General features: G+C 33.6%; 59 protein-coding genes and 3 pseudogenes (1 of these 62 cut by a window edge). 42 read left to right on the forward strand and 20 right to left on the reverse strand.

The genetic code is table 11. The annotated features are described in order from the left end of the window. Both ACQKM9_RS08885 and ACQKM9_RS08890 read left to right on the forward strand, forming a co-directional pair. Window positions 1-1,067 carry the 3' portion of a sensor histidine kinase gene (locus ACQKM9_RS08885; protein ID WP_427734027.1) on the forward strand. The gene continues 595 nt to the left of window position 1, outside the view, so the window shows 1,067 of its 1,662 coding nt (coding positions 596-1,662); the start codon falls outside the window, past its left edge; it ends in the stop codon at window positions 1,065-1,067. A 296-nt stretch (window positions 1,068-1,363) separates the two neighbouring features. Next, on the forward strand, window positions 1,364-1,978 hold the full coding sequence (locus tag ACQKM9_RS08890) for a Type 1 glutamine amidotransferase-like domain-containing protein (protein ID WP_427734028.1): 615 nt from the start codon (window positions 1,364-1,366) through the stop codon (window positions 1,976-1,978). Between the two features lie 28 nt (window positions 1,979-2,006). Here ACQKM9_RS08890 and ACQKM9_RS08895 read toward each other — a convergent pair. Next, window positions 2,007-2,777: pseudogene (locus tag ACQKM9_RS08895) on the reverse strand (IS1595 family transposase); the annotation flags it as partial. Window positions 2,778-2,877: 100 nt separating this feature from the next. Further along, window positions 2,878-4,020 (reverse strand): IscS subfamily cysteine desulfurase, encoded by a 1,143-nt coding sequence (locus ACQKM9_RS08900; RefSeq protein WP_427734029.1) that lies wholly within the window; start codon window positions 4,018-4,020, stop codon window positions 2,878-2,880. Window positions 4,021-4,138: 118 nt separating this feature from the next. Here ACQKM9_RS08900 and nadB point away from each other — a divergent pair, with 118 nt between their 5' ends. The 7 genes from nadB (at window position 4,139) to ACQKM9_RS08935 (ending at window position 10,447) form a co-directional block, all read left to right on the forward strand. Further along, window positions 4,139-5,725, forward strand: a complete 1,587-nt coding sequence (nadB, locus tag ACQKM9_RS08905; RefSeq protein ID WP_427734136.1) for an L-aspartate oxidase — start codon at window positions 4,139-4,141, stop codon at window positions 5,723-5,725. Then, window positions 5,694-6,536, forward strand: coding sequence for a carboxylating nicotinate-nucleotide diphosphorylase (gene nadC / locus ACQKM9_RS08910; RefSeq protein WP_427734030.1), 843 nt, complete (start codon window positions 5,694-5,696; stop codon window positions 6,534-6,536). The genes nadB and nadC overlap by 32 nt, the downstream gene beginning before the upstream one ends. Before the next feature lie 13 nt (window positions 6,537-6,549). Then, a complete protein-coding gene (nadA, locus tag ACQKM9_RS08915; protein WP_427734031.1) occupies window positions 6,550-7,659 on the forward strand; it encodes a quinolinate synthase NadA in 1,110 nt (369 codons plus the stop codon). A 165-nt stretch (window positions 7,660-7,824) separates the two neighbouring features. Further along, on the forward strand, window positions 7,825-8,358 hold the full coding sequence (locus ACQKM9_RS08920) for a PadR family transcriptional regulator (RefSeq protein ID WP_427734032.1): 534 nt from the start codon (window positions 7,825-7,827) through the stop codon (window positions 8,356-8,358). A gap of 112 nt (window positions 8,359-8,470) precedes the next feature. Continuing rightward, entirely contained in the window at window positions 8,471-8,653 is a 183-nt protein-coding gene (locus ACQKM9_RS08925) for a hypothetical protein (RefSeq protein WP_427734033.1), read from the forward strand. Between the two features lie 72 nt (window positions 8,654-8,725). After that, window positions 8,726-9,220 (forward strand): hypothetical protein, encoded by a 495-nt coding sequence (locus ACQKM9_RS08930; protein WP_427734035.1) that lies wholly within the window; start codon window positions 8,726-8,728, stop codon window positions 9,218-9,220. Between the two features lie 216 nt (window positions 9,221-9,436). After that, a complete protein-coding gene (locus tag ACQKM9_RS08935; protein ID WP_427734036.1) occupies window positions 9,437-10,447 on the forward strand; it encodes a DUF4030 domain-containing protein in 1,011 nt (336 codons plus the stop codon). A 41-nt stretch (window positions 10,448-10,488) separates the two neighbouring features. Here the strand turns inward: ACQKM9_RS08935 and ACQKM9_RS08940 are convergent, their stop codons facing one another. Next, window positions 10,489-11,880, reverse strand: coding sequence for a hypothetical protein (locus tag ACQKM9_RS08940; RefSeq protein ID WP_427734037.1), 1,392 nt, complete (start codon window positions 11,878-11,880; stop codon window positions 10,489-10,491). Window positions 11,881-12,345: 465 nt separating this feature from the next. Here ACQKM9_RS08940 and ACQKM9_RS08945 point away from each other — a divergent pair, with 465 nt between their 5' ends. Beyond that, window positions 12,346-12,918 carry a lipopolysaccharide core heptose(II) kinase RfaY gene (locus ACQKM9_RS08945; RefSeq protein WP_427734038.1) on the forward strand — a complete coding sequence of 191 codons (573 nt, stop codon included), beginning with the start codon at window positions 12,346-12,348 and terminating at the stop codon, window positions 12,916-12,918. Window positions 12,919-12,970: 52 nt separating this feature from the next. Here the strand turns inward: ACQKM9_RS08945 and ACQKM9_RS08950 are convergent, their stop codons facing one another. The 3 genes from ACQKM9_RS08950 to ACQKM9_RS08960 form a co-directional block, all read right to left on the reverse strand. Continuing rightward, complete coding sequence (locus tag ACQKM9_RS08950) at window positions 12,971-13,444, reverse strand: hypothetical protein (RefSeq protein WP_427734039.1); 474 nt, start codon at window positions 13,442-13,444, stop codon at window positions 12,971-12,973. Between the two features lie 103 nt (window positions 13,445-13,547). Beyond that, entirely contained in the window at window positions 13,548-14,330 is a 783-nt protein-coding gene (locus tag ACQKM9_RS08955; RefSeq protein ID WP_427734040.1) for a class I SAM-dependent methyltransferase, read from the reverse strand. Between the two features lie 316 nt (window positions 14,331-14,646). Next, on the reverse strand, window positions 14,647-15,552 hold the full coding sequence (locus tag ACQKM9_RS08960) for a cation diffusion facilitator family transporter (protein ID WP_427734041.1): 906 nt from the start codon (window positions 15,550-15,552) through the stop codon (window positions 14,647-14,649). A 180-nt stretch (window positions 15,553-15,732) separates the two neighbouring features. On the opposite strand from ACQKM9_RS08960, the gene ACQKM9_RS08965 reads away from it, so the two are divergent. Beyond that, complete coding sequence (locus ACQKM9_RS08965) at window positions 15,733-16,017, forward strand: hypothetical protein (protein WP_427734042.1); 285 nt, start codon at window positions 15,733-15,735, stop codon at window positions 16,015-16,017. Between the two features lie 142 nt (window positions 16,018-16,159). Here the strand turns inward: ACQKM9_RS08965 and ACQKM9_RS08970 are convergent, their stop codons facing one another. After that, window positions 16,160-16,336 carry a hypothetical protein gene (locus tag ACQKM9_RS08970; protein ID WP_427734043.1) on the reverse strand — a complete coding sequence of 59 codons (177 nt, stop codon included), beginning with the start codon at window positions 16,334-16,336 and terminating at the stop codon, window positions 16,160-16,162. 198 nt (window positions 16,337-16,534) lie between these two features. On the opposite strand from ACQKM9_RS08970, the gene ACQKM9_RS08975 reads away from it, so the two are divergent. The 3 genes from ACQKM9_RS08975 to ACQKM9_RS08985 all read left to right on the forward strand — a co-directional run bounded on the left by ACQKM9_RS08975 (window position 16,535) and on the right by ACQKM9_RS08985 (window position 18,938). Further along, complete coding sequence (locus ACQKM9_RS08975; protein ID WP_427734044.1) at window positions 16,535-17,677, forward strand: oxidoreductase family protein; 1,143 nt, start codon at window positions 16,535-16,537, stop codon at window positions 17,675-17,677. Between the two features lie 132 nt (window positions 17,678-17,809). Next, the gene (locus tag ACQKM9_RS08980) at window positions 17,810-18,340 is read left to right on the forward strand and encodes a GrpB family protein (RefSeq protein WP_427734045.1); all 531 of its coding nucleotides are present in this window, start codon (window positions 17,810-17,812) and stop codon (window positions 18,338-18,340) included. Between the two features lie 4 nt (window positions 18,341-18,344). After that, window positions 18,345-18,938 (forward strand): tetratricopeptide repeat protein, encoded by a 594-nt coding sequence (locus ACQKM9_RS08985; protein ID WP_427734046.1) that lies wholly within the window; start codon window positions 18,345-18,347, stop codon window positions 18,936-18,938. Between the two features lie 122 nt (window positions 18,939-19,060). On the opposite strand, the gene ACQKM9_RS08990 is transcribed toward ACQKM9_RS08985, so the two are convergent. From ACQKM9_RS08990 to ACQKM9_RS09000, 3 genes are all read right to left on the reverse strand, one after another. Continuing rightward, complete coding sequence (locus tag ACQKM9_RS08990; protein ID WP_427734047.1) at window positions 19,061-19,219, reverse strand: four-helix bundle copper-binding protein; 159 nt, start codon at window positions 19,217-19,219, stop codon at window positions 19,061-19,063. A 229-nt stretch (window positions 19,220-19,448) separates the two neighbouring features. Continuing rightward, on the reverse strand, window positions 19,449-20,858 hold the full coding sequence (locus ACQKM9_RS08995; RefSeq protein WP_427734048.1) for a serine hydrolase domain-containing protein: 1,410 nt from the start codon (window positions 20,856-20,858) through the stop codon (window positions 19,449-19,451). Between the two features lie 34 nt (window positions 20,859-20,892). After that, on the reverse strand, window positions 20,893-21,462 hold the full coding sequence (locus ACQKM9_RS09000) for a TetR/AcrR family transcriptional regulator (RefSeq protein ID WP_427734049.1): 570 nt from the start codon (window positions 21,460-21,462) through the stop codon (window positions 20,893-20,895). A gap of 622 nt (window positions 21,463-22,084) precedes the next feature. Between ACQKM9_RS09000 and ACQKM9_RS09005 the strand changes: the two genes are divergently transcribed. The 3 genes from ACQKM9_RS09005 (at window position 22,085) to ACQKM9_RS09015 (ending at window position 25,167) form a co-directional block, all read left to right on the forward strand. Further along, the gene (locus tag ACQKM9_RS09005; RefSeq protein ID WP_427734050.1) at window positions 22,085-22,621 is read left to right on the forward strand and encodes a redoxin domain-containing protein; all 537 of its coding nucleotides are present in this window, start codon (window positions 22,085-22,087) and stop codon (window positions 22,619-22,621) included. 88 nt (window positions 22,622-22,709) lie between these two features. After that, window positions 22,710-23,276: a GNAT family N-acetyltransferase gene (locus ACQKM9_RS09010; protein WP_427734051.1), complete on the forward strand. Its 567-nt coding sequence runs from the start codon at window positions 22,710-22,712 to the stop codon at window positions 23,274-23,276. A gap of 613 nt (window positions 23,277-23,889) precedes the next feature. Then, the gene (locus ACQKM9_RS09015; protein WP_427734137.1) at window positions 23,890-25,167 is read left to right on the forward strand and encodes a histidine--tRNA ligase; all 1,278 of its coding nucleotides are present in this window, start codon (window positions 23,890-23,892) and stop codon (window positions 25,165-25,167) included. Between the two features lie 121 nt (window positions 25,168-25,288). Here ACQKM9_RS09015 and ACQKM9_RS09020 read toward each other — a convergent pair. Next, window positions 25,289-25,497 (reverse strand): annotated as a pseudogene (locus ACQKM9_RS09020) (DUF6366 family protein). A 243-nt stretch (window positions 25,498-25,740) separates the two neighbouring features. Between ACQKM9_RS09020 and ACQKM9_RS09025 the strand changes: the two are divergent. The 7 genes from ACQKM9_RS09025 (at window position 25,741) to ACQKM9_RS09055 (ending at window position 31,658) form a co-directional block, all read left to right on the forward strand. Further along, complete coding sequence (locus ACQKM9_RS09025; RefSeq protein WP_427734052.1) at window positions 25,741-26,142, forward strand: Rrf2 family transcriptional regulator; 402 nt, start codon at window positions 25,741-25,743, stop codon at window positions 26,140-26,142. 84 nt (window positions 26,143-26,226) lie between these two features. Continuing rightward, window positions 26,227-27,132 carry an NAD(P)/FAD-dependent oxidoreductase gene (locus tag ACQKM9_RS09030; protein ID WP_427734053.1) on the forward strand — a complete coding sequence of 302 codons (906 nt, stop codon included), beginning with the start codon at window positions 26,227-26,229 and terminating at the stop codon, window positions 27,130-27,132. A 155-nt stretch (window positions 27,133-27,287) separates the two neighbouring features. Then, a complete protein-coding gene (locus ACQKM9_RS09035) occupies window positions 27,288-28,754 on the forward strand; it encodes an amidase family protein (RefSeq protein WP_427734054.1) in 1,467 nt (488 codons plus the stop codon). A gap of 49 nt (window positions 28,755-28,803) precedes the next feature. Next, complete coding sequence (locus tag ACQKM9_RS09040) at window positions 28,804-29,280, forward strand: DinB family protein (protein ID WP_427734055.1); 477 nt, start codon at window positions 28,804-28,806, stop codon at window positions 29,278-29,280. Between the two features lie 230 nt (window positions 29,281-29,510). Continuing rightward, window positions 29,511-29,975, forward strand: a complete 465-nt coding sequence (locus tag ACQKM9_RS09045) for a hypothetical protein (RefSeq protein WP_427734056.1) — start codon at window positions 29,511-29,513, stop codon at window positions 29,973-29,975. Between the two features lie 124 nt (window positions 29,976-30,099). Then, window positions 30,100-30,849 carry a phosphotransferase gene (locus ACQKM9_RS09050; RefSeq protein WP_427734057.1) on the forward strand — a complete coding sequence of 250 codons (750 nt, stop codon included), beginning with the start codon at window positions 30,100-30,102 and terminating at the stop codon, window positions 30,847-30,849. A gap of 188 nt (window positions 30,850-31,037) precedes the next feature. Beyond that, window positions 31,038-31,658, forward strand: coding sequence for a hypothetical protein (locus tag ACQKM9_RS09055; protein ID WP_427734058.1), 621 nt, complete (start codon window positions 31,038-31,040; stop codon window positions 31,656-31,658). A 155-nt stretch (window positions 31,659-31,813) separates the two neighbouring features. Here ACQKM9_RS09055 and ACQKM9_RS09060 read toward each other — a convergent pair. After that, window positions 31,814-32,405: pseudogene (locus ACQKM9_RS09060) on the reverse strand (RraA family protein); the annotation flags it as partial. Between the two features lie 167 nt (window positions 32,406-32,572). On the opposite strand from ACQKM9_RS09060, the gene ACQKM9_RS09065 reads away from it, so the two are divergent. Further along, window positions 32,573-33,226: a hypothetical protein gene (locus ACQKM9_RS09065; RefSeq protein WP_427734059.1), complete on the forward strand. Its 654-nt coding sequence runs from the start codon at window positions 32,573-32,575 to the stop codon at window positions 33,224-33,226. 287 nt (window positions 33,227-33,513) lie between these two features. Further along, window positions 33,514-34,671, forward strand: coding sequence for a WD40 repeat domain-containing protein (locus tag ACQKM9_RS09070; RefSeq protein ID WP_427734060.1), 1,158 nt, complete (start codon window positions 33,514-33,516; stop codon window positions 34,669-34,671). A gap of 413 nt (window positions 34,672-35,084) precedes the next feature. Here the strand turns inward: ACQKM9_RS09070 and ACQKM9_RS09075 are convergent, their stop codons facing one another. Continuing rightward, window positions 35,085-35,441 (reverse strand): hypothetical protein, encoded by a 357-nt coding sequence (locus tag ACQKM9_RS09075; protein ID WP_427734061.1) that lies wholly within the window; start codon window positions 35,439-35,441, stop codon window positions 35,085-35,087. A 298-nt stretch (window positions 35,442-35,739) separates the two neighbouring features. Here ACQKM9_RS09075 and ACQKM9_RS09080 point away from each other — a divergent pair, with 298 nt between their 5' ends. From ACQKM9_RS09080 to ACQKM9_RS09095, 4 genes are all read left to right on the forward strand, one after another. Further along, window positions 35,740-35,964 carry a hypothetical protein gene (locus ACQKM9_RS09080; protein WP_427734062.1) on the forward strand — a complete coding sequence of 75 codons (225 nt, stop codon included), beginning with the start codon at window positions 35,740-35,742 and terminating at the stop codon, window positions 35,962-35,964. Window positions 35,965-36,258: 294 nt separating this feature from the next. Continuing rightward, a complete protein-coding gene (locus ACQKM9_RS09085; RefSeq protein ID WP_427734063.1) occupies window positions 36,259-36,900 on the forward strand; it encodes an HAD hydrolase-like protein in 642 nt (213 codons plus the stop codon). 251 nt (window positions 36,901-37,151) lie between these two features. After that, complete coding sequence (locus ACQKM9_RS09090) at window positions 37,152-37,586, forward strand: hypothetical protein (protein ID WP_427734064.1); 435 nt, start codon at window positions 37,152-37,154, stop codon at window positions 37,584-37,586. A 260-nt stretch (window positions 37,587-37,846) separates the two neighbouring features. Next, window positions 37,847-38,509 (forward strand): diphthine--ammonia ligase, encoded by a 663-nt coding sequence (locus ACQKM9_RS09095; protein ID WP_427734065.1) that lies wholly within the window; start codon window positions 37,847-37,849, stop codon window positions 38,507-38,509. 521 nt (window positions 38,510-39,030) lie between these two features. On the opposite strand, the gene nagE is transcribed toward ACQKM9_RS09095, so the two are convergent. The 3 genes from nagE to ACQKM9_RS09110 all read right to left on the reverse strand — a co-directional run bounded on the left by nagE (window position 39,031) and on the right by ACQKM9_RS09110 (window position 41,893). Next, on the reverse strand, window positions 39,031-40,482 hold the full coding sequence (nagE, locus tag ACQKM9_RS09100) for an N-acetylglucosamine-specific PTS transporter subunit IIBC (protein WP_427734066.1): 1,452 nt from the start codon (window positions 40,480-40,482) through the stop codon (window positions 39,031-39,033). A gap of 67 nt (window positions 40,483-40,549) precedes the next feature. Further along, window positions 40,550-41,368 (reverse strand): PRD domain-containing protein, encoded by an 819-nt coding sequence (locus ACQKM9_RS09105; RefSeq protein WP_427734067.1) that lies wholly within the window; start codon window positions 41,366-41,368, stop codon window positions 40,550-40,552. Window positions 41,369-41,410: 42 nt separating this feature from the next. Continuing rightward, window positions 41,411-41,893 carry a PTS sugar transporter subunit IIA gene (locus ACQKM9_RS09110; protein ID WP_427734068.1) on the reverse strand — a complete coding sequence of 161 codons (483 nt, stop codon included), beginning with the start codon at window positions 41,891-41,893 and terminating at the stop codon, window positions 41,411-41,413. Window positions 41,894-42,351: 458 nt separating this feature from the next. Between ACQKM9_RS09110 and ACQKM9_RS09115 the strand changes: the two genes are divergently transcribed. The 6 genes from ACQKM9_RS09115 to ACQKM9_RS09140 all read left to right on the forward strand — a co-directional run bounded on the left by ACQKM9_RS09115 (window position 42,352) and on the right by ACQKM9_RS09140 (window position 47,289). Next, on the forward strand, window positions 42,352-42,657 hold the full coding sequence (locus tag ACQKM9_RS09115; RefSeq protein WP_427734138.1) for an ArsR/SmtB family transcription factor: 306 nt from the start codon (window positions 42,352-42,354) through the stop codon (window positions 42,655-42,657). Between the two features lie 2 nt (window positions 42,658-42,659). Then, the gene (arsB, locus tag ACQKM9_RS09120; RefSeq protein ID WP_427734069.1) at window positions 42,660-43,712 is read left to right on the forward strand and encodes an ACR3 family arsenite efflux transporter; all 1,053 of its coding nucleotides are present in this window, start codon (window positions 42,660-42,662) and stop codon (window positions 43,710-43,712) included. Between the two features lie 99 nt (window positions 43,713-43,811). Then, a complete protein-coding gene (locus ACQKM9_RS09125; protein ID WP_427734070.1) occupies window positions 43,812-44,615 on the forward strand; it encodes an arsenite methyltransferase in 804 nt (267 codons plus the stop codon). Window positions 44,616-45,510: 895 nt separating this feature from the next. After that, the gene (locus tag ACQKM9_RS09130; RefSeq protein ID WP_427734071.1) at window positions 45,511-46,092 is read left to right on the forward strand and encodes a TIGR00730 family Rossman fold protein; all 582 of its coding nucleotides are present in this window, start codon (window positions 45,511-45,513) and stop codon (window positions 46,090-46,092) included. Between the two features lie 182 nt (window positions 46,093-46,274). Beyond that, a complete protein-coding gene (locus ACQKM9_RS09135; RefSeq protein ID WP_427734072.1) occupies window positions 46,275-46,670 on the forward strand; it encodes a hypothetical protein in 396 nt (131 codons plus the stop codon). A gap of 85 nt (window positions 46,671-46,755) precedes the next feature. Then, window positions 46,756-47,289, forward strand: a complete 534-nt coding sequence (locus ACQKM9_RS09140) for an N-acetyltransferase family protein (RefSeq protein WP_427734073.1) — start codon at window positions 46,756-46,758, stop codon at window positions 47,287-47,289. A gap of 151 nt (window positions 47,290-47,440) precedes the next feature. On the opposite strand, the gene ACQKM9_RS09145 is transcribed toward ACQKM9_RS09140, so the two are convergent. Further along, entirely contained in the window at window positions 47,441-48,091 is a 651-nt protein-coding gene (locus tag ACQKM9_RS09145) for a hypothetical protein (protein WP_427734074.1), read from the reverse strand. 187 nt (window positions 48,092-48,278) lie between these two features. Here ACQKM9_RS09145 and ACQKM9_RS09150 point away from each other — a divergent pair, with 187 nt between their 5' ends. Together ACQKM9_RS09150 and ACQKM9_RS09155 are read left to right on the forward strand one after the other, a co-directional pair. After that, on the forward strand, window positions 48,279-48,986 hold the full coding sequence (locus ACQKM9_RS09150) for a hypothetical protein (RefSeq protein WP_427734075.1): 708 nt from the start codon (window positions 48,279-48,281) through the stop codon (window positions 48,984-48,986). Between the two features lie 146 nt (window positions 48,987-49,132). Continuing rightward, window positions 49,133-49,693 (forward strand): histidine phosphatase family protein, encoded by a 561-nt coding sequence (locus ACQKM9_RS09155; RefSeq protein WP_427734076.1) that lies wholly within the window; start codon window positions 49,133-49,135, stop codon window positions 49,691-49,693. 119 nt (window positions 49,694-49,812) lie between these two features. Here ACQKM9_RS09155 and ACQKM9_RS09160 read toward each other — a convergent pair whose 3' ends face one another. After that, complete coding sequence (locus ACQKM9_RS09160) at window positions 49,813-50,271, reverse strand: hypothetical protein (RefSeq protein WP_427734077.1); 459 nt, start codon at window positions 50,269-50,271, stop codon at window positions 49,813-49,815. A gap of 357 nt (window positions 50,272-50,628) precedes the next feature. On the opposite strand from ACQKM9_RS09160, the gene ACQKM9_RS09165 reads away from it, so the two are divergent. Continuing rightward, on the forward strand, window positions 50,629-51,312 hold the full coding sequence (locus ACQKM9_RS09165) for a response regulator transcription factor (protein ID WP_427734078.1): 684 nt from the start codon (window positions 50,629-50,631) through the stop codon (window positions 51,310-51,312). Between the two features lie 251 nt (window positions 51,313-51,563). Then, window positions 51,564-52,325: an ATP-binding protein gene (locus tag ACQKM9_RS09170; RefSeq protein WP_427734079.1), complete on the forward strand. Its 762-nt coding sequence runs from the start codon at window positions 51,564-51,566 to the stop codon at window positions 52,323-52,325. 450 nt (window positions 52,326-52,775) lie between these two features. Here the strand turns inward: ACQKM9_RS09170 and ACQKM9_RS09175 are convergent, their stop codons facing one another. Both ACQKM9_RS09175 and ACQKM9_RS09180 read right to left on the reverse strand, forming a co-directional pair. Beyond that, complete coding sequence (locus tag ACQKM9_RS09175; protein ID WP_427734080.1) at window positions 52,776-54,707, reverse strand: FtsX-like permease family protein; 1,932 nt, start codon at window positions 54,705-54,707, stop codon at window positions 52,776-52,778. Further along, the gene (locus ACQKM9_RS09180) at window positions 54,694-55,461 is read right to left on the reverse strand and encodes an ABC transporter ATP-binding protein (protein WP_427734081.1); all 768 of its coding nucleotides are present in this window, start codon (window positions 55,459-55,461) and stop codon (window positions 54,694-54,696) included. Before ACQKM9_RS09180 ends, ACQKM9_RS09175 begins: the two co-directional genes overlap by 14 nt. 288 nt (window positions 55,462-55,749) lie before the next feature. Here ACQKM9_RS09180 and ACQKM9_RS09185 point away from each other — a divergent pair, with 288 nt between their 5' ends. Beyond that, complete coding sequence (locus tag ACQKM9_RS09185; RefSeq protein WP_427734082.1) at window positions 55,750-56,196, forward strand: GNAT family N-acetyltransferase; 447 nt, start codon at window positions 55,750-55,752, stop codon at window positions 56,194-56,196. A gap of 62 nt (window positions 56,197-56,258) precedes the next feature. Continuing rightward, window positions 56,259-57,254: a serine hydrolase domain-containing protein gene (locus tag ACQKM9_RS09190; RefSeq protein ID WP_427734083.1), complete on the forward strand. Its 996-nt coding sequence runs from the start codon at window positions 56,259-56,261 to the stop codon at window positions 57,252-57,254. Window positions 57,255-57,671 lie beyond the last annotated feature (417 nt).

Here is a 57,671-nt window from a genome sequence, read left to right on the forward strand (position 1 = left end):
CAGAGACGAAAGAGCTTGTAGCCTCAGAAGTATTAAAGGATGGTTCAATACTTGTCGTCCGTATGAAAAATCCTCATTATAATCCAAGTGAACCTATTTTTATGGATGGTATAAAAAAGGCATTAATAGTGATTGCTGTTTTCCACGTGTATCTGTTAATTCTTATCGTTATTTTTTCAGCTTTTATTGGCAATCGTTTTGGAAGACCTGTTTTACATTTTTTAAAGAGAATTGAAAAATTAGCAGGGCAAAACTTTGGCTTTGTAAACGATCATAAGTTAAGACGAAAACGAAACGGACGCTTAAAGAGAAAATATCGTATTTTTGATGAAGTCGATCAATCACTAACTCAATTGTCTACGAAATTAGCTGATAATGAATGCAAAATACAGCAAAGTGAAAAGTTACGTGAAGAATGGATTACAGGTCTTTCTCATGATTTGAAAACACCACTTAGCTCTATATATGGGTATTCCAAAATGTTGTCTTCTAAGGATTATGAATGGTCACAAGATGATGTACGGCAATTTGCTTTAACGATGCAGGAAAAGGCTGAATATATGGATGCACTAATTGAAGATTTAACATATACCTATCAACTAAAAAACAATGCGATTGTTATTTCTAGGGAAGAAGTATATTTGAATGCATTTATAAATGAGTATGTGAAAAACACTTCTTCAGAAAATGTCAAAGTGGAGCAGACAAATAGTGAAATCCTCATATTAGCTGATTCAATTTTACTAAAGCGCATACTTGATAATATTGTAGGAAATGCGGTAAAACATACGTCCGAAGGAACATCAATTTATTTGAAAATGACTGAGTTAGATAATAAGGTGCAATTTCAAATTCGAGATGAAGGACAAGGCATTCCGAAAGAAGAACTAGATAATCTGTTCAATCGTTATTATCGAGGAACAAATACGACTGCAGAGGCTTCAGGTACAGGACTTGGACTTGCTATAACAAAGCAACTTGTAGAAGCAATGGACGGGGAAATTACCGTACAGTCCAATTCAACTGGTACAGTAGTAATCGTTGTTTTTCCTAAGTTAGTGGAGTAGGGGGAGTATAGTGATTAAGTTAAAATTTCAAGAATCCTTCATACTCTACAAGTTGTTTTGAACAGTCCGTATACTCACAAATAACATTATGAAAAATGAAATCACGAGTAAAAGTAACTTCATACAAATAATAAATGATATAAATATGCTGTCCGGCATAATTTATATCATTTTTTTCTTTTAATAAGGCTGTTTTCTCAAAGATTGTTGTTTTTGAGTCAAAAGTTCTAACCTCTTTAATTTTTTGCTAAAATAAGGATAACAAAAACAAAATAGAGAATAGAAGGAGGCTGATTATGTTGAAATTATTATTAACTTCTAATGGTTTTTATACTGACGCTATTAAAAACCACTTTTTAATACTCATTGATGGTGAAGTTAACGATTTGAAGGTCGCTATTATCACAACTGCTTCACCACACAGGGAGAATAATAGGTATGCACAAAAAGCAAAAGAAGATTTTAGAGAAATGGGGTTCCAAAACATTGATTTCATTGACTTGGAATTTGATAACCCAGAAAGTCTTACACAGAAAGATGTCATATACATTAACGGTGGAAATCCATTTAACTTGCTATTTCATACTAAACAGAGTGGTGCAGATAAAATCCTAAGACAGTTAGTTTCAAAAAATGTAGTTATTGTAGGCGTTAGTGCTGGTGCTATTCTACTTGGTCCCAACATCAAAGTCGTTCATTCCTTTACTCCGCAAATGAATACACTAAATACTAAAGATTTTTCAGCATTAGGATTAATGGACCAACTTGTTTTTCCTCACTACGACAGAGAAGATTTATTCAAGGATAGTACAAGCAAGACAATTGAAGATAGACTCAAAGAATTTGAAACCCTTGAAAATTGCGAAATTACGAGACTAAAAGATGATGAATATATCACAGTAGAAAAGTAATTTATTGACCTCTATTTCGAGGTCTATTTTATGTACTTCGCAACATCTCAACCGTTGTATAGTTCGACTTTTGACACGCTGAAATAAGCATTTGCTCTACTCTTTTATCAAATGATAAATTCTTGCCTAATTCAAGCCACCGGAACCAATAGAGGTAGTTGTCCAAATAATGAGTTCCCACACCTTGGAAACGCTCCAGCCATCCCTTTAAGCGATTGTGGAAGTTATTAATGTGTTGTATGTGGAATATCCCTTTTTTTACTCGTTGATTTTGATTAAGATTAATTGTTTCGTGTTTAAGATCTTTTGCTGCTGCGAATTTTTTATAGTTGGTAGCTGTATCTGTACATAACAAAGAAGAACGGGCTATATAATCCCCGATAACCGCGTCAATTTCATCTGCTTTTACACGACCTCTACCTGCCATCCTCGCAACAATATTGTTATTTCGATCTTGTGCTACAACTACAGCAATTTTTTGATTTGAAATTCCTCGTTTTTCACCCTTTTCTCCTCGTTTTTTTGGTTTACGATGTGTGAATCTACGACCTTTTAAAGATTCGCGAAAGAAAGTCTCATCACTTTCAATAATGCCAGATAATTGATTGAATCCGTGACTTCCTAAAGCATTTAAAATCTTATGTCTCCAATAAAATGCGGTAGATATATGAATTTTCAAAGAGTCTGAAATCTTCGGTAATGTAACACCGTTTATCATCATTTTAATGTATTTAATCCATTTTTCCGGATAACGCGAACCTGAAAAAGGCGTATTTGTCATATCAAATGTTTTTCCACACAACGGTTCGGTGTATGAGCGTAATGTGTCAACAATAAATTGAGGCGTTCCTTGCCGAGCATTTTTTTATTTGCATTCATATTCATTCCTCCTAGTGCAGTTAGTTTACTTTAGTCGGTGTCCGTGTTTTGATTGCAATTTCAATGAGTCGATCAGCTAATTTATTAACACTATCTAAAGTTGTATCTTGTCCAAAAGAGATACGGATGAATTCTCTCGCTTGTTGTGAAGGTACTTGTAGTGCCATCATAGCTTTTGATGTATGATGTTTACCTACTTGGCAGGCGCTACCAGTTGAGATGGCAAAACCGAGTCGATTTAATTCGAGCATGATTAGTTGGCCCTCAACATTTCTTACCCCAAGCCCAATAATGTTTTGAAATTGTAAATCTCTATTACAGGATTGATAGATAGTAAATAGTTCATGATGCTTTTGAATCTTGTTTAGAAATGCATCTCGGAATGATGTACCTTGATGTTCTATTTTAAGTAAATGGTCAGCAGCAGTGGTAAATGCCGCGATGCCAGGGACATTAACGGTACCACCTCTAAATCCTGATTCATGTACGAGTCCAGGGAAAACGGGAACAAGTTGATGACGAGGGTGGATATATGTAGCGCCAACACCTTTAGGGCCATACACTTTATGACTTGAAATTGTTAAGCCGTCTACAATAGACGCAATCGATTTTAAATCTATCTTCCCGAATGACTGAACACAATCACTATGTAGTAGAATGGCGCGTTCTTTTAAAATTTTAGCGATTTTATGTAGTGGCTGTATCGTACCAATCTCCGGATTAACATGTTGGATACTTGCTAAAACTGTTTCGCTTGTTAATGCATTTTCGAACAACTCTAGGTTAACAATACCTTCCTCAGTAAAGGGGATTGTGGTTACGATGAATCCATCTTCTTTTAAATACTCCAAGGCAGAATCGATAGATGGGTGTTCGCCCATAGTTGTAATGATATGATTTCCTTTATGCCGATTCGCTTTCGCAAGTGAAATGATAGAAAGTAAATTACTTTCTGTACCCCCAGCAGTGAAATATACACCTGCAGAATCAACGCCAAGCATCTTTGCAAGTTCCTCACGACATAATGCCAGCATATTCTTTGCTTCAGTTCCCACTTCATGTAAGCTACTCGTATTGCCATAGCATAATTGTGAAAGTTCACCGTATATATGTGCCGCAATCGGATGTAATGGCGTTGTTGCCGCATAATCAAAATAATGCAAAGTTCGTTCCCTCCAGTTACATAATAATTTCATCTTGCCATAGTTCCTCTTTTGTGTAAAGATAGGTGACAAGACACTTATCGGGATACAAAAAGATTTGGAGAGGATACAAGTGAAGATGTACAACTGCATCATTGTCGGTAGCGGAATTGCTGCCATGCAACTAGCCAATCATCTAAGCGATCAATTTCGTATACTCGTTATAACAAAATCCACAAAACGAGCCAATAATTCTTATCGAGCACAAGGTGGTATCGCATCAGCTATAGGAGATGGGGATAAACCAGCATTTCACTTTCAAGATACGATTAAAGCAGGTTGCGACTTTCAAAATGAAAAGGAAGTACTTGATCTCGTTGAAAACGGTCCTAAACTTATAAAACAGTTGAAAAAAAGTGGACTTAATTTTGATACAGATGACAAAGGTCAATTAGCTTTAGGAATGGAAGGCGCTCATGGGCAGAAAAGGATTGTCCACTGTGGCGGTGATGCAACTGGGAAATACATAATGGAACATCTTAATTCAACACTAAGGACCGATATTGATATCGTAGAAAATCGGTTTGTTTATGAACTGATTATTCATCCTACTACGAAAAAGTGTATCGGTATTAAAGCGAAGGACGAAAATGGGCATAATGAATCTTATTTTGGTCATCAAGTGATTTTAGCTATGGGGGGCATTGGTGGGTTGTTTTCTATTACATCAAACGATCCTTCATTAGCTGGTGACGGAATTGCTTTAGCTTATCGAGCAGGTGCAGATATTGTAGATATGGAATTCATTCAATTTCATCCAACCCTTCTCTATTTAAAAGGGAAAACAGCGGGTTTGATTTCTGAAGCGGTAAGGGGAGAGGGTGCTCGTCTAATTGATGAATCAGGGCAGTCAATAATGGCCGGTAAGCATCCTATGGAAGACTTAGCTCCTAGACATATTGTCGCCAAAGAACTATTTCAAGAGCGATTGGCTAAAAAAGAAGTTTATTTGGATATATCGATGATCGAGCGATTCGAAGAGCAATTCCCAACAATTACAGCTATGTGTCAGGCTAATGGCGTGTCATTAAAAGAAAAGAGAATTCCGGTTGCACCGGGGTGCCATTTTTTGATGGGAGGAATTGTTGTTAATTCGGTAGGGCAAACGTCGATTGACGGGTTGTATGCAATTGGTGAAACTGCTTCTACAGGTGTTCATGGCGCCAACCGACTTGCAAGTAATTCCTTGTTGGAGGGATTGCATTATGGTAAAAGGTTAGCTAATCATTTGAATGAACAGTTGATTCAAGAAGAGATGGAAATCCCATTTTATAATCCTTTGAATGGTACCAAGGTTAGTGTACCGCTGATACCTGACAAAGAAGAACTGCGTGCAAAAATGATGGCGTATGCAGGGATTATTCGGACTAGGACAGAACTTAAAATACTTCATGATTGGTTAAGTAAATATGACGAATGGATATTAAATGACATGTCATTGGATGAGTATAGTACTGAAACTTTACAACTATTATTTATGCTGCAAGTTGCGAAATTAATAACAGCTTCTGCACAGCTGAGGAAAGAAAGCAGAGGAGCACACAATCGAGAAGATTATCCTTCTGAGGATGAACGATGGGGACAAATCCATATTGTCCAATCAAAAAAAGGAACCGAAATGAGGGAACGACAAAATGAATACCATCAAGTTGAAATCAATGCTTGAGCAATTTTATATTGAGGATATAGGAGATTGTGATCTTTCAAGTGAGTTTTTATTTCCTGAAACGATGATTGGAGAACTGGATATCGTTGCAAAAACGGACGGTATTTTTTGTGGGGAAAAGGTGATTGAAGAGGGGTTACGTGTTGTAAATCAAAGTTCGACAGTAAATTGTTATGTAAAAGACGGTCATCCAATTGCAAAAGGAACTGTCATTGCCACGGCAAAAGGACCTATACATAGTTTGTTGAAAAGCGAACGTGTCATTTTGAATTTAATTCAGAGAATGAGTGCCATTGCGACTGAAACAAATCGGGTTGTGGAGAAAGTTAGAGGAACAGGAACGAAAATTTGTGATACGAGGAAAACGATGCCGGGATTACGTATGTTGGATAAATACGCTGTTCGTATAGGTGGTGGTTTTAATCATCGTAATGGATTATATGATGCAGTCATGTTAAAAGATAATCACATTGCCTTTGCCGGCTCAATTACGAAAGCAGTTGAAACTGTAAAAGCTTCACTAGGACATACGGTTAAAATTGAAGTCGAAATTGAAACGTTCGAGCAATTACAAGAAGCGATCACCTCGAAAGTAGACATTATCCTGTTTGATAATTGTAAACCTGAAACCATTGCAGAATGGAGACAAATTGTACCTAACACAATCATTACAGAAGCATCTGGAATGATTACAAATGACACAATCCGAGCGTATGCGGAGTCGGGTGTAGATTATATATCATTAGGTTATTTAACACATTCTGTAAAGGCGTTAGATATTAGCGCAAACATTAAGAATAGCACTAAATAATGGGGGAATCGACATGTCCATCATGCACTATTTTGAAGAGAAAAAAAGTGGAACATTACCAGAAACATACCGGAATTTAACGACTGAGCAAATGGAAGCACGTATTATAGCAATTAAACTAAAGCTCGGGGAGAAACTTTTCATACCAGGGCATCATTATCAAAAAGACGAAGTAATACAGTTTGCAAATGTAACGGGAGACTCCCTACAACTTGCACAACTTTGTGCAGCTAATGAACAAGCGGAGCACATTGTTTTTTGTGGTGTGCATTTCATGGCAGAAACGGCTGATATATTAACGAATGACCATCAGAAAGTTTACTTACCGGACATGCGTGCGGGCTGTTCGATGGCCGATATGGCGAACATTTTCCAGACGAATCGTGCATGGGACGCACTTACTGAGATACTTGGTGACACAATCGTACCACTAACGTATGTCAACTCAACTGCAGCTATTAAAGCATTTGTTGGAAAAAATGGTGGTGCAACAGTGACGTCATCAAATGCTCATTCAATGGTGAAATGGGCATTTACACAAAAAGAGCGTATTTTGTTTTTACCAGACCAACATCTGGGTAGAAATACAGCGTACGATATCGGTATTCCAATTGAGCAAATGGCTGTTTGGAACCCGATAAACGATAAGTTAGAGTATGAAGGGGAACTTGAGGACATCAAAGTGATTTTATGGAAAGGGCATTGTTCTGTTCATGAAAAATTCACAGTCCAAAATATCGCCGATCTCAGGGAGAGCGATCCAGAAATACGCATCATCGTTCATCCCGAATGTTCTAGAGAAGTCGTTGAACTTGCGGATTACAACGGCTCTACGAAAAATATTATCGATGCTATCGAGAATGCAGAGCCAGGAAGTAAATGGGCAATCGGAACGGAAATGAACTTAGTTAATCGTTTAATCCAAAATCATCCGAACAAACAAATCGTTTCACTTAATCCAAGCATGTGTCCTTGTTTGACCATGAATCGAATTGATCTACCGCACTTACTTTGGAGCTTGGATAGTATTGTTAATAGTGAAGATATCAACGTTATTCAGGTTGATGAAGAAACGACGAAAGACGCAGTCAAAGCGCTTGAACGTATGTTGGTAAGAGCATAAGAGATTCATAGTCTGAAAAGATAATTACTAAAAAATACGACTGTTCATGGGAAATATAATGAGCAGTCGTATTTTATTGAATGCTTACTTTTTACTTTTATTGACATATGTATGATGTGAATGTAAAATACTCAACGTAGAGTATATATTTTGGAGGTGTCTATTTTGACGCAATTACTTGTTTTAGGCATGTTAGATATCCGACCTATGTCTGGTTATGATATTCAAATGATGCTACAAGAAAATGATGTGGAGCGATGGTCAGGTGTACTCGTTGGATCAATTTATCATGCACTAAAAAAACTTGAAAAAGATAAATATATTGAAATAGAACGAATAGAGCAAACAGGTCATCGACAAAAAGCAATATATAAAATAACTGAAAAAGGTCAATCATATCTTCAAGAGTTGATCATTAAAGCCATTCAAACATCTTCAATACCATACCCAACAGCACTATATTCTGGATTATCATTTATAGATAAATTACCTGATGAGCAATCACGTAAAGCTTTAGAGCAACAACTATATAAATTAACTACAGAGTTAGATTCATTAGAGATTGGTCTAGAAGTTAAGAAAAAATATTTAGATGGTGAACTTCCTTCAAGGATCCAATTGGTTTCTAATAATATGATTAAAATTGTCAAACAACAAATTACATTAATAGAGGATATCTTAAAGCTTTTAGATGAATAAGTGCATCCTCCTTTTGAAGGGAGTTAAAAATCACCATATAGTCAATATTGAGTATTTAATTTTGAGTGTATAATTTTCTGCTTATTAATTTTCTTGAAAAGGAGAAGGTTGGATGAAAATTGATCATTTAGTTTTGAATGTGGATAGCAAGTATCATGTAGAAGGAGAACAAGTTAATGCTATCCGCAGTATAGGTTTACCTTATAAACCAAAGAAAGGGAAGGGGACGAAAGGCTTTAAAGTATCGAATATTTGGATAGGAAAAGAATATTTTGAAATGGTAAACCTATTGTAGGAAGATGGAGGCGGATGGAAGGAAGAGTGGGTCAATTCCTATCACAAAGGTGAGCGAGGACTCATTTGTTTAATGATTGATGTAGCAGATTTAGATTTATTATGTGAAGACATACAGACGAAAGGGATATCTATTACGAATCCAGAAAGTATTAAAGTGAAATTTCTATTCAATCTATTCTCAAAAACGCTACCATGGCAAAATAGTTATTTAAACTTCTTTGAAGGAGTCCCATTGCAAATTGGTTTTCAACAAATGAAAAATCAAAAAACAAGAGAATATATGGGAAAATACATGGTGCCAAATGCGACAGAAAATAATATTGAGGGTATTAATAGAATTAAGATAAGTGGTAACTTTTCCAACAATGATTTTGAATTGCTTAAAAAGGTTTTTGACGTTGTTCTGATAACAGAGAACAGTCTGCACGTAAGGTTACAGCATTCACAAGACATAATTTTTGAAAAAGCCATGGAGTATAATGTATTAGTTAGTCTAAAAAGGAAAGAAAATAAGTTGAAGGAAGAAAACTGTTGGATTGAGAACACTAAGGTATGTTTTGAATAAAGTTAGTCTTTATGAATAGAATAACTATTTAAATAGAACCAGTTAACTAGCTAATAGGCTAGTTTTTTTTATGAAGTAGTTATGTATTGTAATTTACATTATCTATGATAAGGACAGGCACTCATACATAAACTACTGTATATGACAAAAGCTCGTACTCATTTTTGATAGTTACAATAGAGTACGAAATATATAAGCATCTCAATACTTTATTGAATGAGGGAGGTTGTTTTTATCCAAAGTAAAGATGAAAATAAGTTGAAAATTGAATTCACAACTAATGGAAAGAAAAATAGAAAGTCTATGAAATTTTACATAAGCGGAGCAGTTCTAGCCGGTGTATTGCTATTCGGTTCAGCATCTATTTCTCCAACTATAAATAATGCTTTTGCCAAGACACCTTTCTTAAATTTAATATATGAACCAACACTTTTAAATAAAGATATAGTCAAAATAATAACAGAAAGATTAATTTCTAAAAATTATCCGTTTGAAAATGTTTCGATAGTTGCGCCTAAGAAAAACATTGTTATTAATATAGATAAGTCAGAACAAAATCCTTTAAAAGTGGAAAAGGCGATTGAAAAGGAAGTTAATTCACTGTTAAGCTCATTTGATCTTACAGATTATAAATTAGAAATTGTTCAAGATCCTCAAAATGTATCTCTAAATACTATGATTTATCAAGAAACCAATTTGATGGCAAAACAATTACAGAATAACATAAAGAATGACGCAAGGTTACAAGACTATAAGCTAATATCGGTATCTGTAAATAATAATGATGTTCAGAATATGATTATATTGGTTGCATCAGATAAGGAAACTAGAACCGGTGTAATGAAAAAAATAGTTCAAAGCATTGTAAAGGAAAATAATTTTGAGCCATATTTGATTAAAACATATTCAATAGATGCTCAAGAAGAAGAAATAGCTCTGAAATGGCAAGCTATAATAAATAAAATAAACACTGAATTCATTGGAAAAGACGAAATGAAAATAAAAGATATTCGTTATTCTTTATTTGAACCACCATCAACTTTTCTTATAAATACATCTATAAATCCTGCAGATGCGACTGCTATAGAAGAAGCCCAAAAAATTGAGAAGTCTATTAGGATGTTTATTACAACTCATGGAGATGCTAGCTCTATAAATCAAGAACCATACAACATTGTTATTTATGGTAGTGATAATAAGGAATTAAATATGGCCGCTCAAAATTAAAATACCAGCCATCTATAATGACTGGTATCTGTTCAACAGGGTTAAATCAAGAACATAGCAACAATGGTTGTGACGACTAATCCAGTAATAACAGGCACTAAATTTCTACGTGCGAGTTCGAATGGACTGACATTACAAATAGCTGCAGCTGGAATAAGTGCCCAAGGAATTAAAGCTCCACCCCCAACCCAGATTGCTGTAATCTGTCCGAGCGCAGTTAAAGTATCGGTGCCACCTCCGATTGCATTGCCAAACAAGCTTCCGACAGAGCCGGCTAATGAAATACCTGAGAATCCTGAACCATCTAATCCAGTAATTGCACCAACGACTGATAAGGTAACCGCAGCAATTTCCTTCGTTAAAGGAACTACCGAAGCTAATCCAACACCTAGATCATTAACAATACCGTGAGAGGCTTTCGGTAAAAAGTCACCAATGATTTGTGTGAAACCAGAATCCCCCAAATAGAAGAAGGCAGCAATTGGAATAACAGGTCCAAATACTTTGAACCCAAATTGGAAGCCGTGAATTAAATAACTAGTAGTCTTTTCTAGCCCATGTTTTTTATGGGCTACAATGGATAAAATGAGTAAAATAAAGACGGCAGTACCGCCGATTAATGCTGTCGCGTCTCCACCTTGCAACTTTAATATGGACATTGCAACGACATCTGCTAAGAAAGCAATTGGAATGATAATTGCAAAGAACTGCTTTTGTCTAAGCGTAAGCAATTTTTCATCTTTTTCTTGCTCTTCCTGTGAATTGTTTGTTCCAGTTAATTCGATTGTACCTCGTTTCATATCACGTTTTAATAATATAAACGCAGTAATAGTCGTAACAAGACCCATTACAATGACGAGTGGAATACTTGCGGAAATAACATCTCCGACTGGTAACCCGGCTGCATCTGCAGTAAGTTTAGGGGCACCTTGAATGACAAAATCACTTGATAAAGCAATACCATGACCAAATAAGTTCATTGCCATCGCTACACCAAGAGCAGGCAACCCAGCTCGTAATGCGGCTGGAAGTAGTACTGCACCAAGTAATGCAACCGCTGGAGATGGCCAGAAGAACCATGAAATGATCATCATTAAAATACCAATAATCCAGAAGGCAAGAGTCGGGTTTTTGAAGAACTTTGTAAAAGGTGCAATCATGACATCATTAATGCCAGACTTTGATAACACAGAGCTCATAGCGACAATGATAGATATGATTAAAATGGTTGACATTAATTCATTAATTGCATAGATAAAACTATTAAAAACGCCACTTATGGAGGCAGTTAAACTCCCTGTTGCGAATATTGCTAGCATGAAAATGCCAATAATACAAATGAGGGTAGTATCTCGACGCTTCACCATAAACCCAATGATCAAAACAATGAAAATAACATAAATCCAATGGAGAGCTGTAAATTCTATTCCCATACTTTTCCCCCTCTAATAGGTCTGATTATAGAATATGAAGGGTTAAAAATATGTTGCCAACTGCCCAGATCTAAATTTTTTGTATGGGCTAAATGGATGGAATATATACTTTTTTATAAATAAATTTGTTGAGTACCTTTAGCCCACAGTTACAAAAAGTGCAACGATTGACGTTTGGCTAATGAACATCTATAATGAAATAATAAGAAAATTGAATATAATAATCCTCCGTTTAAGGGGAGTAGCTATACAATAAAATCGTCAATACAGGATAAATATCCTCGGTTTTATTGGCAACTTTTGATAGTTGTTTGCGAGACCTTACCGATTTTTTGGTAAGGTCTTTTTTATGTAAAGGCGTTATAACCGACAAATCGGTTATAACGCCTTTTCTTGTTGCTTAAATAATGAATACTACAGAATGGAGTTGCTATTATTCTTATATTCCACGAGCTTGCTGCAAGTGTGAAAATTGGATCTGACAATCAACATACGCTACTGGACTATGATAAATCATTATCATTAATTGGTCAGGGGAGAAGTGCATATGTATTTAGAATTAAACAAACAGGAAAAGCAATGAAAGTATTTTTTCCTGATTATATGTATATTGCTAAGGAAGAAGCAGAAATCTATAAAGTAATTCAAGGAATCACTTATTATCCAACTCTTTATGATGCAGGTACAAATTATTTAGTAATTGATTATATAGAAGGAACTACGCTTTTTAACTGTCTAACAAATGGTATTCCAATCTCTGAAGAGGTCGTCCAAGAAATTGATATCGCTTTACAATTAGCAAAGCAAGAAGGATTAAATCCATCTGATGTACATTTAAGAAACATATTAATTACATCAGATCAGCAAGTAAAGATTATAGACGTGGCTAGATTTAGACAAACGAAAGACTGCAACCAATGGCTCGATTTGAAAAAGGCGTTTTACTGTTATTATGAAAAATGCTATTTTCCAAAGAAGATTCCAGAATTCATGTTAAATGGTATTGCTATACTCTATAAAAAGAATATTATTAAATAATTGAAAACAAAGAATAAAGGGCTATCCAATAACTGATAGCCCTATCACATATCTATTTTACTGACGAAAACCAACTGTTCCACTTTTCCTTTGTGGTTTCGTAAACACCATCTTGTTTTGTTTTAAGATAATAAGTTGTTCCTATTTCAGCATCGGTTAAATCTTTGTAGGCAACTATTTTTTTGTAATCTATTCTCTTCCCAATATAAGCTTGTACTGTTGAAGGCAAGCTAATTGTTTGGGACACTTTGAAAGCTGAACCATATTCATCAACTTTAAACGCAACAAGTTTAGTTGTTGTTTTAACTTTCCCATTTATTGTCGTTTTCACCGTGACGATTTTGTACACTTTGGCTTGACCTTCTGCTGTGTAATAGTCATAAGTCCTAATAGGTGGCTTAGGTGATAGCGGAATGATGGTTGTTTCTGCATGTACTATATCAATTTCGCCATTAGGTGCTGAAACGCCTGTTAGAACAATACCACTTGCTAATAGTCCAGTAACGAGTGTTTTGACAACTTTCATTTCAATACCAACTCCTTGTGAGTATGACTTTTTAAGTGAATACTTTGAATTCAAAAATATTATACCCAAAAAAGTTTTTAATAACCTAAGTGTCTGGCACTTATTAATCTTTTATAGCTATCCAAATAGTCCATCTATCTTTTTCGATAATTATTTTATTATCATTTGGAGCCAACTGTTCTTTAATATACAATACGAGTTCTTCAAGTTGCTTGTCACTTAAGTCATGTAGAATGGATCGTCCTGTTCTATTTAATAAGTCGGTTTCTAAATCAGCTAGCATTTTATACGTCTTTCTTGTTTCCCAAAACGAAAACTCTTGCATATCTTTAAATCCTTCTGCTAGTAATGTTTGAATGACGGATTCGCTTGAATGTCTTCTTTCAGTTTCTTTACTCACTAAGTAAGGATATTTAGAGAAAAAATAACCCCTAATATGGGTAGAGCTTCCTTCAAGGATGCAATCTTCAGGTGTTCTATCTTGAATGATGAAAATACCACCTGGTTTTAACAATTGAAAAGCTTCTTTAAAACAACTGTCCAAATCATTAATATGATGGATGACTGCTCTTTCTAAAATAATGTCATATTGTTCTTTTTTTAGTTGAGTATTTAAGGCATTAGATAAATGGAAATTGACGTTTGCATAACTTTTACAGTTCTCTTTGGCAGAAGACAATATTTGCTCAGAAAAATCTAATCCCGTAACAAAAGAGGCGCCCATTTCTGCAAATGCTTTTGTGTAAATACCTCCACCACATCCAATATCTAAAACGTTTTTACCTTCAATCACACAAATTGACTGGATCATATTCACCCAAGAGTCATCTGCTTGTCGTTTGGCATAAGTAGAACGGTTATCCTGACTATGAAAATCAATCGTCATAAAATGACCTCCAATTCTTAATAACGTTAAGGTAATTGTGAATCTAAATTAGTAATAAGTAAATGTTATTTATATTATAATAATCGATCAATATTTCTTATATGTAAGTTTCACGCATTTATTAATAAACCTCATAAAAAAACGCCCACTCTAAATGAGTGAGCGAAACTAAAAATAAGGGCTATAAAAGGAAGATTTCTCCTTAACTATATACTCAATTAACAGAAAAGTCTATCATTTAACATCGCTTTTTAAAAAATATTTCGTAGGGCAAAATAAATGTGAATTGAACATTCAAATAAGAAAGTAGAAGTCTTTAAACTTTGTCAATTTTGTACCAAGGATTTAGGTGAATCAGAACTTCGTCGACATCAGGTTGATTTTCCATTATAGTTTTCTTGATTTTGCGAATAATATCATGACCTTCTTGAATTGTTAATTCACCAGGCACACCCACTCGAAGGTCTATTAATACATAATGACCGTGTTCTCTTGCGCGTAGTCGATCAATGCGTTTTACTTCTGGAATAGATAGTATTAAAGTTGTAAAGTTATCCAATCTTTCTTTGCTAACACTTTTTTCCATAAGTGTGTCTATTGCTTCTATTATCATTCCATATGCAAGTTTGAAAACTAGGATGGTTACAATGATACCTGCAATTGGATCTCCGTAGGTAAGTAGTTGAATATGATAAATCTCTCCAACAAGTGCAAAGCCAATTCCCATTACCGCTGCTAATGAAGCATACACATCTGCCAGATGATCATAGGCAGTTGCAATTAACCCTTTACTATTCGTTCTTTTTCCAATTCTAATCGTATAGACGTATAAAACTTGCTTCCATACGAGTGAAATAATTGCAGTAATAAAAGCTATTAAACTTGCTTTTTCAGGTTCATGAAAGAATGCTGAAAAAGATTCAAAAGCAATATAAATTGCTGCTAGTAATAAAATGATACCGACAATGGCAGAGCTGATCACTTCAGCTTTACCATGGCCATAAGGATGGTCTTCATCTGCAGGACGTTTTGAAATACGCATTGAAGTTAAAGCAACGCCACTTGCAATAACATCACCGGCGTTATGATAACCATCTGCAAGAAGAACCGGGCTATTGAAGAGAGTACCTACAACAATTTTAAGAATTGTTAATATGATGTTACTTATTAAACTAATCCACCCAGCAAGTAGTGAACCATTTGAATTTGTGCCTTGATTCATAAGTTTGCACCTCCAATAAAATTCTTTCCCAAGAGCAACAAAAACCCCCGACTGGTTCTTAGTCGAGGGTTTTTGTTTTTGAAATATATAGTTTTTGTGAATTTGTAGTTTGTATCATAATTATCACTCACTATTTTTAGACATCTTATAATTTTACCATGAAGTTTTTGTTGGAGCAATATGAATTATTTTTTATTTCTTATTCTGATCAAGCATATTGTTAGCACAGCAATTTCAGAAATTATAGCAAAGCAACATACGGATTATAATTTAAACGTGGAGGATGAAGAGGGTGAGGATCTAATAACAGAAGGTGTTTATCCTAAAGGAATCGGAAAAAATAAATATAAACTATATTTCAGACAGCTGATTAAGGGAAAGAATGTTATTTTGAAAACGATTGTATTACCACCTATGAAATTGAATCAAGAATGTCAGATTACAATAACTGTTCCTCAAAAATAAAAAATGAAAATATATAAGGGCTACAGCAATCAATTTGTGGGTAACGTACTAATAATCTTAATAAATTTTGAACTGAAACCCGAGTAGTAGACACTAAAAAAAGTGCTCCTATTCGGAGTTCAGTTCAATCATTCATGTTGAACTATTTTTTACTTTTATTTGATTTTTTACTTTTATTATTTGATTTAGCATTAAATTCAGCTGCAAATTCTTCGTTGTTGTTGGGGTCGTTGTTGTTACTGTTGTAGCTACTATTACTGTTGTCGATATTCTTGTTATGATTTCTTTCGTTTTTTGTTTTGTTATTGTTCTTAGACATAGATCTTCACCTCCTAAAGTGTAAGGTGCACAGTAATAGAATGTTTTATTCTTAATGAAAATTTCTTCATTTAGAACACAAGATGAAAATTACATATTAATCTTAATTTTCTAATTAATGTAACCTTTATTAGGGGGAAATGTTAATATCACTAGTATGAGCATAATTAAAATTCCTTCAACTAACGAGGTGACTAATATGAACCAATTATCATTAAGTAAACGAGTAGACATGGAAATATTACATCAATGTGTTTCGAAGATCTTAAACGTACGTGTTGATTGTGTGAAATGCTGGAAATTTGATCCGATCGTTTGTAAATCTCTTAATTTTACGACAGAAGGAGTTTACCGTATTCACGGGATTGCAGATATCTTGGGAAAAGAAATACCTTGGGCTCTTGTTGTAAAGATAATTAAGCCAGGGCAAGTAGAAATGAATGATCCATGGTATCACAACTATTGGAAACGTGAAGCATTGGTCAACCAGTCAGATATTTTGGCTAATCTTCCTAATGTGATTAATACCTCAAAATGCTATAACGTTGAGGAAAAGACAGATGGTTCAGTTTGGATATGGATGGAAGAAATAATTGGAGATAGTATTGAGATTTGGTCTGAAAATGATTATGCCTTTGTGGCTCGTCAATTGGGGAATTTCAATGGAGCTTATGTAACAAGTCATACACTTCCAGAACACACGTGGATTTGTCGTAATTGGCTTGAGTCGTGGATTAGTGGATGTAAAAGATATGCTAGTGACCCAAACATTTATTATCCTCAAATACAGTTTGGGCTTAATCTCGAAAATATTTGGGATTCTTATACCTGTATAAATAATAATATTAATAATCATCTTCAAGCCTTAAGTAAATTACCGCGTGTTCTTGCTCATCAAGATTTAAGCCGGCAAAACATGTTCTTAAATACATATCAAGGTGCATTGAAAGTGTGGACATTAATTGATTGGCAGTTTTTAAGTATCTCGGGGTTAGGAGAAGATTTAGGTAAATTATTTGGTGTTGCGATGAGTCAAGGAAATATTGAAAGTGATCAAGGTGACTACTATCAAAAATTATTATTTAAAAACTATTTTGAAGGACTTAAAGATGCTGGATGGAATGGGGATATAACATTACCAAGATACGGATTTTGCGCTTCTGTCGCTTTAAGAAGTGCTTGGGAAGTACCCAAGTTAATCAAGTTAGCGGCAAGTTCACAAATCGATTTGAATGAAATCGAAAATCTCACTCGAATTGTAAGTATCCAAATGGAGTTAGGTATAGAAGCAGATAGCTTAATGAGGGATATATATAATAATTCACTAGATATAGACGATTAATCCGGTTTGAAATTCAAATCAATTTTTCTATGCTTATTTGTTACATCTATTATAGTAATGGATTACATATAATTCCAGTCTGTTTTAGGCAAGTAATATACGTTAGCATTAAAGAACAAGGGAGGAATGGAAATGGCTGGATTACAAAAAGGTGAAGTATATTTAGTGGAACCTGATGGTAAGTGGGGACAGTCCTTCAAAAATGAGAAAGTCATTTTGCAAAGAGTTTTAGGGGATTTAATAATAGATATTGAGCATATTGGTAGCACAGCTATTCCAGGAATTAAAGCTAAGCCACTGATAGATATTCTTATTGGTTTGAGAAGTATAGAACATTTTAAAACGTTTGATTTTCAAAAGCTTAAAAAGAACGGATATTATCATTTAGCGAAAGTTAATATTGAAGGTAAGGAAGTTATTGCAAAGTTTGAGAGTTTGGAACCACTAATTAAAACACACGTTGTCCATATTGTTGAGTATGAAGGGGAATGGTGGCAAAAGCATATACTATTCCGTGATCGCTTAACAGCACAACCTGAATTGGCAAAGGAATATGAACAGTTAAAAATAAAGCTGTCTAAAGAACATCCAAACAATGAAAATGCTTATGCAAATGCTAAGTTGGAGTTTGTGGATAGAGTCATTACGATGAATGTAGATTAGCTTTGTGGAGGTGTACATTACGGATATTTCCTTTCTAAAATCAAGTTTAGTAATGCTTAATGATTTCATATACTTTGATGAAAACCAATACTTACGTGAAAAATGCAACAATTATGTAGCAATAAATGAACTGACTTCTCAATTTGAAGAGGCTATCAAATCTATAGAGCAATATCCTGAAATTGAGCAGATATTTCTATTTGGAAATCTTGGTAATCTATATCGTATTGCAGGATATAGTAAGCAAGCCATAAATATATTAGAAAAAAGTTTTAGGCTTGCTGAAGAAAGGGATCTAAAAAATTTTAAGATTGCTAATTTGATTCGTTTAGGCGAAGCATATAAATATACAGGACAATATGAAGATGCATTAAGGTTGTTTGACTTAGCTATTCAAGCATTAACACCTACAGATGATTGTGATTTATTGGATTTTGCGCTACAGCATAAAGGAAAGTGTCTAATGGAATTGGATGAATGGGAATTAGCACTATCTCATTTTAACGAAGCATTATCTATTCGAAAAAGAAAAAAAGAGCAATCTTTAATCCATTCAACAGAATTGGCAATACAATTTGTAAAAGAAAATAGAAACTAATAAAATCTCTTTAGCATGTGATGAATCATTCGGAGACAATCATTCAATCATTTCGCTTGCTAAAACAAACTAATGCTACTCCAAAACTCATTTTGAAGTAGCCTTTTCTAGATTTATTATTATTAAGCACTCATGTTACGGCAAGTATCTGCACACTGTTGGCAATGTTCATGCTCATGTTTCTCGCATTCTTCAGCACAGCGTTCGCAAATGTCAGCGCAAAGATTACAAATCTCTTCAGTAAATGGAGAGTTTGAAGCCATTGCTTGAATCGCAAACATACAAGCATCTGTAGCCTTGGAATATAGTTTGATTAACTGAATAAACCTTGATATAAGAACAAATAGAAAAGCATGTTTTGAGAAAAAGATTGATCAAAACAAACTTTTTCTATTTGCAATTGAATCATCCTTTTATCAAAAAGTTTGATAGTTTTGGTGATCCTTGCTCAATTAAAGCGCCCTATAATTGAATATTTTTTTATTTGTAGTATTTTGACCAAGGATATGCTTAGTAGGTAATTTTCTTTTTGAAAATAGTTATAATTAAAGTCATAATTCCATTAAGAGCAAATATTACTACCAAACAATAGATTAATAATGCTATGTCCGGTGCGAAGAAACTAATACTTTTCCAAGGGGTACCTATAACATAAACAAATAGTGGGATTAATCCAACAGCTAGGAGGAGTGAGAAGATTCCAACAGTGAACTGTATTTTTTTGTTTAGAACCTTCTTTCTTTTAAGACTGAAGAAATGGATTATCGTTAAAATAGCTAAGAGTAATGTAACCACCAGTATACTCCATTGGATACTATAGCTTTGTACAGGCAATTCATCTGGTTCTTTTCCGTTCAGAATAGATCGAATTCCATTCATTATATGAGATACTTGAGCATCTTCTATAAAATTATATTTATTAGTTAAAAGCACTGCTGCAATATTTTCTTCTGGTATAAAAAACATTTGCGCTCTAAAATCAGATGTTGCCCCACCGTGAAAAGGGAAATGTTCTGTTTTAGAAAAGTGCCAACCGAAACCGTACGTTTTACCTTCTTCTGGAGGAGTTTTTAATAACTCAAGGTTTTGTTCTGATAATAAGTCTCCGCCCTCTAACATAAATGTTAAAAATTTCGCTAAATCATTTGAACTTGAAGCGATATAGCCGTAAGGTGCTCCCGCATGATCATAAAATCCATCACTTACAACTGGCTTGCCAAACCATGACTCAAAACCAGACACGTATCCTTTTTCTACCGCACTTTCATAATCAGCAGCTGAATTTTCCATACCAAGCGGGGTGAAAATATTCGTATTCAAAAAATCTGAAAAGGTTTGATTCGAAATATTTTCAACAATTGCCCCTAAGAGTAAATAGTTAGCAGAGTTATATTCATAAACCTCGCCAGGCTCGTGAGATAACGCTACACCACTTAGTTCTTTTATAGCTTGATTGATTGCCCCTTCTTTTGACCTATCCTTGTCCGTCACTTTAAGACCTTCAAGCTCACTAATACCACTTGTTTGTTCTAATAAATGCAAAACTGTAATTTGTTTTGAACTGTCTGTTTGATAGGTAAACGATGGAATATAGGACTGTATCGGTTCGTCCAGCTTTATTTTGCCATCTTCCACTAACATCATAATAGCCAGGGATGTAATTGGCTTGCTTAAAGAACCGATAAGAAATGGTGTATCTGCTGTTACATTTGACCCTTCACTTAAAGTACCCCATTGATTGAGATAAATCGTTTCCCCGTTTTCTAATATAGCCAATGATGAGCCGGGAATATTATACATCTCTAAGGACTCTTCCATAAAATTTGTTATTTTTTGTTTAGTATCTTCCGTTTTAGCAGAAGCAGAAAAAGGGGTAAGTAGGAGTAGTAAACTCCCTAAAAAAATGATTGCTTTTTTCATTATTTTTCTCCTTATATGAACAATCAACGTTTTATTAAACTCTAATTGCTTCTTTTTTCAAATAGATCTCTAATAAGTCAATTAACAATTTATACGATTGATCAAGGTCAAATTCGTCATCGAACATTTTTTGTAGGGCTAGTCCATCGAAGCAAGCCAATAAAATACTGGCAAGGGCATCAGTTTCTTTGGCTCCAACGTTTAGGTTCTTCAAGGGATTAGAGAGACTTTCTCTCCCGTTTTGTAAAATATTTTCTACTTCTTTTTTATATGGATCATTTTTTAATCCTAAAGAATAAAGCTCATATCTCCAACGATACCAATCAGGATCTTTTTCTACTCTTGATTTAATTTCAAACAAAACTTCAAATGGATTCATTTCCGACTCTTTTTTGCCATCATATTGAATATGGTATCGTTTTTGAATTTCACTCTGCACGGTGAATAACAACTCTTCCTTATTCTTGAAATAATAATGAACAAGTCCAGGAGTAATGCCAGCTTCGTGAGCAATGTCCTTTATAGAGGCATTATTGAAGCCCTTCCGACTAAATACTTTATATGCCGCATCAATTAATCTTTGACGTTTATCCTTAGCACTCATTTTATCCCTCCATATTGTTTGGTTGACCAACCAAATTATATTTCGTATCGTAGCAAAAAGTCAATTGAATATTCAAAAAAATTTCGCTTTCATTAATATAAAGTAGCATTATTTCAAAAAAATGTAGCTGTTAAAAGAAGATTATCAAAGGCTCAATTGTTGAACAAAGAAATACTCTACAAAATAAATCTATTATCAAACTTTTTTACAAATAATCAATCTTTTCTACAAATCTACAGTATCAGCACAAGCACAATCATATCGAATACATTCGGTCATCATTTTGACATCAACTTCTTTTAAACATGAATCAAAGCATGTGTTACACGCCTCCAAACATTCCATATAAATTTTAATACATTCTTCATACTGTCTATTCATGTAAACACTTCTATAAAATAACATTCATCTTTTATGTACCCTCGTGGATAGAAAATAAACAAATAGAGCAAGTCTTTTACTGTTTTTTTAAGTTTTCACAAGTTTTTGTTTTACATAACAATGGTATTAATCAAAATATAAATGGAAAATAAAATAATTTAATGTAAAATAAGTAAAGTGCTGGTTTTGGCATTTCTTATTAGAAACTGGTTTGAGAAATGATGTTTTGGAGGAGAAATTAATGAACTTTAGAGCTTTGGTAAAGATTATTTCAGTTTGTATAGTTATCTTTATGATTATATTAATGATAAAAACAAATTTTGTAGATAAAGATGAATCTGCTGAATCAGGACTTGAAATAAACGATGTTGCACCTGATTTTCAATTGAAAAATTTAGCCGGTGAACAAGTAAAATTATCAGATTATAGAGGACAAAAAGTACTACTCAATTTTTGGGCTTCATGGTGTCCACCTTGTAAAGAAGAAATTCCGCATATGCAAAAGTACTATGAAGAGTATGGAGAAAAATCTGATATGGTCATTCTTGCAGTCAATATGACTAGAGTAGAAAAAGGCGGTAAAGAAAAAATAGCGGAATTTGTTGAGAAATATGAAATGACATTTCCAGTTTTAGTAGATGATAATGATGGTAAAGTTATGAAATTATATGATGTTCGATCATTTCCCACAACATATATAATAAACAGTGAGGGGGTAATTACTCAAAAAGTTAGAATGTCTTTAGACGATAAGAAAATCGAAGAAATTATTAATTAGAGTAATTAAATCTGTTGAAATCAACAGATTTTCAATAGATGTTCTTAATAATCGATATTAGATTGTATTTGAATTGGAGGTATTTATTATGCAAATAGAAAACAGTACTTTTCCAATACTAGAAACTGATAGATTAATATTAAGAAAAGTTACAGAAGTTGATGCAAGTAGTGTTTTAAAATATATGTCTGATAATGAAGTAGTAAAGCACATTGGATTAGAACCTTTTAACACAGTTGTGGATGCAATGGATGAGATCACTTGGTATCAAACAATATTTGAACAGGGAACAGGAATTAGATGGGGAATTACTTTGAAAGAAAATAATGAAGTAATTGGTAGCTGTGGTTTTCTTAACAGGGTCCCTAAGCATTTTCGTACAGAAATCGGTACTGAATTAAGCAAAGAATACTGGGGACAAGGTATTGCTAGCGAGGCTTTTGAAGCTGTAATTAGATATGGGTTTGAAAACTTTAAACTTCAAAGGATTGAAGCGTTAATCGAACCTGAAAACATTGCATCTCAAAAATTAGCCGAAAAGCAAGGATTTATTAAAGAAGGATTACTAAGAAATTATGAGTTTACATGTGGTAAATTTGATGACTTATATATGTATTCACTGCTAAAGCAAGATTTTGATTTAAATGAATCATAAAGAATATAATAAAAATCAAACAAGGGTCATGAGTAACCAAAAAAATCATGAATATTGAAATTGTTTTATTCTATTCATCAAAATGTTTATGAATAAAAAAGTTGTTTGATAATTAGGATCAAAGTTTAATTCAGAGATTTTTTCATTTACTTTTTAATTGCTACGCTCTTTATGCTAAGTATTGAACTTTATGCTTACATGAAAAATATTCGAATTAAAAAATAATTATGTTATATATGTTTCCTTTTCAAATGAGTACAGCATACTAGAGGTACGGGTTTCACCGCCTCTCTTTTTGTTAAATACTTCCGATCACACAACTTTATTATCTCTGCACACAAAAGTCTTAATTCAGTTTGCATAACAAAATAATTGAAATATTCTTACTGTTGTGTTAAGTTAATTATCAAATATGAGGTGAATTATATGTTACGAACAAAAATTTTAAGTAACACTTCACAATTCCATCATCACATGTAGTCTTGCTATCCGATTTTATAAAATCGCGCATAGGAAGACTATTTATATTGAACTGCATCGATAAAGGAAATCACTTTTATCAGGTGCAGTTTTTTTATTTTCACAAAATTAGGAGGAATATCAAATGAGAAAAATGGATTATCAAAATGTGAAAGGTACTCAAGATTATTTACCTGAAGCTGAAGTGATTAGACGGAAAATTAGAAGAACGCTTGAAGACACATTTATACAATACGGCTGTAAACCACTTGAAACACCAATATTGAATTATACGGAGCTGATGGCTTCAAAGTACGGTGGTGGTGCAGAAATATTAGAAGAAATGTACACATTAACTGATCGGGGAGAGAGAGATTTAGCACTTCGCTATGATTTAACGATTCCTTTCGCAAAAGTTGTCGCGATGAATCCTGCGATTAGAATGCCTTTTAAGCGATATGAAATTGGTAAAGTTTTTAGAGATGGGCCAATAAAGACAGGACGATTCCGTGAATTTACACAATGTGATGTAGATATCGTAGGAGTAGAATCTCAAATTGCTGAAGCAGAGCTGATGGAAATGGCCCTTTCAGCCTTTACCAAGTTAGATTTGAAAATCGCCATACAATATAACAACCGAAAGTTATTATCCGGAATGTTAGAAATGTTTGAAGTTCCTACTGACCAAATGAGTGCAGTGATATTAGTATTGGATAAATTAGAGAAAGTGGGGGTTTCAGCGGTAAAGAAGGAACTAAGTGAATTAGGTTTAACTTTAACAGTAATAGATTCCATCGAGCGTTTTTTAACTGACGAGAAGAATATGATGATTAATTATTTTGAGCCATTTATTAAAGTGAATAACAATATTGAGCAAGGCGTAAATGAATTAAAAGCATTAGAATCAATCTTAAAGTATTTAAAGATTTCGGAGCAATGTATGTTCAACCCATTTTTAGCAAGAGGTTTGGAAATATATACAGGTACGATTTATGAACTATTTTTAGTCGACAAGACAATTAAATCAAGCATTGGTAGTGGTGGGAGATATGACAATGCGATTGCAGGCTTACTAGGTACGAATCAGTCATTTTCAACTGTCGGCATATCTTTTGGATTAGATGTCATTTATACGGCTATTTCATTGAAAGATTCAGCTATATCAGAGGCTTCATTACTCGATTATTACATCATACCAATGAACACATTAACGGAATCCTTATTAGTTGCAACACGATTGAGACAGAAGGGATACAATGTAGAACTAGATATGAGTAATAAGAAAATTGGTAAAGCGTTAGACCGTGCGAATAGTGAAGGCATTCGAAATGTAATTATAGTAGGAGAGAATGAAGTAGAGCTTAATCAAATAACGGTGAAAAATATGGAGACAGGTGAAACGAGCGTAGAACCATTTCAATTTTCTAGCTAGAAGACTTTCTACAAAAGGCTTTATTTTACTAGATTGTTGTATTTCTTCAGATTAATAAGCATATTCAATTTTAAGTCGAATATGCTTATTAATTCGTAAGGCGAACAATCTAATTTTGTACTTAGAATATAAGGTTGTATAGAATGTAACCGAAAAATAATACTAAAATAAAATGCCTGTACCTTTCCAACCCATACCGCCTGTTAAATCAGTTAAATTTCCACTACTTCCTCTGTTTAATGCATCGTGTATAGAACCAGTAGGATTATTTTTCAATTCACTTTGTCTTAAATGTTCTCTTTTTTCTTCTGGTGTTTCTTTTAGACTCATAGGCCCCTCACATTTCTGCTCAGTTCTTAACTAAGACAATTTTTTTCAAATGAATTATAGATTAATATTCTACAAATATTCCGATAAGCCTTGTTATGCAATCATTTTTTTTATGGTAATGGAAGTGTTTTTTCTAAGGCGGCAGGAGAATAGCAAGTAGTTAAAAGACAACTAACTTGACTAAAAAACAGAAAATAGATATGGTAGACAAGTGATATCTATGATTAGGAGTGAATTATAAAGGTGAAATATTCAAAAGCAACGAATTACGCACTACATACCATGTTATATTTAGTCAATGTTACTCCAGAGAAACATGTAGGTGTTCAGCAACTTGCAACACATCAAGATGTTTCAACTACGTACTTATCAAAAATATTGACTAAGCTTGCTAAGGCGGGGATGGTTGAATCAGTTTCTGGTGCCAATGGTGGATATAAATTAAAGCCTAATTGGGAGGACATATCTTTTTTAGATATTATTCAAGCCATCGAAGGTCCTACATCCTTATTTGACTATTGTTTACATCATGATCCAAATTGCTTGATCCAAAAAGTTATTGTTTCAGCAGAAGAAAAGATGTTGGATGAATTAAGAAATCAAAAAATTGTAGACATAGCAAAACAAATGACAGAGGCGCAATAAGCCCTGTTTTTTTACACTGATAATAGCTATTAAAGAGTATTAATATCTTTAATTAAAAAATTTAAAAAGAAAAGGATGAAGAAAATGGCTATTTTTGATTGTATTATTATTGGAGCAGGACCAGCTGGGTTAAGTGCCAGTTTAACATTAGGAAGAGCTAGAAGGAACGTCGCAATATTTGATAACGGTACAAATAGAAACAGAGTGACACAGGAGTCACATGGCTTTATCACTCGAGATGGGATCAAGCCACAAGAGTTTAAAGAAATAGGATTAAATGAATTAAAAAATTATCCATCCGTATCTTATTTCAAAAAAACTGTTACTGAAATTATCAAAGATTCTAGTAATGAACAATTTATCACAAAAACAGAAGATGGCCAGGAATTTGTTGCAGACAAAGTGATTTTAGCAGCTGGGATTCAAGAAGTATTTTCCTTCCAGAGTGTACGCGAGTATTATGGGAAAAGCCTCTTTAGTTGTCCATACTGTGATGGATGGGAGCTACGAGATAAGCCATTAGTTGTCATGGCAGATAACGAGGCGCATATAATGCATTTGGCTAAACTAGTCTATAACTGGACGAAGGATTTAGTTGTCTTAACTAATGGAGTAGAACTATCTAAAGATGGGGCTAGTGAATTACAAAAGCGTAATATTAAGGTGAAATCGGAGCGAATAAAAAAATTAATAGGCGATGATGGTATTCTTCAAGAAATTGAATTTGTATCAGGAAAAACGATATTAAGAGCAGGCGGGTTTGTTGTACCTTCTTTTTATCGACCCAATCAATTTGTTGAGCAATTAGGATGTAAAGTACAAGATAATGGAGTAGTAGAGACAGATGGTTCAGGTCGCACATCTCAAAAAAATGTGTATATTGCTGGTGAAACCGAAAAATCAGGACCCTCTTCTTTAATGTTCGCTGCTGCAGATGGTAGTAAAGCTGCATTTTCTGTAAATATTGATCTTACTACGGAACATTTTTAATTAAATTTACAGTAAAAATAATAAACCTCAATCTTTCAAAGAAAGAATAAGTTAATCTTATTTTCTTCTTTTAAGATTGGGGTTTTATTATTAGGTCTTCATTAACAAGTATAGTAAAATTAATTTAAGTTTGGAAAAAATAGGGGGAATTATAGATGAGTATTAGGTTCAAAGATTTCTACCGAGAAGAATTAACAATAGACGATATACAAGATGCAATGGCAAATGGGGAAGTAACTTCTAAAGAGTTAACGATGTACTATCTTGATCGATTAGCAAAATATGATCAAGGTGGACCCAAGATTAATTCGATGCTAGAAATAAATCCTGATGCGATTTTTATAGCAGAAGCATTAGATCATGAAAGAGCGATTAATGGGGCGAGAGGACCTTTACACGGAATTCCCGTTGTCTTAAAAGACAATATTGAAACGAATGATTATATGCATACGAGTGCAGGAACACTAGCGCTTGAAAATTACTGTAGTTCAACAGATGCTTTTTTAGTAGAAAAATTGCGAAAAGCTGGAGCTGTTATTTTAGGCAAGGCGAATATGACGGAACTAGCAAATGCAATGTCGACTACAATGTGGGCTGGCTATAGTGCTAGAGGAGGGCAAGTGCTGAATCCTTACGGTGACCCCAACCTATTTGTAGGTGGTTCAAGCTCAGGATCGGCAGTAGCTGTAGCAGCAAACTTTTCGGTTTTAGCAGTAGGAACTGAAACAGATGCATCTATTCTTAGTCCAGCTACCCTGAATTCAGTCGTAGGTATTAAACCAACTGTTGGACTAATCAGTCGAAAAGGAATTATTCCATTTACCTATTCACAGGACACAGCAGGCCCCTTTGCAAGAACTGTAAGAGATGCAGCGATTTTGCTTGGAGCAATGGTAGGTGTTGACGAGCAAGATCCAGCTACACATAAATTGAAAGAAAGAGAAATAGAGGATTATACGACCTATTTACATATTGATGGTCTAAAAGGAGCTAGGATTGGAGTCTTTACACATGGTTCTGAGGGATTTTATAACTCAGATGAATATGATGGAGAGTTATTTGAAAATGCAGTTCAAACATTCCATGATCATGGTGCAACAGTAGTGAAAGATATTGAAATTCCAGCGTTTCATAGAGAACGTAATGGTGCTGTTCTATTATATGAACTGAAGCACAGCCTCGGCAACTATTTATCGAAACTTCCATCACAACAACCTGTACATTCTTTTAGTGAACTAATTCAGTTCAATAAAGAACACGCAGATCGAGCATTAAAGAATGGCCAAGACAGATTAGAACAGCGTGAACATCTACCAAATACATTATGTCATCCAGAATATTTAACTGCGCGCTTAGAGGATATCTATTTTTCTGAACAACAAGGAATTGGCTTTGCATTAAAAAAATACAATTTAGATACCGTTCTATTTCCATCATATTTAGGCTCTACTGTTTCAGCAAAAGCAGGTTATCCAACGATCGCAGTACCAGCGGGTTATATGAAATCAGGAAGACCATTCGGCATCACACTCGCAAGCACATCATTTAATGAGGGTACATTGATCAAACTGGCTTATGCCTTTGAACAAGCGACTAAACATCGGAAAGTACCGAATATTTAGTTGGGTATTAACAATAAAATCACTTAGTTTATAGAAGGGAGAGATTTCAATGCAATTATTATTTCATTATAACTGGTTAATAAGAGAAGAATGGTACAGCTGGTGTGAGGACTTAACAGAAGAAGAACTTTTAAAGAATCGAACTGGAGGGGTAGGCAGTATATTACAAACACTCTTTCATATAGTTGATGTGGAGTGGAGCTGGATACGACTAATACAAGGCGAAGAGGATTTTCAAGAGAATTTTGATGATTATAAGAGTATTAGTAAAGTCCGAGAATTAGACGCTAGATTTCATAAGGAAGTAGAAGAGTTTGTCAACAACTGGGATGACAGCATGGAAAGTAATATATTTTACGATCTACAATCAGATGGTAGTCATTCAAAAGACACTTGGGGTGAAGTGATGCGACATATAATTGTTCATGAAATTCATCACATCGGCCAATTGTCCGTTTGGGCTAGGGGAATTGGGAAGAAGCCCATATCAGCAAACTTTATCGGTAGAGGGCTCGGCACTCATTAAAATCATTACTCCGATATTTATTATGAAAATAAAGGAGTCTTATATCTTATGACGCCAACAATAATAGATGCAGAAACAGACATTCCTATTAGAGGCGTTTTTATGAGTGAGCGCTTATTAGTACAAGATGAAGTGTTGAATAAACAGAGCCATAGTGATTAATAATTGTTACATGAACCTATTGCATAAAATGTATCTTAATCCTCTAAAAAGAAAGAAGGAGATACAAAATGGAAGGCAATAGATGTTTAATGTTCACTATCCTCTTATTCTTTGTCCTACTCAGTTCTTCAACTGTTCATGCACAAATCTTGACTTACCCATTTGTCGTTTGGGATGGAAAAGTATATGAAGTGTCCGAAGTAGTTTTGCTAGATGAAAATATAGGTAATGTCATAGGAGAAGTAAATACAAAACCAAATGACTCATCAGGAGACTATTATGGTAATGCATCAAATACGTTTGAAGTTGGCACAAAATATTATGAAATAAGCGGAGTTTCAATGGCAGATGCTATTGCAGTAGAAAATGAAAAAGGGCAATTCATACAAGCTGATTATGTACAAAAAGCAACAGAGCAACCAATGAGTATGTTGCAAAAAGGTATAGTAAATGCATCAATCATCGCTATACTTATTATAATCCTTGGTGTTAGATATGGGCTGAAAAGAACTAAAACAAGGGAAATAAATTAGCCTATAAAAAATTCATTTCAGTTTAGATATGAAAAATATAGGATATAGTGGGGTTTTTCGGTTTTATCATATGCTGCATCTTTTACTTACGCTTTTTTGAGAAAATATTTAAGGAGTGAAAAAAATGAATTTAGGACATCCGATAGCATCAGGAAACACAGCAAAAATATATCTTTACGAAAACAAGATCGTTAAAATATTTAATGACTATTTGCCTGATACGGAATCATCATATGAAGCAAATAAGCAAAAGTATGCCTATTCGCGTGGGCTTTCTGTTCCTAAAGTGTTGGATGTCACAAAAATAGATGGTAAACAAGCAATAATAATGGAGTATATTAAGGGAAGGACATTAGGAGAGCTTTTATCTGAAAATATGGATCAAGCAGAATATTACATAAATATTTCCATTGATATACAACAAAAAATTCATACGATTGCTACGAAATCAATTGAACCAATGTCTGAGAAACTACGGCGCCAAATTGAAGAAACCCACAATTTGGATAAAAGACAAAAGACTGATTTAATACGAAAATTGGATTCGATGACTTTTGAGAATAGGCTATGTCATGGAGATTATCATCTATATAACTTAATCATGTCAGATAATAAAGTTACAATTATAGATTGGGTTGATGCCAGTTCAGGTGATATACGTGCCGACATATATCGGACTTTTCTTATGTATTCACAATTTTCAGCGGAATTAGCTGATATGTATTTGCGACTTTATTGTGAGAAAAGTGGACTATCAAAAGAAAGTATTTTTCAATGGGCTCCAATCATTGCAGGGGCAAGGTTATCTGAAAATGTATCATCGGAAAAAACTGAACTTCTTTTGGAGATAATAAATCATTACTGTCCTAGATAGCTATAATTTGAGTAGGGAATTGTGTAAACGAAAGTGATATGTTAGAAAATCAAAAGCAAGCAATTCCGATATGCAAACAGCTACTTTACATAGAATAATGCCAATAAATTCAAAACTAATAATGGACAAAAGAAACTGAACCCTTTCGAAATCTATAAATGGGTAAATGTCTCATCATTAAACACGAAATGGAAAGAGATGAAGTATTTTTGAGTACAGTAGAGTTATCAAAAGTTGAGCGAGTATTGATAGAAAAATTCGGAAGATTAGACATTGAAAATGTAGAAAAAGCCTATAAAATATTTAGTACAGGACATCTTGATCAATTTGATCGAGCGTTAACTGTAGAAGAATTTGATTATTTGATGGTACAGTTTAGTTTGACAAATGATAGTGAAACGCAGGCGTTTTATTTTCAACAAGAAGAAAAGTATCTGGAATTTTTTAGGTATTTATTTAAGAAAAATGGGCATGTACCTATTTATGCATATTGTCCAGAATTAGCAAGTAAACGGAAGGCGATATTTAGATTTCTTAAGCCGAGGTTAAACAAGCAGGAATGGTCACTTTTTAAAAAAGTAAAAAATAACCTTGTCCCTCATAATGGTTTATTTGAAATAAAGTCTCTGGAGCACTTGGAAATCTTCGCAAAATTATCGTTAAGAGAACTTCACTTTTCTAATTTCTTTTTTGAAGAATCAGTATTAATCGGAAACTACGAATTAAGTCTCCCGTTATACTGTTTTGAAGAATCATATATAAAAGAATGTCAGAGTAAAGCCAATGAGGTTGACCTATTTATTAGATAGAAAAAAGAAGGCAGAATAGGCAATTTAGTTTATTTGATTTGGAGTTTTTTTTGTTCGAATAAATAAGATTCTTGAAAAATAATAGGGTGACAAAAGAATAAAAGATTGTTAGTAAAGAAAGAGATGCTCATACTTAGTTCGAATCCCTCTACAAAGTATGCAACTATATCTTCTTTACCACCTATAATGGATAAAGCTCGGACTTCATTTTTTTCTAATTTCTTTTGTGCTTTTTGAGCAACTTTTTTTCTTGGCTATATGGAATGACGACAACACCGTCAGCATCTCCAATAATGAAATCACCCGGTTGTACACTAAAACCACCTATTGCGATAGGAAATTGAATGACACCGTCTCCAAATTTATTGCCTGCAGCAACGGTTGCTCCTAGACTAAAAATAGGGAAATCCAAGTCGCGTATTGCTTGAATATCTCGAATTACGCCATCGACTACTAGACCCTGAATCCCGATCCCTTTCATCATAGATACGGTGAAATCTCCAGCAACAGCACCATTTGTACCCCTTTAGCATCAACCACCAAAATATCTATTGGCTGTGCAATACGAATAGCTTCTAGTTAAGCACCATTTTCACCAATCGGTAACCTCACTGTAACTGCAAGTCCAGCTATATGATACGGATCTTTTAAAGGTTTAATCGCCGCATTTAAATTCGTTGTTCCTGCAAGTCCATCAGAAACCGCTGTTGTTGGTAGAGTGTGTAATAATGTTTCAGTATCAATAATGATAAAGCCCTCCTTGTATTAGAATATTGTTATTCATATTATAGGTGAGTTATTTGAACAAGTTAAAATAGCTTCAGAATAAGCAGTTAATTCTAGGCTTTTAAAAAGGAATTTTGTTTAGCATATTGAAATAAAGTATATACATAGCTTTAAGAGGGAGGGATATTGTGAAAGCAAATAATATACGAAATGAGAAAGCTATCACCATAACATTATTGAGTCTATTAACTAGTACCATATTAATCGGATGCGAAAATAATGATGATTTACAACAAACTAAAAATACGAACAAAGAAGTTGAAATTGATTCAAACTATGAGCAGCATAATATTTCAGAATACACAAGCGAATTAGAGTCGCTACAAATGCAAACAGAATATATGAATGTGCAAAATCAATATTTAGTGAGTGTTATTAAACAAATGATGAAGAATTTTTCTAATGAAGAAATGTTAGAATTTTCTAAGGAGCAGTTTGTATATGAGCTACAAGTTAATGGAGAATCTATTCCAAAAAACGGACAATTAGCAATCCCACAAGGGGATGTGGAAATTTTATTATTGGAAAAAGGTATGGGGTACGACTTTTTACCACCCAAATGGTTAAAGAAAGGGAAATTGAGTGGGGACTATATTGATCATCTATTAAATTTTGATACTACAAATTGGACACCAGTGGGAACTGATGGCACTGTTGCTACAGCACAAGGTTATAAAACTACAAATATGAAAGCAGGAGAACGTGTATCCTTAAGTATTACTGATGATTTGAAAGAACGATTAAACCTTGCAACAAATAAAATACAGATTGATGTAAACTAAGTTTCAATTAATTAAGCGAAGATGAAAGTCGTTTTCCAGAAAAATAACTAATAATGGTTATGAGAGAAAGGATATAAAGAAGCAGGAGAAATCAATTCTGAATTAGTTTCTTAGAAAAAAGTAATGGAACATTCCATTACTTTTTTTATGGTAAGAACAGTGCAGTAAAAGTAAATAATCTGGGTATTATCTATATAGAAGTCTAAAGTTTCTGATTATTAAAGCCCTAATTATGTTATAATTATCAACGAAAATTTTCACACTAAAAAAATAAAGGAGAGGTGTAAATGAAAAAAATTATCCGTTACTTGGTTTTGGTTGTATTGTTATTTTCTTTAGTAACTCCAGTTGCTGATGCAGCAAGTAAGGTTACGGTTTCTGCAAAGCTTAGTAAAAGTACGCTTATGTACAACGGTTCTGCAAAAGTTAACTATAGTGTTAAGAAAAATGGGAAGATCGTAAAGAAACCAAAAGTGTCTTTTAGTTCTTCAAATAAGAAAATTGTGACTGTTTCTAGTAAAGGTGTAGTGAAATCTAAAAATGTCGGTAAAGCATATGTCTATGTAAAAGCATATGGTAAAAAAGTTAAATTGCCTGCCACTGTTTCTAGGAAAGTATGGAGCGTTGAGGGGAAATATAAAGGAATAAAAGTAGATACATCCTTTGACAATAAATACGTTTCAGCTGGCTCATCTCTATATGATTTAAAAGACGGGAATCTAGTAAAATCTTTTGCTAAGAATAATAGTAAGAAGAATTCTATTTACTTTTGGAAAGACGGTTTAGTTCATTATGATGGTAGTATTTTTAATTACTTCAATTGCAATTTTACTTCATATAATAAATTCAAATTGTATAACCCTAACAATGATTACTTCTTCGATGTAAAAAATGGGATATCGTATGCTAGTCAGAATAAGAGTAAAGGGAAAGTTGTAAATTCAGATTTAGATGTGGTGGAAATAGATGATGTTGAAACAGGGAGAAATGCAACAGCACTCTCTGAAGATGGTTCAATTTTAGCTACATCCTATGATGACACTCGTGTTGTATTAAATGATACGAAAACAGGAAATGTTATAAAAGAATTTAAAATAGATAATAAAGAAGTAAGAGGTATTACGTTTACGAAAGACAATAATAAATTATTATTACGCGTTACAAACGTTGATGAAGAAGATTTTATGGTTTACGTATATGATACAGATTCAAATGTAGTTCTTAATAAATTCGGAGGACCTTATGGCGTTATTGGGGAAGTTAAAATCAGTCCTGATGGAAAAAGAATTGCTCTTCTGGATATGCGAGGAGTGAAAATGTATGACAGTTCCTATAAATTATTATATGAGATTAAAATGATTGATAAAACTAGTATGAACTTCACTAAAGACAGCAAATATTTAATCGTTGCTGGCGGAGATGTTACAAAGTATTTTGTTAAATAGTGATTACTATTAATCTGATTGCATATGAAAAGTTAGGATGAGAAAAATGAGTCGAACATTAATTGTGAATCTTGTTGGATGGATATATGAACTTTTTCTAACGATAATTCAATTTTCATTTCTAATAACTGGTTTCAGTGGATTCATCTTTTTACTCATAGGTATAGCTTTAGTTTTTATAACCCTAGAGAGAAAAATTAGAATTATGTATTAACTCAAAGACAGTAAAACAGACGTATTTTCTCAACTTAATAGCTGACTCCAGTGTATTACTGGGGTCTTTTTTATTGAACTTCTATTATTAATTGAATTTATATGCCACATAAATCATTTTCTTGTCATTCTAGAGTCTTTTATTAAGTAACCAAAGCCTAATTTCCTGATATAGTAAGCAAGAAATTAGGCTTTTTCTATTATATTTTCAAAGTTTCTTCTTGAGTTTTAATTTCTTTCATGAAATAATCATAAAAAGCATTTTCCATTAGTAGCCCCTTATTATATAGATCTACCATACAGTTCTCCAAATCTCGAGATTCAACATCTCCATTTTGCCAATGTACTGCACTACTAAGTGAACTTGCTAGTCTTTTCGCAGATTCCGCCATTCCAGATTGATCAATCGGTTTAATAGCGTCTTCAGGAATGTCGAAAAGCAACATATCCCCATCTTCGAAAGGCTTAATGGAGTACGTATTCTTTCTAACACTGTAGTCCCAAATAATAGCTTTTTGTCCTTCATGTATTACTCGTTGATTTAACTCAAACTTCATTCTTAAACCACCTCCATACATATATAATAACCTTTTAAACCAATATATTACAAATGTGATGACTGATGATATGTGAGTAGTATCGTAGAGTCTTGGATATAGAGATATTGTCTAGTAAATATAATAATGAATACATTCAAATATTGAAGAAGTTAAATTTATAAATCGTAATACATACTAATGGTATAGTTTTATATGTTCGTTAATTGTATTATTTTTCAAATATTATGATCGGTAAATTCTATATTTAATAAAAATATATTTCTATATACTTCTTCTAGTAGTATGAAAGGAGGGGGTGAAAAATGGAGCAATTAATTGGGCTAGCATTCATATTGTTTTTTTAGTGAATCTAGTAGCAGGAGTTATATTTGTATATAAAGAAAATAAAACAGACAATAAGTCTTTTTTCAAAGCTTTTATTTTTTTTACAATTGACTTTATTATGGACACTTCTGGTTTTTATGTTGCGATAGTACTTGGATCACTTTTATTCGGAATCACTTTAGTGTTTTATTCATAGTTATCTAAAAGAAGCGATTAAATTATGCAAGAATAGAGTGGTTAACTTTCAAGAGTTAAATGTAAAATAATCAAAAGCTTATCGTAATAGCTTTTTGAAAGCGAATGTACTTGATTACGGTATGGTAGTTTTTATGGCTTATTTGGTGAATGCAAAGGTAATGTTCCCAACATTTAAGGTACAAAAGAGAAAGAATGCTACACTATATGTACAACAACGAGATGAACTCCTGTACTATTAGAAGATGATAGTAGAATTGTGAAATTGTAATCAAGAATGATAGGTGGCTTATTAATGAAACAAGCAATTATTTTTGATATGGATGGTACATTGTTTCAAACAAATTTGATCTTAGAACCTGCTTTGGCAGCAACATTTGATATCTTAAGAGCCAATGGATCATGGGATGAGGATACGCCAATCAATACATACCGAGAAATAATGGGAGTGCCTTTACCGGTTGTTTGGGAAACGTTATGCCCACAACATTCCCCAGAGATGCGTGAAAAGAATAATGAGATTTTTCACGAAAAGACGATTAATCTGATAAAAGATAAACAAGGTGACTTATATCCTCACGCTGAACTTGTACTTGAAACGCTTAGCTTAAAATACGATTTATATATAGCGAGTAATGGACAAGCTTCTTATTTACAATCGATTGTTGATACTTACGAGCTACATAGATTTTTCAAAAAAGTATACAGTATTCAGACCATTCCTTCTGGACATAAATCGGATTTGGTAAAGATGATTTTACTAGAAAATAAAATTGAAAATGGGGTAGTTGTCGGGGATCGTTTATCAGACATTCTTGCTGCAAAAGACAATAAGTTACTCTCTATTGGTGTCAATTTCGATTTCGCTCAGACTACAGAACTAGAAAAAGCAGATAAAGTCATTGATGATTTAAAGGAACTAATTACAATATTATAAACTGTACCCCTTATGGTTGAAGATTTACAGTCTACCATAAGGGGTATTTTTTTATTTTTATGGAACCTGAATTAAGAAGTGATAAACACTAGCATTTTTATTAGATTAAGATATAGCCATTATGAAAAAACGATATTAATTTATCTAGCATATTAATAAAAAATACTATAAAATATAAGTGCAATAATACACTATTTATATTAATTTTTCTCTTTTTAGGTAGTGTTTAATAATTTGATTAGGAGAATCTGATGAGATTTAAAAACTTAGTATTACTTAATATAGTACCTGTATTATGCATTCATTCATTAGTGGTGTTGCTCAAACATATAGGGAATGCAAGGGAGTTGTCGACATTACAAGCAGAAATTATTTTATTTACGCCGATAGTTTTATTGGCAATCAACTATAAAATAGAATCTGAAAGTAGAGGGGGATATTTTTTTAATAACTTTCTTTTCATTATTATAAGCTGTGGGATTGGACTTGCTATTTACTTTTTGGACCTTGGATTTACATTTCGAGATTGGGGTCCATACTATCCAAAAGACTTTATGCTAGAGGGGATAGGTGCACTTTTATATATGAGCAGTATAGTTCAGTGTCTAGTTGGTGGTTTAGTATGTTCAACTATATTATTCATTAAAAATATGAGAGCCAAAAGAAATGAGTTATTAAATAGGTAATAAAGAACTTAGATTAGTTGATAATCCTAACTAATCGCACTGGAGATATTATACGAAGGGTCTAATAATACATTTATGCTGTCAATGTAGTAAAATATGGAGATATAAAACTTGTAAATTAGTATAATGGGTACCTTTTAAGATCCTATTTGGGATGTAGCTCTAAGTTTTAAGTTCAATAAAAAGATTAATTATGTACCTGTGTTAGAAACGATTAATAATTGATTCTAACACATGCAATAAAAAGGAGTGATTCTACTATGAAAAACGTACATTTCGTTGCTTCTTGGAGTGGTGGGAAAGATTCGGCGCTGGCATATTATCGAGCACTGCAATTAGGGATGATTCCGAAGAAAATCTTAACGATGTTTGAGGATGATGGTGAGATTTCTAAGTCACATGCAGTTCCTTTAGAAGTTGTACAAGCACAAGTGGATAAATTAGGGGTACCCCTTTTAACTAAACCTGCAAGTTGGACCTCATATGAGGAACAATTTATAGATGCGATGAATGCATGTCGGACTGAAGGGATTACACACGGAGTGTTCGGTGATATTGATCTGGAAGGTCATTTAGAGTGGGTCCAGACAACATGTGAGAAATCGGATATTATTGCAGTTCATCCATTATGGAAAATGTCGAGAAGGTCAGTGGTAGAGGAACTGTTAGAAGCTGGTTTTGAGTCGTGGATTATTGTAGTGAATACAACTATGATGCCTGCTTCTTATGTTGGGAAAAGATTGACAAAAGAATTAGTGGAAGAACTAGAAACAGCAGGAATAGATGCGTGTGGAGAGAACGGGGAATATCACACAATTGTAGTTGATGGACCTATTTTCTCTGAGCGTGTTCCTATCTCCATTTCTGCTCCTGTAGAAAAAGGAAATTATGTTTTCTCTCCAGTTTCGTTAGAAGAAAAATGAAAAAAGGACCGCAGTATTAGTGCGGTCCCTATAACTCTGTTTCTTCAACTAATCGTTTGATCTCTGAAACTTAATAATAAAGTGTGATCAAAATAAATTCTTTCTTTATCATAATTCTATAGTCATTCCCGGCCCGCCTCGTAAAACTTCTGTGCTACCATATCCGGCCTTGTACGCGTATCCGTAAAGTGGTCGCCATCGCCGACGATCAGACGGGACTGGCCGAGCCGTATGGACATATGCGGATGCCAGCCGAAGTCCTCTCCTTGTGGCAATGCGTTGTCTTGGTAGAAATAGAGATAGCTTTTGGGAATAGACAGCGCGCTATCCCATAGGTTTAAGTACATAAATATCCCAAAATGCTCTTAGAAAAACTAAATAGGTGATTTGGTTATAAACTAACAAACTTTATTACAGAGCAACAATCTCTCTTTAATGTTTGATTTGTATGAATGCTGATTTATTTAGAAATTTTTATAAAAAGGACTGAGCATTTAACAACTCAGTCTAGTAAATTATTATTATTTTCGTATCTTTTCAATCTCATCTGCAACAAACTGTACATTTGTTCCTACGATTACTTGAATACTTTGTGGTCCTACTATATTAATACCAGGAACACCAGTAGCCTTAATTTTCTTTTGATCAACAACATCCATATTTTTTACTTCTATACGTAGTCGAGTTGCACAGTGGTCAACGGAAGTTACGTTTTTATCGCCACCTAACGCATCGTAAATTTTAGATGCCATGTCTGAGAATTTATTACCTGATGTAGTGTCTCCAGCTTCATCTATTTCTACATCTTCATCGTCTTCTCTACCAGGTGTTTTCAAGTTGAATTTCACGATTAAGAATCGGAATATGAAATAGTAAATGACTGCAAATACTAAGCCCTGGACGATTAACATTAAAGGTTGGTTAGCAAGTGGTAATCTAGAACTTAAGAAGAAGTCGATGAAACCCGCACTAAATGTAAAACCTGCTGTCCAGTGGAATGTTGCAGCGATAAATAAGGATAAACCTGTTAAAGCAGCATGTACTACATAAAGAGCTGGTGCTAAGAACATAAATGCAAATTCAAGTGGTTCAGTTACCCCTGTAAAGAATGCAGCGAAACCTGCAGCTAACATTAAAGAAGCAGCTTGTTTTTTTCTTTTTGTTTTAGCAGTATGATACATTGCTAAAGCAGCAGCTGGTAATCCAAACATCATGATTGGGAAGAAACCTGCTTGATACATTCCGGTAACACCTTTTGTGCCAGTTCCTTTCCAAAAATTACCTATATCCTCTATGCCAGCAACATCAAACCAAAATACGGAGTTCAATGCATGGTGTAATCCTGTTGGGATCAATAGGCGGTTAAAGAATCCGTATAACCCTGCACCAGTAGCACCTAATCCACTAATACCTTCACCAAAACTAACTAATGCAGAATATACAACTGGCCAGATAAAGAACAATGCCGCAGAAACGACTAGCATAGAAGCAGCTGTCATTATGGGAACTAATCGTTTACCACTAAAGAATGCTAAGAAATCAGGTAATTGAGTACGACTAAAGCGATTGTACATAATTGACGCGGTAATTCCAGATAAAATACCTATAAATTGATTTGCGATTTTTCCGAAAGCAGGGTTTACATCTGCTACATCAATGCCTAGTAGCATTGCTACCGAATCTGTAGAAAGCAATGTTGTCACAACTAAGAAGGCAACTAATCCACTTAAAGCAGCAGAACCATCTTTATTTTTTGACATACCTAAAGCTACCCCTACGGCAAACAGTATAGACATATTTGGACTATCAAGAATTGCATTTCCAGCTTTAATTAAGAAAGCTGCTAATACATTTCCAGAACCCCAGCCATCAGGGTCAATCCAATAGCCGATACCCATCAAAATTGCCGCTGCTGGCAAAACAGCTACTGGTAACATTAATGAACGGCCAAGCTTTTGTAGATATTTCATCATACATAATTCACTCCAATACAGAATATTTAGAAAACTGCGTTTAAAAAAATAAAATAATATCGAGTTTTTATTGCTTTTGTAACCTTTCTATATGAACCGCAATGTAACCTAACTCATGATCTGGTAAGTCAATACCATGCAACTTCTTTAACTCTTTGGTCACTTCGACGGCGCAATTGTACGAATAAGGAAATTTCTTTTTAATCATGACAAGCATTTCTTCATCCATTGTATGAAGCTCATAATGATTCATCCTTGTTAAAGCAAATCGTAAATGAGTGATTAGACGATGATAGGATATGTCGTTTTCCTCGAGATGTATGTTTAATTTCTTTTGAATAATTTGAACCATATTCCGAATAATCGTCGTTTGCTTTAACGTTTGATGTAAATCGCCTCCTTGTAATTTCATCGTATGGATATGAAGAGCGATGTAAGCAGCTTCATCTTCCGGCATTTCAACTTGGCATTTTTCTTTTATATGTTGTATTGCCCAAAGACCAATCTCAAATTCTCTCCTATATAAGATTTTTATCTCAGGTAAAAGCTTGTTATTGAGTTGAATACCATCTTCTAATCTTTCAATAGCGAATGATACATGGTCAGTAAGTACAATATGAATACGTTCGTCTAACTTTCCACCAATATATTCCTGAGCGTACGAAATAATTTCTTCGGAGATTGTAAAATGTTCTTCAGGTATTCGACTTAATAATTGTTGAAGTTTGTCATTTTCCCTCATAACAAATATTTTTTCTATTCTATCTAGATTAACGATATCGTTTCGTTTTTTATTAAAAGCAACTCCCGATCCCACAGCAATCTTCTCACGCTCGTTATCTAGTACAACTACGGCATTATTATTGAGAATCTTCGTTATTTTCATCGAAAGCGATCTCTCCCTTACTTACGATAATTTAATGATTCACTACTTAGCAGAGATGGTCATTAAGATGGTTTTATCTTGAATACCTGTTTTTGAATAATGGCATTGAATGTCTTTGTCAGTGCTATTAGTAACAATGATTGGTGTAACTATGTTTTTTGCGTTTTCTCGAATATATTCCCAGTCCACTTCGATAAGAACTTGCCCAGTAGAAACTTTATCACCTGCACTTACAAATACAGTAAATCCTTTTCCCCCTAATGAGACCGTTTCCAAACCAATGTGAATGAGAATTTCTGAACCGTCGGTCGAGCGTATTCCTATGGCATGCTTTGTATCTGAAACGAGAACTATTTCTCCTTCTACAGGGGCATGAACACGCCCATTTGAAGGGATAATAGCGACACCTTCTCCCATCATTTTTTGGCTGAAGACGGGATCAGGAACTTCACCTAATGGAATAATCTCTCCATTTATAGGTGCCAAAACTTCTAAACTACGTTTTTTAAATAAATTTGATAGCATGAAAAAACTCCTTTGTTGAGTAATGTGATAACGCTGCCGCAATAGAAAAGCGTAAAAAAGGCATGGGGGCAACAAAGTAGTTTTTTACAACTGCTCTGTTTACCACCATGCCTGATCGTATCAGTAACATGCGACTCGTTATTGAGTTAATATTCAGATAATATCATTAAATATTTTACTATTCAATAGAAATGTGAAAAAAAGTTAAAATTTTGTAACATTTGTAATGAATTATATGAAGGGGATATAGTTTTAAGTACAAGTTTCAGAAAAAATACATCGAACTTAATCAAGTTATTTTAGTAAGAGATTATAGAAGAGCGTGCACCTTGTTTTTTAGAATTTTAAATGAAGGATTAAAAAAATTTTATATACTTGCATACTTCATAATATAAGAGTACGCTTATATAAGCGAATGATTATATAAAAGAGGTGGGATTGTGGATTCTTTAACAGCAATGGAAAAACAGTTAAAGGCCGTAAGTGATGCAAACCGTTTAAAGTTGTTAGCCTGTTTAAAGCAAGGCGAGGTCTGTGTATGTGATTTAGTTGATGTCCTGCAGGTTTCACAGCCAGCTGTTAGTCAACAATTACGTAAATTAAAAGAGGCTGGCATCATCTTAGAAAGAAAAAAAGGGACTTGGAAACATTATCGATTACATGAAGAACAATCTCCATATATCCAAGCAATTATTGATGAATTAGAACCAATCTCATTTAAGCATTGTGGACCAACTTGTTCTTCCCAAGAAGGGGATGATTGAAGGTGGAGAAACGGTTAACCAAACAGCTATCTTTTTTAGATCGGTATTTAACGTTGTGGATTTTCATTGCAATGGGGTTAGGTGTTCTTATAAGCGTCATTGCACCAAATTTTAAAGATACATTAGATACTTTTTCGGTAGGTACTACGTCTATTCCAATTGCTATCGGATTAATTGTCATGCTTTATGCACCTCTTGCTAAAGTAAAATATGAAGAGATATGGCGTGTATTTAAAGATTGGAAAGTTCTATTGCTCTCACTAATACAAAACTGGCTATTAGGCCCGTTCTTAATGTTTTTCCTAGCCATCATCTTCCTACATGATTATCCAGAGTATATGGCGGGGCTAATTATGATTGGCCTAGCGAGATGTATTGCAATGGTCATTGTTTGGAATGATTTGGCGCGAGGGGACAACGAGTATGTGGCAGGGCTAGTTGCCTTTAACTCTGTATTCCAAATTTTATTCTATTCTGTATTTGCCTATTTCTTTTTAAATATCATGCCTGGCTGGTTTGGATTAGAAAATCTAAATATTTCTATTTCAATGTGGGAAATTACAAAAAGTGTACTAATTTACTTAGGTATCCCATTTGTTGCAGGTATTTTAACGCGCATTATTGGTATTAAAGTGAAGGGGATCGAGTGGTATGAAAATCACTTCATTCCTAAGATTTCTCCATTAACATTGATTGCATTATTGTTCACTATTGTCATGATGTTTTCTTTAAAAGGGGATAAGATTATTGAATTACCAGTGGATGTAATTCGTATAGCCATTCCTCTATTAATCTATTTCTTGATCATGTTTGTCGTGTCGTTCTTTGCTTCAAGAAAGGCAGGAGCAAATTATCCAGTTACAGCAGCACTTTCATTTACTGCTGCTAGCAATAACTTTGAATTAGCGATAGCAGTAGCTGTTGGTGTGTTTGGTATCCATAGTGGTGCCGCGTTTGCCGCTGTTATTGGTCCGCTTGTCGAAGTACCGGTGTTAATAGCTCTAGTAGGAGTAGCGCTTAGATGGAAAAAGAAATATTTTGAAGTTAAATTGTAAGTATTGAATCACACGATTTACGCCTAGCATTGTCTAGGTTTTATTTTAAAGTATTATATAAGTGAACACTTATGTATGCATGTAGACGGAGGGTAAAAAATGACAGAAATGAAAAACGATCAAATACGCCAAGGGGTGCGTGATAACTATAAACGAGTAGCGTTAAAAAATATTGATACAAACAGTTGCTGTGCTCCGAGCTGTTGCACACCCGATGAAAATCAAAATAGCTCTGTAAAAGAGATTTCAAAAAAAATGGGTTACACAACTGAAGAACTTACAAGCATTCCGAATGGTGCCAATATGGGATTAGGATGTGGGAATCCACAAGCAATTGCAGCTTTAAAAGAAGGTGAAACTGTTCTAGATTTAGGCTCTGCTGGGGGATTCGACTGCTTCTTAGCTGCGCCTAAAGTGGGTTCAAATGGGAAAGTCATTGGTGTAAATATGACACCAGAAATGATTTCAAAAGCCCGGAAAAACGCAGATAAACCGCAATTTAATCATGTAGAATTTCGCCTAGGTGAGATTGAAAATTTACCAGTTGAAGATCAATCTGTCGATGTTATCATGTCAAACTGTGTCATAAATTTATCACCAAATAAATTGCGCGTTTTTGAAGAGGCATACCGTGTTCTAAAAGAAGGCGGTTGTTTAGCCATTTCAGATGTAATTTTAACAACAACTTTACCAATTGACATGAAACAAAAAATAGCGCTATATTCAGGCTGCATTACAGGGGCTTCACCAATCGAAGAATTGAAGGCTAACTTGCAAGAAGCGGGATTTAAAAATATTAAAATCACTCCTAAAGATGAGTCGAAAGAATTTATCAATGAATGGGCACCAGGACATCAAGTGGAAGAATATATCGTATCGGCTATTATTCAAGCTGAGAAATAGAATGATATACAGCTTTTGATATGAAATGGATAAAAGTGGTAGTTAGAACAAATTATATAAATCAAAATAATTGAGTAAAAAATGACTTCGCTAAAATAGGAGGGCACTGAAAAACTTACGTTTTTAAAATGAAATGTTCTTCAATAGTAAACACCGGCACTTTTTGTTCGATTTTGAACAGAAAGTGCCGGTGTTTTTTTGTATTTCCCTTATTCTACATTTAATAGCTTCAAGGTTCGTCCCCAGGAAAGCGTCCGCCGGAACGGAAATTAACGGCATCGAAGAAAAAGCCACAGCTAAAATTCATTTTATGGTATTTTTCAGTGCCTTCCTAAAATAGCGGAGTCATTTTTAAAAATTCCATACGCTTCTATCAACATGCTTTATAGTAATAAAAAATGCTGGAAACAGCACCAATAAAAAATGAAAGTGATATAAACATTATTAAATATTGCCTAGAATACAAAGTCCCTGAAGGTACCCAATACATATACACAGCTAGCAAAATAAGCAATGAAGTATACATAGAAGAAGTTATCTTGTAATTGATATTAGAAAATTTCTCACCTTTACTCGCTATTCTTTTGCTTGAAATAAACAGTATGAAAATAGCAATCATCGAGATAATCAAAGACGCCCCAACAAACAAATTAAAATGCATAATATCACTAGCTAACCAGCTATCCAACCAATCAAAAATTAGCAGCATACGTGATCACCCTTTCTTTAAAGTATCTGAAAATCATACTTAATAAAAGTGCTTATAATAATTAATTTTAAATTAAAAATACATAAAAGTAAAATAATGGTTTGCGTTAATCGGTATTGATGTTAATGCAATTTCAAAGTAATGTATGATATGTAAGAAAGATTACATAATGGGACGTGATATATATTGAAAACTCTAGCGGTATTTTGTGGATCAAGTAATGGTGCTTCGAATATCTATGTAGAAGTGGCAAAAAAATTGGGTAAAGAGTTGGCTAAACGTGATATTACACTTGTATACGGAGGGGCAAGTGTAGGTGTCATGGGTGCAGTTGCAGATGCTGTATTAGAAGCGGGTGGAAAAGTTATTGGAGTAATGCCAAGTTTTCTAGAAAAAAGAGAAATCTCTCATAAGAATCTAACTGAACTAATCGTAGTAGATTCTATGCATGATAGAAAAGAAAAAATAGCAGAACTTGCAGATGGATTTATGGCGTTGCCGGGTGGCCCAGGAACATTAGAAGAATTTTTTGAGGTTTTCACTTGGGCTCAGCTAGGATTACATCAAAAACCTTGTGGACTCTTAAATATTAATCATTATTTTGATCCACTTATTGCTTTATTTAATCATATGTCTGATGAACAGTTCTTACATGAAAAGTACCGTACTATGGCGCTAGTAGATGTAGAACCAAGTGGACTACTCGATCAATTTAATGCATATGAAGCACCAACTGTAAAATCTTATATTACTGAAAAACAAAAGTGATAGTTAAAAAACAGGCTATGGTATATATAGACCATGGCCTGTTGTAATAGTAAGAGGGATTTCAAAAGCGCTTAAGTAAAAAATTCAGGAAAATGTTAGATTACCATGGTAAACGACTTTCAATTGATTAAGTTATTTTTTTACTTGTATAGAGTTTATTAATTTGTTTAAGGGGAATTAAAGTGTTTAGTTTTATTTTAGCTTCATTATTTTTTACAGTCCTGTTCATAGCAGGGCTGATATGTACAATTCGTATTTTTAAGAAAAGACGTGCAAATATTGATTGGCAACTACATATTTTTGTTTCAATCAGTTTAATGTTGTTAGGACTAGGTGTTTCATTATTCACGTGGCTTGATATAGTGGCTATTGCCATGAATAATGAGAAAGTTGAACAGGGAACTTGCGAACTGACAAGAAAACATAGTCGTCGCGGTGGCGGTGATACAAGAATTACAGTAAACGGGATGGATCTCACTTATAATAAACCAGGTTACTACAATGATGTGTATGAATGCCGTGTTGAATATTTGCCATTCACTAAAACAGTGAAAGATCTTCAATTGTTTGACGAATAGTGATTTTAAGAGAAAAGCACTTATTTATAGTTACTGGACATACATATTTGAGAATAACTACATCTTATATTATATAAAATAGTAATTGATAAACAGATTCACCAAAGGAAAAGGAGCTGCATACATATTGTTACTTATAAGAAATCTTGTAGAAAATGAGCATGAGTTTTTATTGGACATGTTATATGAGTCAATCCATATTCCAGAGAATAAACCGACTAGAGAAGAGTTACTAAACCTCCCACACATTAGAAAATATCATGAAGGTTGGGGAAGAGCGGGGGATAGAGCATTAATTGCAATCGATGAAGAAAACCAAAAAGTAGGAGCGGTCTGGTACAGATTATTTGAAGAGAATAATCAAGGCTATGGATATATCGATGACAACACGCCTGAATTAGGAATAGCTGTTTGCGAGAATGGTAGAGGAAAGGGAATTGGAACTTTACTGATGAATAAAATCATACAGCTTGCTATGGCAGAGGGATATAAGTCAATTTCTTTAAGTGTGGATCCAGATAATAGTGACGCTGTACATATATATAATAAAATAGGGTTTCAAGAATATGGTATATCAGGCACATCTATCACAATGGTATATAGGGATTCTGAACATTAAATACAACAAATTGATGCTGGAAATTAAATAAAGCATGTTTTGAATGATTAATCAAAACATGCTCTATTTTATTGATAAGAAATCTATTTATTATTAATTGGATCATAATCTATCAATTGTGAAGCACTCATATACCTGCAAATTTAATATCTTAAAATTTATTAGTAGATGTGTTGACAGTAGAATAAGGTTTCTCTTCATTTATTATCCCCGAAATACCCTCTTTTTCAAGTAAATCTACAATTTTTTCAAGGCTTGCATGATCTTTTACTACAATGAAATTAGGTAAGAAAGGCTTGTTTTTTATGTTTAAAGTAAGTTTATAACCATTATTTATTTTGGGGTCAAGTCCATAGAGCTCATGCCAACGACTTATTTTTTCTACTTCATAACCTATTATATGACTGAAAGAATAGAACTTGCTATCAAAGATTATGCCATTTGCTAATATGAACAAATTACCACGATGTTTAATGGCGGAAATAATCACAAAAAATAAAGAAACAATACTAAATGAAGAAGTTCCTAATACATCTGTTAATAGAACAATCACAAACAAAATGACTAATAGTAAAATTGCAACTACGGTTCCCCATTTAACATATTGGTAAGACTTCGTATTTTTGCTAAGACACTCCATTTCCCGCCACTCAGTAGGGATAACTATGCTTTTAAACTCTTTCTCCTTACTAGGATAGAGAGCGTCTTTTGAGAGTTGAATTGCTTTCCTTAAATTAATGTGATATCGAATTAAATAGTAAATACCAAAGATAAAAATTATAGTGAAAATAGTATTTAACATCTTTTGTAGCTCCTTTCTCGATAAATAAGGATATAAAACGATTGTTACTTACTAATTTATTCCTATTTCTCTATATGGAAAATTATACTACAAAATGGATTATTTGAGTTTATATGTTTATTTTTAGGTATTAAAAAAAGAATTTTAAGTAGAATCAAACAGTGAAAGAAAATAAGGAGTTACTATTATGTTGGAACCAGTAAATTTTGATGAATGGTTTAAGAAAAGAAATAAAAATGTATATTCAATAGAATTTAAGCGATACGAGGATATATTAGCAAACCATAAGGAACTCGCTCATTTTTATAGAAAAGAAATAGCATCTCTAGAGAATACAATTTCTAAAGATATAGATTCTGTTATCTATACAAAAGGCGGAGAAACAATGGTGCACAGAGGGTATTATTGCCCAAGTCTTGTTTTTACTTATATAGTTGGAGGAACAAAACGAGGTAAAATACTAAAACGCTTTTCAAAAAAATTCTCATTTAAATATGGCTTTAATAAGCAAGGGAAATTAATATATGTTCAGCATAATGATGAATTTGGTACTCAATTTCAAGAGTTCATTATTCATGACAAGGATATTGAAGTAGGTATAACTGTACAACGAAACAATTCTATATCTAACATTTCAAGATGCGAATATAAAGACGGGAAATTATTAAAATATGAGACAAGTCAACTTGGTATGTCTAAAGAATTATATATGGAAGAGTATAGTTATGAGGGTTATCAATTAAATGATGTTGAAATTTTTTGCTATACTCCTTCCATTAGTTTGTGTGAAAGAAATAGATATAAGGTGGGGCAAAATAGTGATGGAGAAATTGTATACCTAAAAGGTGGATGTTTATACAATGGTAAATGGCAAGATGAAGAATACTTTTATTGATGAAATCTCTTAATCATCTCGAAGTTTAAGAGATTAGATAAATATGTACTTTGTAGTTTTAAGACATCGTTTACAATTGGCTAATTAAATTTATTACTTGAGTTAGGTCAGTCCGTTATCACTAAATAAATATATGAGGTGAAAATTTGAAAACTACTATTTACTTTATTAGACATGCCGAATCTCCATTTATCTTTGGTCAAGAACGTGAACGTCCCCTTTCTGAAAAAGGAAAAGAATCTGCAGAAAAACTTGTTAGATCATTAAATAAAATAGAGTTTGATGCGGTGTTTTCTAGCCCCTATAAACGAGCAATACAGACGTTGGATGGACTAATTGAACCTTCTAATATAATCATTGAAGAAAGTCTAAGAGAACGAGCGATTAAAGGGCAATATAAATTACCTCAAAATGAAATAGATTTAGCACTTATGAAGTCATTCGAGAATATAGACTTTTGTTTAGAAGGTGGAGAGTCAGTCAGAGAAGCTCAAAATAGATCATTACCTATTATGTTTAAAATTTTGGGGAATCCAGACTTTGAAAATGTAGCTATTGGAACACACGGTAATATCATGGTATCTATATTAAATTACTTTGAACCTTCCTTTGGGTATGATTTTTGGAAATCGACCGAAAAACCAGATATTTATCAATTAACTTTTGATGGTTATCATTTATTAGCTAGAGAGAAAAAAAGATTTTAGTACTGAATTATATGCTTAATAAAATATCAACAAAATCATTATATTACGATTAGAATTAGGGGAAGTAATCCGCCTAACATGCCGTGAGTAGTAGTTACAAGATGAAAAAAGACCATTCTTTAATGAATGGTCTTTTCATTATTCACTAACGAATCAGTCTTTACTTCACGGTCTATTATTAAACTATCTAATAATACATAGCCAAAAATAATTCCACCAATTGTTATTAATAATGTACTTTGTGAAACAATTAATTCATTTGCAAAGTAAAAATACTGGCCTATAAATGTGTAAGTCAAGAATGGGGACATAGCTATAAGTAATGCTGGTAAAGCAATGACTATAATCTTTATCCAATCAAAAGTCCATTGTTTCTTTTCTTTAATTTCAACAATCAATTTAGGTAAACGAAGTAATATTCCGATAATAATAGGGAATGCGAAAGAAAACCTTATCAAGGGAAGAATAATATATGTTGTGGAGGCTTCCTTTTCTAAATGCAATTTATAACTAAGTCCAAGGTAAATCATCACACCGATAATTATGAACGAAATGAAATAACGTGAAAAGCGTTTCACCCTCAACTCCTCCTTAGAAATTTTGATATTCTCCAATTGTCTAATTATACACTTTTATAACAATACCCCATTTAATTGTAGTGGTAAGCAAATAAATCTTTCATTACATACGGTTAAAGTGGATAACCCATTATGGACAGTATATTAACATATGCTCCGAGTTGTTATTCATGACCATGAATACACTTGAAACAATTAATTTATTCATTAAATGAAATTCTTGTAGCGAATCATTTATCTCAGAACAAGAAAATGACACTTAATCAACTTTAACGTGGTTCAAATCTTATAGAGGAATGGTTTATAATAATTGCATAGAGTGGATAAAAATCAATTAATTGGTAGGAGTAATGAAAGATGGATGACAAATTTAACATTATGATTGTCGAAGATGAACAAAAGATTGCTCAAATGGTTGAAGAAAACTTAATCAAATGGGGATATGATGTATTTTCGGTAAAGGATTTTCAAAAAGTAGAAGAAGAATACTTGTCAGTAAAACCTCATTTAGTATTGTTAGATATTAATTTACCTTATTATGATGGATTTTATTGGTGCGAGAAAATTAGGAAGTATTCTAATGTACCCATTGTATTTGTGTCGTCCCGTAATGAGAAGATGGATGTTATGATGGCCATAAATATGGGCGGGGATGATTTTATCCAGAAGCCATTCTCAATGGATATACTCGTGACGAAGATTAATGCGATAGTGCGTAGAACGTATACATATCTTTCACCTAGTTTAGATGTTCTAAAACATAATGATTTGACTTTAAACTTAAAGAATTCAACTGTTAAGTTTGGCGAGCAAGAAAGTGAGCTCACTAAAAATGAATTTAAAATATTGACTGTTCTTTTTGAAAATAAGAATGAAATTATTAGTCGTGATGCACTAATGCGTGCATTATGGGAAGATGAGAGTTTTATTGATGATAATACATTGACGGTTAATATAAATCGATTACGTCGTAAACTAACAGATATGGGTGTGAAAGATTATATTCAAACGAAGAAAGGGCAAGGGTATATGCTAATATGAGTATTTGGAAGCATTTGTTCTTTCAGAGGCGACTAATCTTAACCTATATTATGATCATGTCGTTTATCACAGTAATGATCTTTATCAACCCAAGACTTTCAATCCCAATAAATAATCTACTCTACCTGTATCTTATCTCAACTTGTTTGTTTTTCTTGTACATTTGTATAGAATACTATTTTATCAAAAAACATTTTATTGCGTTGAAGAGTAGTTGTAGAGATGGTTTTTTAATCCAGGAAGAGTTGCCGATGCCTAAAACATTGGAACAGCAGATGTTTCAAGAAGTATTAAAGCAAGTAAATCAACAGCATCAGCAAAAAGTCACGAATATTATAAATGATAAAAAAGAAACAATAGATTATATGACATCATGGTTCCATGAAATTAAAACACCTATATCAGTTAGTCGTTTAATTATTGAGAATGAGAAGGAAAATCCGGTTTTGAATAGTATAGAAGAAGAAATAGAAAAGATTGAGGGATACGTTGAACAGGCACTCTATTTCGTTCGAGCGGATGATTTCAATCAAGATTATTTTATTGTTCCTGTTGATTTAGACGTAGTGATTCGTTCAATTATTAAACAAAATGCCAAGATATTTATTCAAAAAAAGATAAAACTTTCATTAGAAGTAGAGTCTAAAGAAATACTAACTGACCAAAAATGGCTAGCTTATATTGTGGCACAAATTCTATCTAATGCTTTGAAGTATACTTCGCCTCAAGGGGAAGTGAATATTTCTTCAGAAGAAGATGAGATAGAAAGAAGATTAATCATAAAAGACAATGGGATAGGGGTAGAACAGGGCGACATCCAGCGAGTTTTTGATAAAGGCTTCACTGGGATGAATGGAAGAAGTCACGGGAACTCAACGGGCATGGGTCTTTATCTAGCTAAGAGATTGGCAAATAAGTTAGGACATTCAATCACTATCACTTCAGAAAAGAACCACTTTACAGCTGTTACTATACATTTCCCAAAACTGCATGATTACTATGCAATAACATAATTCAAAATGAGAGGCAGTCACCTATTTGTACTTGCCTCTCATTTTGTTATTTAAAGATTTTCTTCAAATATTAACATAAAGATTCGTTAATATTTCATTTGTAGTTGAGTGGAGTGAATGTGGCGACTCCTGCGGGAAAACGAGACAGTTCAAGGCCCTGCAGGAGCGTATCGACGAAGCGATTTGGCGCTCGCCCGCGGAAAGCGTCCACCGTAGCGGAAATCAACGGTCTTATTATCGACATTAGTATCTAAAAGACCAATAGTTTACTTATGTCAAAATTTAATGTTTGTTTTACCTAGTGATGAGTGGGGTGGAAAAAGGACAAAGATTGTGTAATTACCAATATTAGCATTTAGTAAAGCCAAGAGAAAAAAGACTGTAGACAAACACGAATTTCTTCGCATTTTGTCTACAGTCTAGGAGATAGTATCGCTTTTGGTGTCCTTTTTATACATTCACTATTTTGTTACAAGAAATAACAGTTAATACATAGTAAGTAATATAAAGCATTGTATAAGATACGATACAAATGATTACAGGAATAATGAAGTTGATATCCATTAAATTTGAGATAGCAGTTAATATCATACAACTATGAGTAATGCCTACGATTAAAGGTAGGAGAAAGACAACAGAATATTGTTTAGCAATAACGCGCATTATTTCGCTTTTTTGAACGCCAAGCTTCTTTAATGTTGTATACCTTACTTTATCATCAGTTACTTCTGTTAGCATTTTGAAATATATCATACTTCCTGAAGCTGCAAGGAAGACTAATCCCAAAAATCCGCTTATAAAGATCAGTAATCCATAGACAGATTGTGCTTCTTGATAGCTATCTGAAAAACTGTAGAAATGTACTTCACTAGGAAGCTCTTTCATGATTTTCTTTGTTAGTTCAGAAGATTTAGCTTCGTTGTTTACTTTCAAAGCATGCACTGTAGTAGGAGTATTCTCACCTCTAAGTTGATTGTATTTTTTGTCATTTACAACTATTAAGAAAGGTTGAACAGGGTCATTCAATAATGAAAATGATTTATTATCAATAATCTTTATTTTCGAATCCGCAGTTGCTGAATGCAACGAAACCGATTTGTTTATATTTGATTGCTGGTCTTGTGATCCAATGAAATTGTTGATAATTGTTAGACCTTCTGTTTTCTTTAAAGGTGCAATTGGATCTAAATCTAATTTATCAGCTAGCTGATTGAAAGTTTTATTGGATATAACAGCAAATGATTCGTCAAAGTAAAAGTACCCCCCAGGAACTTTCTTAAGCTCTGATGCATCGCCTTTCACCATTGTGTACTCCCAGTCATGTTCGAAGATAAGGGAATGATTATTGTCCCAGGCGATTAATTCACGAATTTTTGCATCTACTTCAGAAGAAGTACTTTCATATTGATAACTATATGGAACAAAACTTTTCACCTGATCCAGAGTATTGTAATAAATACTATAACCAAATCCAAAAGCGATAAGTGTTACTGCGTTCAGTATAGAAATAATAGTGAACATAAAGGCGTTGCTCTTTAATCGATTTGTTAATTGCGTAAAAGTTAAAAGATTAGACCACTTAAAATAAAATGACTTATTCTTCTGTAATAATACAAAGATAAATGCACTCAAGGAGTGGAATAACAAAAACGAACCAACAAGCATGGAGATAATTATTATAATGATAGTACGGTTAAAGTTCTGATCCCAATTGCTCGATTCTGGAGACAGTTGTAATAACCAGTAGCTACCTCCAATCATTGCAATGGCAAGAAGCGCTAACAACAAAGAAGGTTTATTTATTTTCTCGCCTTTTTTAGTGGCTTGGAATAGCTCGATTAATTTAAAACGATAAATAATAAAGTAGCCTTGCAATGAAGTAAGGAAAATAATCACACTAAATACGAGTAAAGTCTGTATGATTGCTCTTGAATTAATAGTAAATGTAATTGTAATAGAAAAACCCATTAATTTCACCAGAATCATACTGAAGAAAACAGAGAATAATTCCCCGATTGCAAGCCCTATTAAGAGTGCAAGTATGCCCATTATAAAGTTCTCATAAAATAGCATTCTACCAATTTGTTTTTTCTCAACACCTAATAAGGAATATAAACCAATATCTTTTTTACGTCTTTTAACAAAGAAGTTATTCGAATACCAGATGAAAATGGATACAAATAGTAGTAAAAGGATAGAAGAAGCACCAAAAGCTGATGCAAGTTTTTCTGTATCCGTTAGAGCTTGGCTAATCTGTTTATTGTACTGTAGTGATGAAAAAGTAAAGTAAATCGTAATACTGAGTGTCATTGATGCAATATAAAGAAAGTACTGATAGAAATTGTGTTTGATATTCTTCCTTACAATATTAAACATGTTCATGGGTCCCACCCCCTATAGTAGAAAGCGTGTTTAATAATAGGTTAAGGAACTCTTTTCTGTCCTTGTCTCCTCGGACTATTTCTGTGAAAAGGCGTCCATCTTTCATAAATAGCACTCGATTGCAATAACTTGCAGCAAAAGCGTCATGTGTGACCATTAAGATAGTCGAATCGTAGTCCTTGTTCAATACATTGAATGTATTTAGAAGATCTGTCGATGATTTAGAATCTAATGCTCCAGTTGGCTCATCTGCTAACACTAAACTTGGATTTGTAATAATTGCTCTTGCAACAGCAGCTCGTTGCTTTTGTCCTCCAGAAACTTGGTAAGGGTAAGAGTTTAAGATAGCTTCAATTCCCAGTATGTTGGCTATTTCTCGTACTTTAACTTCCATCTCCTGAGCTGGCCAATTGGCTAGTGAGAGTGGTAGTAGAATATTTTCTTGTATTGTTAAGGAATCTAGCAAATTGTAGTCTTGAAATATAAAGCCTAGATGCTTTCTTCGGAATTTAGCTAAATCCTTTTCCTTCATTGAGTTTACTGATTCACCCCCAATGACAATACTACCTGACGTCGGTTTATCAATTGTTGAAAGGATATTCAGCAATGTAGTTTTACCAGCTCCGGATGGTCCCATAACGCCAACGAATTCCCCTTTGTTAATCGTTACATCTACATGATGAAGAGCAGTATATATGTTGTTTTTTGCTCCAAAAACTTTATGTATCGCATTTCCTTTTAAAATTGCATCCATGTTAAAACTCCTTTCAAGAGTTAGTTTGTACTTTAACAATACATTGAAATCTGAGGCTTCTCCATCGATTTTCCAAACAAGTAGTTCCCGTAACTTACATTTTTGTAACAATGGAAGTATGTTATATGGATTGACTTTGCGGGGGTACGTATTTATATAATAATTATAAAGTGGAGTTAAAAATAGGTGGATGTTGAAATTAATAGTGTAATTTGAAGATTTAATACATCTACAATTTTATAGAATAGATAATAAAAAATTCAACATAAAATTAAAGGCGGGGAAAATATGAAGCTAATAGAAATAGATAAATCAAATTGGGGGGAAGTTGTTTTTTTAACAACAAATAATGCGAGTATGCCGACATTATGCGAAGAATTTGTCGCATCAAATGCATTATCAATTGTGCAAGCGCAATTCGAAAAAACATGGATTACAAAGGCAATTGAAGTAGAAGGCAAATTAATTGGTTTTACTATGTATGGTTTCTCTGAAGAGCAGAACTTTTTTGAATTATGCAGAATAATGATTGATCGAAAGTTTCAAGGAAATGGTTATGGTCCTAAAGCAATTTTACTTGTAATAGAAGAGATGAAGAAACTAGAAGGATGCAACGAAATCTACTTATCAACTGAACCCAACAATGAGCGTGGGAAGAAAATATATGAGAAATTAGGCTTTAAGAATACGGGGCGCATTGTTGATGGTGAGGAATTGTATTGTTTGAAGCTTTGATTACATAGTTCTAACTTGTATATAAAGAGAATCTGTTACTATAGAAAAATGAGGGGTCATGAATGAATCAATTTACACCAGTTTGGGAGAACGTTTTGAACACTTTTCAGCAAGTAGATGCTTCGGGTGCTGCCATAATGGTTATGAAAGAAGGCCAGATTGTTGCAGAATCTTACACTGGTTTTCAAAGTAATGCCTTTGAAGCAAGAACTATGCAAAAGGATACATTATTTCATCTAGCTTCAGTTCGAAAAACATTTATCGGTTTTGCTGTAGCTTACTTAATCCAGGAGGGGGTAATTCAATCACTTGAGCAAGAGATTTCACCGATATTCCCTGAAATAGATTGTGATATATTAAAGGGAGTTAGCATTCGCCATTTAATCACTCATACGCATGGGTTAAGACTAGTAAAAGGAGAACTTGAAAAAGAGTTTCGAGCAGGGACGAGTTGGGCTTATCGAAATATTGGCGTAGATTTATTGTCTGAAATCATTAAGAAAGCTTCAGCTAGAACAATTGCTAATATTGTTGAAACTGAAGTGTTAGTTCCTTGTGGTCTAACAGAGATTGGTTGGTATGGTGAACTGGACTCTAGACATGTTGAAGTGATTCGAAAAGAAAACGATCCACATTGGTATACAAGTAACAATGTAGATGGCAGCCAAATGAATATGTATGCTTCTGTTAGAGATTTAGCTAGATGGGGAGCACTACATTTATCTAAAGGAAAAGTAGACGGTAAACAATTAATACCTCTAGAGATATTTGATTACTGTACATCTGTTCAAAGCCCAAATACTTTACCATCGGACTATCCAAGGAATGGTTTCTTTTGGTTTGTCCAAGGAGCCTCATGTGATCAAACAGAAATAGGTGAAGCGGTATCTAATGATGCTTATCAAATTCTCGGCTATACAAATGTTACTTTGTTAGTCATTCCAGAGCATGAGATAGTTGCGGTACGTGCTTTTAATAACTTCGGTTCACCAGTTGGATATGATTACTTAAAGGACGTTCGTGGTTTTGGGAATTGTGTGATGGACTGTTTGCAATAGAGACATGATGATTAAATAGCTACTTCAAGAAAAGCAGTAATTTCTTGAAAGTAGTTATTTTTGTTTTATTAGTGGAGAAAATCTCAAATTTAATATTAAGACGATTGCTGATTTGATCTATTCGACTCTTCATTTGACGCACTCAGAGAGTGATTTAACCTACTGGAGGGAACATTTAACCGATTCGGCTATTCATATGACGCATTCAGAGAGTGATATAACCTACTGAGGGGGAGTATATAATCTACTCGAGTAATGATTTGGCCTATTCGGCTCTTCATTTAACCTATTCAGAGAGTAATATAACCTACTGGAGGAAACATTTAATCGATTCGAAGTGTCAGAAACAAGATTCGATCTATTCATCTCTTCATTGGATTCATTCAGATAATGATTTAACCTACTGAGGGGTGTATT

It is taken from the genome of Viridibacillus sp. NPDC093762 (assembly GCF_050279675.1).
Taxonomy (GTDB): domain Bacteria; phylum Bacillota; class Bacilli; order Bacillales_A; family Planococcaceae; genus Viridibacillus.

Excerpts from the sequence above, each read along its gene's own strand:
- ACQKM9_RS08960 (WP_427734041.1), bottom strand. The coding sequence starts at position 15,552 with ATGAATCAAGGCACAAATTCAAATGGTTCACTACTTGCTGGGTGGATT.
- ACQKM9_RS08965 (WP_427734042.1), top strand. The coding sequence starts at position 15,733 with ATGAATTATTTTTTATTTCTTATTCTGATCAAGCATATTGTTAGCACA.
- ACQKM9_RS08940 (WP_427734037.1), bottom strand. The coding sequence starts at position 11,880 with ATGGGAATAGAATTTACAGCTCTCCATTGGATTTATGTTATTTTCATT.
- ACQKM9_RS09165 (WP_427734078.1), top strand. The coding sequence starts at position 50,629 with ATGGATGACAAATTTAACATTATGATTGTCGAAGATGAACAAAAGATT.
- nadB (WP_427734136.1), top strand. The coding sequence starts at position 4,139 with ATGTACAACTGCATCATTGTCGGTAGCGGAATTGCTGCCATGCAACTA.
- ACQKM9_RS09000 (WP_427734049.1), bottom strand. The coding sequence starts at position 21,462 with ATGAGTGCTAAGGATAAACGTCAAAGATTAATTGATGCGGCATATAAA.
- ACQKM9_RS09190 (WP_427734083.1), top strand. The coding sequence starts at position 56,259 with ATGAATCAATTTACACCAGTTTGGGAGAACGTTTTGAACACTTTTCAG.
- ACQKM9_RS08970 (WP_427734043.1), bottom strand. The coding sequence starts at position 16,336 with ATGTCTAAGAACAATAACAAAACAAAAAACGAAAGAAATCATAACAAG.
- ACQKM9_RS09030 (WP_427734053.1), top strand. The coding sequence starts at position 26,227 with ATGGCTATTTTTGATTGTATTATTATTGGAGCAGGACCAGCTGGGTTA.
- ACQKM9_RS09180 (WP_427734081.1), bottom strand. The coding sequence starts at position 55,461 with ATGGATGCAATTTTAAAAGGAAATGCGATACATAAAGTTTTTGGAGCA.
- ACQKM9_RS08930 (WP_427734035.1), top strand. The coding sequence starts at position 8,726 with ATGATTGATGTAGCAGATTTAGATTTATTATGTGAAGACATACAGACG.
- ACQKM9_RS09150 (WP_427734075.1), top strand. The coding sequence starts at position 48,279 with ATGTTGGAACCAGTAAATTTTGATGAATGGTTTAAGAAAAGAAATAAA.
- ACQKM9_RS09095 (WP_427734065.1), top strand. The coding sequence starts at position 37,847 with ATGAAAAACGTACATTTCGTTGCTTCTTGGAGTGGTGGGAAAGATTCG.
- ACQKM9_RS09125 (WP_427734070.1), top strand. The coding sequence starts at position 43,812 with ATGACAGAAATGAAAAACGATCAAATACGCCAAGGGGTGCGTGATAAC.
- nagE (WP_427734066.1), bottom strand. The coding sequence starts at position 40,482 with ATGATGAAATATCTACAAAAGCTTGGCCGTTCATTAATGTTACCAGTA.
- ACQKM9_RS09035 (WP_427734054.1), top strand. The coding sequence starts at position 27,288 with ATGAGTATTAGGTTCAAAGATTTCTACCGAGAAGAATTAACAATAGAC.
- ACQKM9_RS09045 (WP_427734056.1), top strand. The coding sequence starts at position 29,511 with ATGGAAGGCAATAGATGTTTAATGTTCACTATCCTCTTATTCTTTGTC.
- ACQKM9_RS09050 (WP_427734057.1), top strand. The coding sequence starts at position 30,100 with ATGAATTTAGGACATCCGATAGCATCAGGAAACACAGCAAAAATATAT.
- ACQKM9_RS08975 (WP_427734044.1), top strand. The coding sequence starts at position 16,535 with ATGAACCAATTATCATTAAGTAAACGAGTAGACATGGAAATATTACAT.
- ACQKM9_RS09005 (WP_427734050.1), top strand. The coding sequence starts at position 22,085 with ATGAACTTTAGAGCTTTGGTAAAGATTATTTCAGTTTGTATAGTTATC.
- ACQKM9_RS09055 (WP_427734058.1), top strand. The coding sequence starts at position 31,038 with ATGGAAAGAGATGAAGTATTTTTGAGTACAGTAGAGTTATCAAAAGTT.
- nadC (WP_427734030.1), top strand. The coding sequence starts at position 5,694 with ATGAATACCATCAAGTTGAAATCAATGCTTGAGCAATTTTATATTGAG.
- ACQKM9_RS09145 (WP_427734074.1), bottom strand. The coding sequence starts at position 48,091 with ATGTTAAATACTATTTTCACTATAATTTTTATCTTTGGTATTTACTAT.
- ACQKM9_RS09015 (WP_427734137.1), top strand. The coding sequence starts at position 23,890 with ATGGATTATCAAAATGTGAAAGGTACTCAAGATTATTTACCTGAAGCT.
- ACQKM9_RS09090 (WP_427734064.1), top strand. The coding sequence starts at position 37,152 with ATGAGATTTAAAAACTTAGTATTACTTAATATAGTACCTGTATTATGC.
- ACQKM9_RS09010 (WP_427734051.1), top strand. The coding sequence starts at position 22,710 with ATGCAAATAGAAAACAGTACTTTTCCAATACTAGAAACTGATAGATTA.
- ACQKM9_RS09070 (WP_427734060.1), top strand. The coding sequence starts at position 33,514 with ATGAAAAAAATTATCCGTTACTTGGTTTTGGTTGTATTGTTATTTTCT.
- ACQKM9_RS08950 (WP_427734039.1), bottom strand. The coding sequence starts at position 13,444 with ATGAAAGTTGTCAAAACACTCGTTACTGGACTATTAGCAAGTGGTATT.
- ACQKM9_RS09115 (WP_427734138.1), top strand. The coding sequence starts at position 42,352 with ATGGAAAAACAGTTAAAGGCCGTAAGTGATGCAAACCGTTTAAAGTTG.
- ACQKM9_RS08890 (WP_427734028.1), top strand. The coding sequence starts at position 1,364 with ATGTTGAAATTATTATTAACTTCTAATGGTTTTTATACTGACGCTATT.
- ACQKM9_RS09105 (WP_427734067.1), bottom strand. The coding sequence starts at position 41,368 with ATGAAAATAACGAAGATTCTCAATAATAATGCCGTAGTTGTACTAGAT.
- ACQKM9_RS08925 (WP_427734033.1), top strand. The coding sequence starts at position 8,471 with ATGAAAATTGATCATTTAGTTTTGAATGTGGATAGCAAGTATCATGTA.
- ACQKM9_RS09075 (WP_427734061.1), bottom strand. The coding sequence starts at position 35,441 with ATGAAGTTTGAGTTAAATCAACGAGTAATACATGAAGGACAAAAAGCT.
- ACQKM9_RS09040 (WP_427734055.1), top strand. The coding sequence starts at position 28,804 with ATGCAATTATTATTTCATTATAACTGGTTAATAAGAGAAGAATGGTAC.
- ACQKM9_RS09170 (WP_427734079.1), top strand. The coding sequence starts at position 51,564 with ATGCCTAAAACATTGGAACAGCAGATGTTTCAAGAAGTATTAAAGCAA.
- ACQKM9_RS09175 (WP_427734080.1), bottom strand. The coding sequence starts at position 54,707 with ATGAACATGTTTAATATTGTAAGGAAGAATATCAAACACAATTTCTAT.
- ACQKM9_RS09110 (WP_427734068.1), bottom strand. The coding sequence starts at position 41,893 with ATGCTATCAAATTTATTTAAAAAACGTAGTTTAGAAGTTTTGGCACCT.
- nadA (WP_427734031.1), top strand. The coding sequence starts at position 6,550 with ATGTCCATCATGCACTATTTTGAAGAGAAAAAAAGTGGAACATTACCA.
- ACQKM9_RS08980 (WP_427734045.1), top strand. The coding sequence starts at position 17,810 with ATGGCTGGATTACAAAAAGGTGAAGTATATTTAGTGGAACCTGATGGT.
- ACQKM9_RS09185 (WP_427734082.1), top strand. The coding sequence starts at position 55,750 with ATGAAGCTAATAGAAATAGATAAATCAAATTGGGGGGAAGTTGTTTTT.
- ACQKM9_RS08935 (WP_427734036.1), top strand. The coding sequence starts at position 9,437 with ATGAGGGAGGTTGTTTTTATCCAAAGTAAAGATGAAAATAAGTTGAAA.
- ACQKM9_RS09085 (WP_427734063.1), top strand. The coding sequence starts at position 36,259 with ATGAAACAAGCAATTATTTTTGATATGGATGGTACATTGTTTCAAACA.
- ACQKM9_RS08990 (WP_427734047.1), bottom strand. The coding sequence starts at position 19,219 with ATGTTTGCGATTCAAGCAATGGCTTCAAACTCTCCATTTACTGAAGAG.
- ACQKM9_RS08955 (WP_427734040.1), bottom strand. The coding sequence starts at position 14,330 with ATGACGATTGATTTTCATAGTCAGGATAACCGTTCTACTTATGCCAAA.
- ACQKM9_RS08995 (WP_427734048.1), bottom strand. The coding sequence starts at position 20,858 with ATGAAAAAAGCAATCATTTTTTTAGGGAGTTTACTACTCCTACTTACC.